Genomic DNA, 57,671 nt, shown 5'->3' with positions numbered 1-57,671 from the left:
GAGCCGAATCTTGTCTATGACCGGAAAAAGAGTATGGCGGAGAAAAAAGATCTTCTGGGTGCTATCCCTCTGGCCAGTGGAATGGTGCTGAGAGGGCAGAAAATTATTGACAGGGGACAAATCATTGACGACTATGAATACCGGGTGCTGAACTCATACGAGAAAGAGATGAAGCGAAGGAGTGCTACCCGGGCAGAATTGACCTCTACCACCGTCGGGCAATTGATTTTCGTATCTGTTCTCGTTGTGCTCTTCACCTTATATTTGTTCTTGTTCCGGAAAGACTATTTTGACAAGACTCGTAATATCATGATGCTCTATTCCATGATCATCATCTTTCCCATACTGACTTCACTGATGATGGAGCATAATATTTTCAGCGTTTATATCATTCCTTTTGCCCTGGCCCCTATCTTTGTAAGGGTATTTATGGATTCCAGGACAGCTTTTGTCACTCATGCTACGATGATCCTGATCTGTGCCGCGGCAGTAAAATACCAGTATGAGTTTATTATCGTCCAGTTGATAGCGGGAATTGTGGCAATCTATTCCCTGCGTGAACTTTCCAGCCGTCTGCAGTTCATCAAGACGGCATTGTTTGTCACCCTGGCCAGCGTAGCTGTATATTTCTCCCTGAATCTGCTGCAGAGCAATCATGTCATGAGGATGGACCGGAGCATGTATACCTATTTCTTTATTAATGGCGTGTTCCTGCTATTGGCTAATCCTCTGATGTATCTGATAGAGAAGACTTTCGGGTTTGTCTCTGATGTGACACTGGTAGAACTGTCCAATACGAACAAAGGGATATTAAGGAGACTGAGTGAGATCGCTCCGGGAACCTTCCAGCATACTATCACTGTTGCTAACCTGGCTGCAGAAATTGCCAATAAGATTGGTGCCAACAGTTTGCTGGTTCGTACCGGAGCTTTGTATCATGATATTGGGAAGATGACCAATCCGGTATTCTTTACGGAGAATCAGGCTGGTGTGAACCCTCATGCCAAGATGACTTGCAAGGAAAGTGCCCGGATTATTATCGGCCATGTTACGGGGGGTATGAAGATTGCTGATCAGATCGGTCTGCCGAGCGTTCTGAAAGCCTTTATCGTCACGCATCATGGAACGGGACTGACCAAGTATTTTTATGTGAAATATAAGAATGAGCATCCCGGCGAGGAAGTAAATCCCGCAGATTTCCGTTATCCCGGTCCGAATCCGTTTACCCGTGAACAGGCTATCCTGATGATGACGGACATGGTGGAAGCTGCCTCACGATCATTGCCGGAGCATACGGAAAAGAGCATCAGTGATCTGGTCAACAGGTTGATTGATGGACAGGTGGCAGAAGGCTTCTTCAAAGAATGTCCTATTACTTTCCGGGATATTGCACAGGCTAAGGTGGTGCTCATTGAACGTTTGATGTCCATTTATCATACCCGTATTTCCTATCCAGAACTCAAAAAGCCGAATCCGGATTCTTCGCCTCGTGAACCGGAGAAAAAGAGAATGGTCTCAAATCTTCTGAAGTTGGATATTACTCATGGAAGAACTCATTCTGCTGACCATTAAGAGGGTGTTCCCGTTTGGGGAGTGCTCTTGGCATGTTTCTGTGGAACTTCCTTTCTGAGGATAATGAGCCTTTAAGAAAAAGTATTTGAATCTTGCACTTTCGATTTTATTTTCCTACCTTTGAAACAGATTAGGAGTTGCAAGGCGGATTAAGACCGGTGACGTGACTCTGACAGTTCTATGGAACAACATGAAATAACGGATTTAAGAAATTGGCAATGGCTGAATATGACTATTTGATCGTAGGCTCTGGACTTTATGGGGCTATGTTTGCCTTTATGGCAATGCAACGAGGAAAGAAGTGCCTGGTGATAGACAAGAGACCACAACTGGGAGGTAATCTTTATTGTGAGGATGTGGCAGGTATTCATGTCCATAAATACGGTGCACATATTTTTCATACTTCCAGTAAACGGGTGTGGGACTTTGTCAATTCAATCGTAGAGTTTAACCGGTATACGAATTCTCCGGTAGCCAACTATCAAGGGAAGTTGTATAATCTGCCTTTCAATATGAACACCTTTTATCAGATGTGGGGAGTAGTGACTCCTACTGAGGCCCAGGAAAAATTAGACTCTGAACGGGCAGAGATGCGGCGGAAACTGGATGCAGTCGGTGTTCATGAACCTCGTAACCTGGAAGAGCAGGCTCAGTTGCTTATTGGCAAAACGGTCTATGAACGGCTCATCAAAGGGTATACGGAGAAACAGTGGGGCAGGAAGTGTACGGAGTTACCTGCTTTCATCATCCGGAGATTGCCGGTGAGGCTTGTCTTTGACAATAATTATTTCAATGATGCTTATCAGGGTATCCCCAAGGGTGGCTATAACGTACTTATCCGTAGCCTTTTGAGGGATGCAGATACGGTGGCAGGAGAGGACTATTTCGCTCATCCGGATAAATGGCGCGCTATGGCTGATCAGATGGTGTTTACCGGAAAAATAGATGAGTTTTTCGGGTATCGTTTCGGAAAACTTCAGTACCGCACGGTGAAGTTTGAACAGGAAGTGCTGGATATGCCTAACTATCAGGGCAATGCGGTCGTCAACTACACCGCCCGTGAAGTCCCTTATACGCGTATCATAGAGCATAAGCACTTTGAAATGTTCGGCCAGGACGTGTATAAGAATCCGAAGACGGTCATCTCGCGCGAATATTCCACGGAGTGGAAAGAAGGCATGGAACCTTATTATCCTGTAAATGATAAGCGTAATAATGACTTGTATCTGAGGTACAAGACGCTTGCTGATCAGGAGAAAAATGTGATCTTCGGCGGAAGACTGGCTGAGTATAAATATTATGATATGGCACCGATCGTAGATAAGGTGTTACGTATATTCGATGAAAATGAAAAATAAAATAGCTGGAATCGTCATCATCGTGATAGGGCTTACGCTATCCAGTTGTACGGCAGGAAGGGCGATCAAAACGGAAAGTGCCGGTCAGTTTGAGCAGGCGATAATGGAAAATCATGTCCAACTGGTTGATGTCCGTACTCCGGAAGAGTATCGTACGGGCCATATTGCGTATGCCGTCAATATAGATGTGAAGCAGCCTGATTTTAAAGACAAGGCTTTGCGGAAACTGGATCGGAAGCAGCGTACTTATGTCTATTGTAAGACTGGAATCAGGGGTATGAGAGCTGCCAGGATCTTGAAAAAAGAGGGATTCAAAGTGGTCAATCTGGATAGAGGATTACAGGAATGGGTACAATCGGGGCATCCCTTGGATAAATAGGTCCTGTCGCGCCGGGAGAGGCCTTCAATGTACAGGATTTTGAAGAAATGTTAAATATTGTGCAAATAGGACCGGATTAGAACAATCTGGGCCTTTTATCACTATCTTTGTTTCCATCAGAGAAAGTGTGAGAGACTTTATTTTTACTTATTTATCCGATAATGCTATGAAAGAACTAAAAATGTTTATTAATGGACAATTCGTCCAGAACAAATCAGGAAAATGGATTGATGTGCTGAATCCGGCTACAGAAAAAGTAATCTGTAGACAGCCGGACGGAACGGCGGAAGATGCTGCCGTGGCCGTGGAAGCTGCTGAAAAGGCCCAGGGAGATTGGGAAAAGACGCCTTCTGTCGAACGGGCTGTTTACTTGAGAAAGATTGCCGAGGAAATCCGGAGACGATCTCCTGAGATTGCTGATATTATCGTGCGTGAAGGAGGGAAAACCCAGACGCTGGCTGCGGGTGAGGTCGCTTCTACGGCGGAATATTTCGACTATATGGCAGGATGGGCACGCCGCTATGAGGGAGAAGTGATACCGAGTGACCGTCCGAATGAGAACATTTTTCTGTTCAAACGTCCAATAGGGGTTACGGCTGGTATCCTGCCGTGGAATTTCCCGTTCTTCCTGATTGCCAGAAAGGCTGCCCCGGCACTGGTCACCGGAAATACCATCGTGATGAAACCATCTCAGTTGACCCCTGAAAATATGTACGTTTTCGCTCAGATCTGCCAGGAAGTGGGACTTCCGGACGGGGTGGTGAATGTGGTGTTTGGACGGGGATCTGTCGTCGGCCATGCCCTGGCCTCGAATCCGAAGGTGGGAATGGTGAGCTTGACGGGAAGCGTGAGCGCCGGTCAACAGATCATGCATGCTGCCGCCGAGAATATTACGAAGGTTTCCCTGGAATTAGGCGGCAAGGCTCCTGCTATCGTCCTGCCTGATGCTGATCTTGATTTGGCTGTGAAGGCAATTATCGACTCACGTATCATCAATACGGGCCAGGTATGTAATAATGTGGAACGTGTGTATGTCCATAGGAGCATAAAAGATGCTTTTATGGACAAGCTCGTGGCCGGGTTCAAGGCTGTCAGGGTGGGGGATCCATCCCGGACAGCAGAGTTGGATATGGGACCGCTGATTGAGAGAAAGGCACTGGATTCTGTCCTGGAGAAGATTGAACATGCGGTAGACCAGGGTTGTAAATTGATTTGCGGGGGCCACCGTATCGGGGACAAAGGTTACTTTATTGAACCGACTATCCTTGATCAGGCACAACAGAATATGGATATTGTGCAGAAGGAAACTTTCGGCCCGGTCCTGCCTGTCGTAACCTATGATACCATTGATGAGGCTATCAATATGGCCAATGACTGTGAGTATGGCCTGACATCGTCTATCTATACAAAGGATCTGGATATGGCCGTAAAGTTGAACCGGGAATTGAAATATGGTGAAACGTATATCAACCGGGAGAACTTTGAAGCTGTCCAGGGCTTCCATGCCGGTTGGAGGAAGTCAGGTATCGGCGGTGCTGACGGTAAGCACGGACTGGAGGAATATCTGCAAACTCATGTGGTATATCTGGATACTCATTATGATGCCAAGTAAACTCTAAGAGGGGACTGATACCTTGTTTCGGTGGTCAGTCTCCTCTTTCTTCTCTTATCCTGCTCCCTTCTACCAGGGGGGTCATTTAATCTTTCAGCGTGATCCTGCAGTGGTCGAGAGATTCGACGATGGCCAGAGATTCGCAGCGTATGCCTTGTTTTTCGATAACTTCTCGCCCATGCTGGAAAGCTTTTTCGATAATAAAGCCCATGCCGACAAGGTCACAGCCGGCCTGTCTGCAAAGATCAATGATCCCGTTGGCGGCATTTCCGAAGGCCAGGAAATCATCAATGAACAGTACTTTGTCTTTTGGGGTCAGGTAGTCTTTTGAGATGACTACCTGATATTCCCGTTGCTTGGTAAAGGAAAAAATGGTCGTTGAAAGCAGGTGATCCATTGTGGATGGTTTCTTCTTCTTGGCAAAGACTACGGGCAGGTCAAGGAGAAATCCCATCATGATGGCAGGTGCGATACCGGATGCTTCGATGGTAAGGATTTTGTTGATCTCTGTTCCAGCATAGCGCTTGATGAACTCTACGGCGCACTGCTTCATCAGATTCGGATCCATCTGGTGGTTGAGAAACTGGTCTACTTTCAGGATACCTCCCGGATAACATTTTCCGTCTTTTAGGATACGTTCATTGAGAATTTTCATCTTTCGGATTCTTTTTCTGTTGTGTGATGGTTCCCTTCCTGGGTTATCTTTTTAAAATAGTCGATTAATCGTTTTTCATCTCCTTGACCGGTGGGATGGAAATAGGTCCTGTCTGATAGCTCTTTTGGCAGGCAGGGTTGCTGGATATAATGATTCGGATATTTGTGGATGTTGAGGAGTCCTTTCCCCCGACCAAGTTTGCGTGCACCGCTATAACTTGCATCTTGGAGGAACGCTGGAATAGCCGCGTTGCCGGTCCTTTGTACATCTTTCATGGCTGTATTGATGCCTTGACAGGTATCAGACTTCGGAGCCATACAGACATAAAGGGCGGCATGGGCAAGGATCTCCCGGCATTCGGGCATACCGATACGCTCTACGGCAAGAAAGGCATTGACGGCTACTGCCAGGGCGTTGGAATCGGCCAGCCCGATGTCTTCGGAGGCGCAGACACAGATGCGGCGGGCTATGTATTTCGGATCTTCTCCTGCAACGAGCATACGGGCAAGGTAATAAAGAGTGGCATCAGGAGCGGTATGCTTCATGCTCTCGATGAAGGCTGAAATGGTATCATAATGGTGATCCCCACTTTTGTCGTAGCGGATGACCCGTTTCTGAATGCATTCGTGTGCGGTGTCAAGGGTAATGTGTATCCACCCGTCTTGACCGCGGTCTGTGGTCTCCGTCGCCAACTCAAGTGCATTATAGAGTGCGCGTGCATCACCGTCGGCCGTCTCGGCAAGAAACCGGGCTGCGTCCGGATCAATCCGGGCGTGGGCTGTGGCAAGGCCCTTCTTGCAGGTAAAGGCGCGCTGGACCAGAATCAGAAGATCGTCGGGGGTAAGCGGCTTCAACTCGAAAAGGGTGGAACGTGAAAGGAGCGCGCCATTCACTTCAAAATAAGGATTCTCGGTAGTCGCGCCGATGAGGATGACGGTACCGTCTTCCACGTATGGCAGGAGGTAGTCCTGTTGGGCTTTGTTGAACCGATGAATCTCGTCAATAAAAAGGATCGTTTTCTTCTGATAGGCCCCGAAATTATATTTGGCAGCCTTGACCACCTCTTCGAGGTCTTTCTTGCCGGAGGTCGTTGCATTTACTTGCCTGAAGTCTGCGCTGGTCGTATTGGCAATCACACGGGCAAGTGTGGTCTTTCCGGTTCCGGGAGGACCATAAAGAATAATGGAAGACAACTTATCAGCTTTGATACAGCGATAGAGCAGTTTCCCTTTCCCGATAATATGCTGCTGGCCAACTACCTCATCAAGTGTAGTTGGCCGCATGCGGGAAGCCAGAGGAGCGGAATCTGACCGCAGGTCTTGAGCAGCGGAATCAAAAAGATCCATGGATAATAGGGTATACCTCGGTTATCTGCTGACAATGGCAATATGTATAGCGTTTTTGCCCCTTGCACTGTCTTCGGTCAGAAAGGTAACCTTGTCCTCTATCTCAATTTCTTCAGGAGCATTGCTCAGACGGAAATAATAACTGTTTCTCGTATCTTCCTGCTGGATAAAGCCATAGCCTTTTTCTACATTGAGATAGGATACCTTTCCTGTCAGGAAAGCGTTTTCCTCTTCGTCTTCGCTCTTCTTTGGGGTGGAGACTTCAATATCTTCTAGTTTCACCTCATCTTTGACAATGTTGTCCGGAGAGGAATGGAGCTGACCGTAATCGTCCTCGTAAGCAATCATATCATCCATGGAGCTCTTACCTTGACTTTTGCGGAGTTCCTTGCGCTTTTGCTTTTCTAGTTTCTTCTGCTGTTTTAATTTTTCTTTCTGTCTTTTGTTAAATGAAAAACTTTTTGCCATATTGTTTATTATGTGCGGATTGATAGTCCGGTTGATTTTAATTCTTTTTTGGACCAAAAGGTGAAACAGAAAGTCTTCACTTCCTATTGCTCCATAGATGTCAAAGTCGTGTCAGTCTGCTTAAAGCTGTTGAGTCAGGATGAATCGGACCTTGATAAAGAAAGCGGTAATGAGGGATTCCTTAGGTAAGGTCTGTGGGAGAAGTCACGGATGGTTACGCATAGGCGGGTCAATAACAGTATCTTTGTTCTATTGTTGCAAAGGTACAAAAAAAAATCCGGAATAGCAAGTTGTGTGGTATGTACTCATCAGATAATGCCTTTATTGTGTCCTTTTCTTTTGCTGATGTCTGATGGGAAATGAATATTGGGGTAACAGAAAGTGTCTTTTTTGACGGATTATGCTGTGATTTTCATGGATTTTCCGTATATTTGCCTTCTATAGGTACTTAATGCGGGAAATGGAACAGACAAATGTATCTTTACTGGAGACGTTGAAAAGTTATTTCAACATTTTTGCAGACAGAGAAGATGAAAGGACGGTCATAGAGAATATTACCAATGGCGTGCATTTCCGTGGCGCCCAACTGTGGATACTCATTTTTGCTGTCTTTATCGCTTCTTTGGGCCTTAATGTCAACTCAACGGCTGTAATCATTGGAGCCATGCTTATTTCTCCCTTGATGGGACCGATCATCGGCATGGGGCTGGCTGTGGGCATCAATGACCTGGCGCTGTTGAAATCAGCCCTTAAAAACTTTCTGGGGGCTACGATCATCAGTATCGTTACGGCAACTGTTTATTTCCTGCTCTCTCCTTTCGGTGAGGCTCAGTCGGAATTGCTGGCGAGGACTGCGCCCACCCTTTATGATGTCCTGATCGCCTTTTGTGGTGGCGCTGCCGGATTTATTGCCATTGCTACAAAAGGGAAGGGAAATGTCATTCCGGGCGTTGCCATTGCTACAGCGCTTATGCCTCCGCTTTGTACGGCAGGATATGGTATTGCCCATGCTAATGTTTACTATTTCTTAGGGGCTATTTATCTGTTCTTTATCAATACGGTCTTTATCTGTTTGTCTACCTTCCTGGGAATCCGGATGATGAAATATCACAGGAAAGAACAACAGAATGCGGCCCGCGCCAAAAGAGTCCGCAGGTGGATCATCTCTATTGTCGTCATCACGATGATTCCGGCAGCGTTGATGACTGTCCATATCTTCCGTGAGAGCATTTTTAAAAATAATGTCAATACATTTATCAAGGATGTATGTAATGTGAGAGGTTCCCAGATCATTTCCAATCAGGTGGATCCGGATACAAAAACGCTTAAACTGGTAGCTGTCGGTAAGGAGATTTCGGCAGAATCAATCCGTGGATTCGAAGATAAATTACCGGATTATCACTTGAAAGGTTATCGGCTTCAGGTGATCCAGGGCTCACAGTCGGACAGTCTGCTCATGCTGGGGGATCGCATCAATGCGATGTCTGATCTCAAGAGCGGGGATACACAGACCATACAGGCACAGCAAAACAGGATCGTGAATCTGGAAGATCGACTGACTTCTTATACGCGTTATGAGGAGATGACTCCTCAGGTTCGCCGGGAGATGTCCACTCTCTATCCTGGAGTCCTGTCCCTGGCCCTTTCTCCTGTTGCCCAGTCCAAGAAGGATACCGTCGCAAATTATGTGGTTGCTATTGTGGGTACTGGTTATGGACGGCATATCAATACGGTTCAGCGGGAAAGTATGAGGAAATGGCTTCAGATCCGGATCAAGGCAGACAGCGTGCGTCTGATTACTACCAATCACTGAGATTATCATTGGTCTTAATTCAGAATTCATTACCTTCTTCTGACAAGCGTATTACCCTATATTGGTAACGATGTCTCCGCGGCCTGGTAACGATGTCTCCACGGCTTGGTAACAATGTCTCCACGGCCTGGTAATGAATTTGTCTTGATGCATCTCTTACCTGATGACCAGTTTGTCGCTGCCTGCTGCCTTAAAACTCATATCCAATCCCGTGACGCTGTGGGTGAGTGCACCGAAAGAAATGAAGTCTACGCCGGCTTGGGCGTAGGGGATCATGTTGTCAAAAGTTATACCTCCGCTCGACTCCGTCTCGCAACGTCCTGCTACCCGCTTGACAGCCTCACGTGTTTCCTCTGGTGTGAAGTTGTCGAACATGATGCGGTCGCATCCCTCGGCAAGAGCTTCATCAAGTTCTTTGAAGTTGCGCACTTCACACTCTATTTTCAGGTCCTTCCGGTGGGTCTTGCAATATGCCTTGGCCCGTGATATGGCATTGTGCACACCGCCACAGAAGTCGATATGGTTATCCTTAAGCAGAATCATGTCGAAAAGACCGATGCGATGGTTCATACCCCCGCCGATTTTGACAGCCTCCTTTTCCATCATGCGCATTCCCGGTGTGGTCTTGCGCGTGTCAAGCACACGGGTCTTCGTTCCGGCGTCAATGAGGGCCTGCTGATACCGATGGGTCATGGTTGCTATGCCACTCATGCGTTGCAAGATGTTGAGCATGAGCCGCTCGGTCTGAAGCAAACTCTGCTCACGTCCTTTTACGCTCATGACGATGTCACCGGGTTTCACGTGTGCTCCATCGTGGATAAATATTTGGATTTTCAATTCAGGGTCAAAGCGGTGAAGTACTTTTTGGGCAATCTCCATGCCGGCGAAAATGCCCTCCTGTTTGATGAGCAGTTTGCTTTCTCCTATGGCATCTGTAGGAATACAGCATAGGGTGGTGTGATCGCCGTCGCCGATGTCCTCACTAAAAGCCAAGTCAATCAACTTGTCGTTAAGTTCGTCTACTGATAGCATAATTATATGGTTGAATGATGATCTAAGTTGTGATTTGATGATATATCCGTATTTGCTGATTACAATCCCAACTGTCTGGATAACTCGAGCATTTTGTTGATGGGGCGAATGGCTTTTTGGGCAATCTGGGGGTTGACTTCAATGACCGGCCACTCATATTTCAAACAGTTGTATACCTTTTCCAGCGTAATCAGTTTCATGAAGTTGCATTCGTTGCATGCGCATGTACTGTCGTCGGGCGGGGCAGGGATGAACAATTTGTGTGGAGCCGATTTCTGCATCTTATGAAGGATGCCGCTCTCGGTGGCTACGATGAACTCCTGAGCTTCGTCCGCGATGCTGAATTTAAGCAGGGCGGCTGTACTGCCTACTTTGTCAGCCAGTTTCACGACAGGTCCTTTGCACTCCGGATGAGCGAGTATTTTTGCATTGGGATGTTCTTCTTTGAGTTTTAGGATCTTCTCTACGGAGAACTTCTCGTGCACATGGCAGGCCCCGTGCCAAAGCACCATATTACGACCCGTGAGGCTGTTGATGTATCCGCCGAGATTCTCGTCCGGACCGAAAATGATCGGTGTGTCCCTGGGGAATGATTCCACGATCTGGCGGGCATTGCTGCTGGTGACTACCACATCGGTCAAAGCCTTGACGGCGGCAGATGTGTTGACATAACTGATCACCGTGTGCCCTGGGTGGGCTTCAATAAACTTCCTGAAGTCTTCAGCCGGACAACTCTCGGCCAATGAGCACGAAGCATTGAGGTCGGGGAGGAGTACGGTCTTTTCCGGGCATAATATCTTATTGGTCTCACCCATGAAGTGAACGCCGCACATGACGATGATGTCAGCATCCGTGGCCGCCGCCTGTTGTGCCAACGCAAGACTGTCGCCTACAAAATCGGCGATGTCCTGTACCTCACCGTCTGTATAGTAGTGAGCCATGATTACGGCGTTCTTTTCTTTACACATCCGGCGGATTTCCTCTTTGATTGCTATGCCCTCAGGAACAGCTTCATCAATGAACCCCTTCTTTAACCATTTTTCCTCAGTCATTTTCATGTTGTCTTTTCTGTTTTTAGAGGTCTGGCACTTTGTTATTTCTTGTCGTAGGCATGTTTGGGATAGTCTATCGTATAGTGCAGTCCCCGGCTTTCCTTACGCTCAATGGCCTGACGCGTGATCAGGTAGCCTACGTTGATCATATTGCGCAGTTCGCAGATGTCCCGCGTAGGTTTCACGCGCTTGAAGAGTTCTTCAGTCTCTTCATACAACAGGTCAAGGCGCTTCCATGCCCGGTGCAGGCGTAAGTTGCTGCGCACGATGCCCACATAGTTTGACATGATCTGGCCTACTTCTCTTTCGTCTTGTGCGATGAGCACTTTCTCCTCATTGCTCATCGTGCCCTCATCGTTCCATTCCGGAACTTGGGTGTTATAGGTATAATTGTCAATGGTCTTGATAGCATGTTCTGCAGCAGACTTGGCATAGACCACAGCCTCTATCAGCGAGTTGCTGGCCAGACGGTTGCCGCCGTGCAGTCCTGTGCACGAGCATTCCCCCACGGCATAAAGTCTTTTGATCGAACTCTCGCCGTTGAGATCGACCTTGATGCCTCCGCACATGTAGTGAGTGCTGGGGCATACGGGGATATACTGTTTTGTGATATCGATGCCTATAGACAGACACTTGGCATAAATGTGCGGGAAATGCTTCTTTGTTTCTTCAGCATCCTTATGGGTTACATCGAGACAAACGTGGTTGAGTCCATGGATCTTCATCTCCCGGTCGATGGCCCTTGCCACAATGTCGCGAGGGGCTAAAGACAGGCGTTTGTCATACTTCTGCATAAATTCCTCGCCGTCGGGCAGCCGCAGTATGCCACCATAGCCACGCAGTGCTTCCGTAATGAGAAAGGCCGGATGGGTCTCTGCCAGATTATATAGTACGGTAGGGTGAAACTGGACAAACTCCATGTCTTTTACAGTGCCTTTAGCTCGGTAAACCATAGCGATACCATCGCCGGTTGCGATGTTGGGGTTGGAGGTTGTGGCATATACGGCACCGGTACCACCTGTGGCCATGAGAGTGACGCGACTCAGGAAGGTATCTATCTTCTGTGTGTCAGGATTCAGGATATAGGCGCCATAGCATTCTATGTCCGGCGTCTTGCGCGTTACCTCAACGCCTAAATGATGTTGGGTGATTATCTCTACAGCGTAATGGTTCTCGAAAATGGTAATGTTCTTGTTTGCTTTGACCGCAGCCATCAGGCCTCGTTGTATCTCATAGCCGGTGTCATCAGCGTGGTGTAAGATCCGGAATTCACTGTGTCCTCCTTCCCGGTGCAAATCAAAGGAGTCGTCTTCTTTTTTGTCAAAGTTTACTCCCCACTGCAACAAGTCATTAATGGCTTCCGGTGCATTTCGTACTACATGTTCTACAGCCTTTCTGTCGGAAATGAAATCTCCGGCGATCATCGTGTCTTCTATATGCTTGTCGAAATTGTCCACTTTGAGATTGGTTACAGAAGCGATGCCTCCCTGAGCTTTTGAAGTATTTGTTTCGTCAAGCGTGGTTTTACACACTAAGGCAACTTTGCCTTTGCCGCTGTTAGCTACTTTTAATGCATAGCTCATACCGGCGACGCCACCGCCAATAATGAGAAAGTCAAATTTGTAAATCATGAAGTTTATATGTATGTCTCAGTTGGGTACAAAGGTAGTAAAAAGATTGATAATCCCTTTCATATCTATTGCTTTTTATCGATATATTGAACGAAAGATGAAGATTAAGTGCTGTTCGACTTACGATTTGATAATGGAAGAAATTAAGTCAGGTTTGCTGAATATATCTGATTTTTCGAATATTTAATTCAAATATACTTATGGTCTTCTGCTACCTTAGTTATCCACTCTGTTCTTCTTGCTGTTTTTTAAGGTATAGAAACAAAATATCCCCAATTCGCAAAAATTGGGGATATTTTAGATAAAGTACTGGTTTATCAGTAACTCAGCGGAGAGAGAGGGATTCGAACCCCCGGTACCTCGCGGTACGACGGTTTTCAAGACCGTTGTAATCGACCACTCTACCATCTCTCCTCATTGAGGATTGAACCGAACGGTTTCCTAATGCGAGTGCAAAGGTATAACTATTTTTCTGTTCTACCAAATTATGTATTCATTTTTTAGAATAAAAATGGACGTTTCAACTGTTGTCAGTGGCTGAAGGTGAAAAATCTCACCTCCTGCAGGCTGATGCCACAGTTCTTGTTGATGTCCGTAGATTTCTGAGTATAGAAAATAGTTGTATTTTTAATGTCAATGTCATGAACCATACCGGGTGCGCCATTGGCGGAGATGCCTATCCGTGCTCCACGACAAACCACATCACTGATATGAATATCTTTAAAGTCAGGTGAATAGTCATTCTTTTTTCCGTTGACCTCCGACTTTCCATGAGGATCCTCATAGTCACATTGGAAGACGATGGCCTGGTCTTTGATGTCAGTCATATAGATATGATCGATAAAAATATTCCGTGTGGGTCCGCCACGGCCTATGGCACTTTTGAAACGCAGTCCGGTGTCCGTTCCCATAAAACGGTTGTTACGGACCACGATGTTCTTCATCCCACCCGAAACATCACTGCCTATGACAAAACCACCATGGGCATGGAAGACCACATTGTCCTGGATGTTGATATTCTCACATGGTCCCTTGGCTGCTCCACCTGCACCGGTGCCACCTTTCATGCAGATACCGTCATCACCGGCATTGATGGTGTTGTTGACAATGAGAACGTTCCTGCAGTTGCCAATATCCATCGCATCGCCGTTTTGAGCATTCCACGGGCATCTGACAGTAACACCATCTATAATAACGTTGCTGCAACTCTGCGGAACAATATGAAATTGTGGTGAGTTCATGACGGTGACGCCTTGAATCATGATGTTGCGGCAATCCTTGAACAGGATCAGCCGGTTACGCAGATGCTCCTGAATTTTAGCAGTGGAGGCGATATTGTCGAAATGTTTCAAGTTGAAAGGATACCAGGCTTGTCCGTCATCCGATACCGTTCCTCCCATCTCCAGGAGTTGCTTCCATTCCTCATCGTTCATTTTGCCCTTTTTGGCATACCTCCACCATTCGCCGTTACCGTCTATGGCCCCTTCTCCCGTAATGGAAATATTCTCCAGTCCATTACCACTGATTTCAGGAACGGTTCGGAGCTCAGGTACTCCGTTATCCATTTGCTGGTATTCTTTCTTGTCAGGGGAGAAGACGATAATTGCGTTTTTCTCCAGATGGAGGTCAATATTGCTCATCATACTGATCGGTCCTGTGAGATAGATACCGTCCGGTACTTCCAGATGGCCGCCGCCTCGTTGGCTGAGAGAAAGGATAGCTGCCCGGAAAACCTTTGTGTTCGAGGTGACTCCATCTCCACGGCCGCCGAAATCAGAAAGCGATGTCCGTGTTACCGGGATGACGGGAGCCGTCACTGCCGGCATCTGGACCGGAAGGTTCTGATAATATTTCAGGTAGCCATTGTCTGCATAGGCAGCCTCGAAGACCAAGGCAGACAGAATAAGTGCATAAATCTTTTTCATGTCGTTCAGGATTAGTTTAAAGTAGGGTATATAAATAAAAAGAGGCGGCCGCTATTAACGAACCGCCTCAGTGAAAGGAGGAGTGGTACCTCTTGGAGTTGAACCAAGGACACACGGATTTTCAGTCCGATGCTCTACCACCTGAGCTAAGGCACCCCATCTTTTTGTTTTGCGGTTGCAAAGGTAAGAAGAAAAATCCACACTGAAGAAAAGCACAGGAGAAAAATCATGCCCGTTAATGTTTATTAACAATGCGGATTTCTAGGATGGTTTCTGCATTCACTGCTGTTTGAGCGGATTCCATCCCTGAGCAGGAATGTCAAATTCATTCTGATCACGTGTCACCAGTTTGAGTCCCAGTTCTTCTTTTGTGATATAGCCGATCTGTCTGACACCTTCCATGGCGCTCACCTTTTCGTGATCCCCGATAGGGACAGTGAACAGAAGTTCATAGTCTTCGCCACCATTGAGGGCGCAGGTCGTCACGTTCATGTTCAACTCCTCTGCCATCACGGCGGTTTGATAATCTATAGGAATCTCTTTCTCATAAATCCGGCAGCCGCAATGGCTCTGCTTGCAGATATGATGCAACTCACTGCTGAGGCCGTCAGAAATATCCATCATCGCCGTCGGTCTGATGCCCGCATCCCGGAGTTTGCTGATCATGTCACCGCGGGCTTCCGGCTGAAGCTGGCGCTGGATCAGATACTCTTTGCCGGAGAAGTCCGGTTGGAAACCGTCCATGGCAGAGAGGTCAGCCCGGAGTTGGTGTTCCTTCTGAGCATCTTTCTCTTTTTCTGCTTCCTTAATCTTTTCCCTCAGATCATTGATCTGCCCATAATAGACACTGTTCTCACGTTCGAGGAGTTGGAGTCCCATATAGGCTGCCCCGAGATCCCCCGTTACGCAGACCAGATCCGTTTCATTGGCGCCATTGCGGTAGACGATGTCCTCCCTGGTGGCCTCTCCGATGCAGGTGATGCTGATGGCCAGGCCCGTATAAGAAGGGGAGGTGTCACCGCCTACGATGTCTATATTCCATTTGTCACAGGCAGCTCGGAGACCTTTGTAGAATTCTTCCAGGTCTTCCACCTTGAAGCGCTTGCCCAAGGCCACATTGACGATCATCTGTTTTGGCGTCCCGTTCATGGCAAAGATGTCACTGATATTGACCATGGCCGACTTGTAGCCCAGGTGTTGCATATCTATGTAAGTCAGGTCAAAGTGGATCCCTTCCATCAGCATATCACTGGTGACCAGTACTTCCTTGTCCGGATAGTCCAGTACGGCGCAGTCATCTCCTACACCATATAGGGTCTCTTTATTCTTTATCTTGATGTCTTTCGTGAGATGGTCAATGAGACCGAATTCTCCGAGTTCGGATATTTCCATTCGATAACAGCTAAATTAAAATATGAATTAAACGATTCTTCAAAGGCCAGGAGAGTCAGAGGTCAACTGCGTCTGATCATTTCTCTCATGATCTCTGTCATGTGTGGCTCGGCCGAGTTAGCTGCTTCCTGGACTTCCTCATGGCTGACTTGTACCGGCACATCGAAGCCGCCGAGGTCCGTGATAATGCTGACTCCAAATACTTTGATGCCGCAGTGCCGCGCCACAATGACCTCAGGCACCGTGCTCATGCCTACGGCATCTGCACCCAGGATATGGTACATCCGGTATTCATGCGGTGTCTCAAAAGTTGGTCCCTGCACCCCTATATATACCCCATGTTGTACGGGAATTCCCTTTTCTTCAGCGATCCTGTCAGCCAGGGTGATCAATTGGTGGTCATAAGCCTCATGCATATCAGGAAAACGAGCATAACCAGGAAGGTTGACGCCATGTAGAGGGTGTTCCGGAAAGAAGTTGATATGGTCAGTGATAATCATGATGTCACCCACCTTGAAGTTGGGGTTCATTCCTCCTGACGCATTACTGACGAAGAGAGTTTGTATGCCCAGTTCGTGCATGACACGTTCCGGGAAGGTGACCTCCTGCATGGTATATCCTTCGTAGTAGTGGAAACGACCGTCCATAGCCATAATATCCTTTCCGCCGAGTTTGCCGAAAATCAGTTTGCCGGCATGGCCCTGCACCGTACTGACGGGGAAGTTAGGGATGTCCGTGTAAGGGAATTCATAACTGTCAGTTATCTCTGAAGCTAATTGTCCTAGTCCGGTGCCCAGAATGATGGCTATCTTTGGATTTGTTTTCATCCTTGTCTTTAACCAGGATGCTGTTTCTTGAATTTTTTCTAACATAACTTATGATCTTTTGATTAAAATTTTCTCCTTCATCCAGCATGAAACGGATGCGGATAGGGAGGACGAAGAGATTTCTTTTCACCTCCTCGCTGAGTCCGCTGGCCCCTTGCAATCGGGCAGCATCTTTTTCAGTGGTGATAATGACCTTCGGTTCCGAAAGAGCTGCAAAAGTCTTATTGATCTTTTGAACATCCTTCAGGCTGAAATTATGGTGGTCAGAGTAGGTGAGAGGTGTGATGTCAGCAGGTTCTATCTCGGTAAGGTCCTGCATGATCTGCTTGGGAGAGGCGATGCCCGTGAGCAGGAGCACGTGCTGTCCCTGGATTGACGTCAGGGAACGTCCCTTCCGGCATCCTTTCCGGGTATCATACGGATCATTGGGCCTTTGTGTATCTGTGCCGGCATTTTCTGCCGAATGCCTGAACAGCGGCTGGAGATCACAATAGTCGAGGGTCGTGAAATAAAGTTCCTGATAAGGATAGAGGTTTAAAGCCTTTGTGAGTACCCGGAATTCCATCGGTTTGAGATCCTTCGGGCATTTTGTGACGATAACGATGTCTGCACGGTTCTTGCCACATTCCGGCTCCCGGAGTCTGCCTGCTGGCAGGAGTTTGTCATAGATGATGAGCCGGTGATAATCAATGAGGAGGATATTGATGCCGGGTTGGACGAAACGGTGCTGGAAAGCATCGTCCAGGAGAATGACATCTACGTCTTTTGTCTGTTGGTCCGACTGCAACTGTTCGATGCCTTCTCTTCGGTTCTTGTCTACAGCCACATAGAGATGATGGAATTTCCGGTACATCTGATAAGGCTCGTCACCTATCTCCGGCATTTTCGTATCTGCATCTGCCAGGATATAGCCATGACTTTTACGTTTGTAGCCTCGTGACAGGACAGCGACCTGGAAGGAGTCCTGGAGCAAACTGACCAGGTATTCCACGTGAGGTGTCTTTCCTGATCCCCCGACAGTGATATTTCCTACTGAGATGACGGGTATGTCATAGGCCCTGGCTTTCAATAGGCCAACGTCAAACAGCCAGTTCCTGAAACGTACACCTAAGCTATACAGCCAACTTAATGGTAACAGCCATTCATTGATCTTGATGAAATCTCCTTCAGTTCTCATTCCTTTCTCTATGATTAAGATTATCCTTAAGAGGGTTCATTTCAGCGTATTTGAATATTATTGATCATTCTTGCCTGCAGCAATTCCTGATGAGTGTTCAGTTCCTTCAGTAATAAGAACGGTTCATAGTAGTCACCTAGAGCTGCTTTTACGGATTCGTCAAGATTATTCCCGTGTTGGATTTCTTTCATGAACCGGTCCGTCCAGTCACCAGGTTGCGGATAGCCTTTCGTGTGATAGGTCTTCAGATGAGCGAGGCGGGCAGCTTTGGCTACTGCCACATTTGTGCCCCCGAGTTGGTCCACTAATCCTAATTTGATGGCATCCATACCCAGCCAAACGTGTCCTTGTGCGATACGTTCCACTTGTGGAATTGTCATTTTCCTTCCCTGGGCTACCCGAGAGCGGAACAGTTGGTATCCCCGGTGGATATTCCCGGCGAGTAGTCTGAGTTCTTCCGTGTCTAGAGGCCGTGCCCAGGTATCCCCGAAAATCGAATGTTTGTTGGTTTCTACCTGGTCGAAATGTAATCCGAGTTTTTTAGTACCCAGTTCGCTGAGGTCACGGAAGACGCCGAAGATGCCGATGCTCCCCGTGAGTGTGGTAGGCTGAGCCACGATCCAGTTGGCATTACAACTCATGTAATAGCCTCCGCTGGCAGCCAGATCTCCCATGGAGATCACTACCGGTTTTTTGGCTTTCAGTTCTGTTACGGCATGCCAGATCTGTTCAGAAGCGTAGGCATCGCCACCGGGTGAGTTCAGTCGGATCACCACTGCCTTCACGTCATCATCATCCTTGAGTTTCTCCAGATCCTTGCAAACTTTTGTAGAGACGATAGCATCCTGGCTGACAAAATTGCTGGCAGTATTATTGAGGACGATCTCCCCTTCTGCATAGTAGACGGCGACTTGTCCTCCGTGGTTATGTCGGTCAGCTTTGTCCATTTCTTCCGGACTTACCTGTGAAATAGTCTGATCCTTATCGAGGCCCAGTTGTTTCTTTACAACGTTCTTTACTTCATCATCATAGAGAAAGCCATCTACAAGTTTGTCTTTCTTGTAGCTCTTCGCATCAGCCAGGAGGATGAGATGGTCAGCGTAAGCATTGATGGAATCCCGGCTGATATGTCTGCTGGCCGAAATGGCATTAACGACAGTTTTCCATGTGCCATTGATGATGGCTGTTAACTGGATACGGTTCGCCTTGCTCATCCGGTCAGAGGTGTAAGCTTCCGTGGCACTCTTGTAAGCACCTACCTTGATGACCTGATAATGGATGCCGAATTTGGCAGCCAGGTCTTTGATATACATCGGTTGTGCCCCGATGCCATGGATGTCGATCATGCCAGACGGATTCAGGTAGATCTTGTCAGCCAGAGAAGCGACGTAATAAGCTCCCTGGGTATACATATCCCCGTAGGCAATGATCCATTTGCCGCTTTTCTTGAAGTCAGCCAAAGCGTTGCGCAACTCCTGCAGGGTGCCATAATTATTGATCAGTGCTCCTGTCTCAATATAAATTCCTTTGATATGAGGATCTTCCTTGGCTTTGGCGATAGATGAGAGAAGATCGTTAAGTCCGATCTGACTGGCCTCGCCTCCGGTCAGTTTGCTCAACAGGTCATTATCTACCCGCTCTTGAATCGTACCCTTTAGATTGAGCACCAGAACGGAATTGTCTGCTATTTTCTTCGGGGAATTTTCAGAGGCGATAATGCCGGCTAAACCCAATAAACCGAAGATGAAAAGAACGAGTCCGAAACCAAATATACCTGCAATGGTGGCAAGGACGTTTTTGAAGAAATCTTTCATACTATTCTTTGTCGTAAAATCCAAAAGTTGTTTGTTATCAACAAAGTTAGCAATAAAAAATGAAGAAACGAGTTTTTCTTCTGAGAAAAGTCAAAAATAAAGGTTATTTATCAAATCAAGCAAACATACTCTGAAAAAATATTGCTACCTTTGCCGGTAATCTTATACGAAAAGAAACGCAAGGAAGGAATGGCCGATGATGGCCGAACAAACAACAAAATACTTTAATCTATGAAACAAATCCTGTTATCCTGTACATTTATGCTACTGACCGTTTTGTCAGTTTCGGCAAAAGAAAAGAAAGAGTTATGGCCTGACGGCACGCCTATGGAGGCTTGGTTTTCCGATACCACCAAGGTTGATGCAGGCCGACTCGGTACCCGTTATGTCATTACGGACTATGGGGTCAGGAGTGACAGTACGATTATCCAGACCAGACAAATTCAGGCAGTGATTGATAAGGCTGCCCGGAATGGAGGAGGAGTAATTGTCATTCCTGAAGGCACCTTCCTCACGGGTTCCTTATTCTTCCGTCAGGGGACGAATCTTTATCTGGAAAGAGGCGGAAAGTTGAAGGGCAGTGACCGGATCGTTAATTACCCTATTGTCAAGACCCGTATTGAGGGACAGACCTGTTCCTATTTTGCTGCCCTTATCAATGCAGATGGACTTAATGGTTTTACGATTGCCGGAGAGGGGACGATTGACGGGAATGGCTTCAATTACTGGCAGGAATTCTGGATCCGCCGGCAGTGGAATCCGCAGTGTACGAATAAGGAAGCCTTACGTCCCCGGCTTGTCTATATCTCGAATTGTACGAATGTTACCCTTCAGGATGTCCGTCTGGTGAACAGCGCCTTCTGGACCAATCATCTCTATCGCAGTAATCATGTGCGCTATCTTCACTGCTATATCTATGCGCCGACCTCTGGTCCGGTAAAAGCTCCCAGTTCGGATGCTATTGATGTTGATTTCTGCCATGATGTCCTGATCAATGGTTGTTACATGAATGTCAATGATGATGCCGTCGTCATGAAGGGCGGTAAAGGAACATGGGCGGACAAGGACAGTACAGACGGGCCGAACCGGAATATCCTGATCGAAAACTGTCATTACGGGACAGTCCATGGCTGTCTGACTTTGGGCAGTGAGAGTATAGAAGACCATAATGTTGTCCTCAGGCACTGCTATGCTGATCATGCACAACGTGTGTTATGGCTCAAGTTACGTCCGGATACTCCCCAGCAGTATGGCTATGTGACCGTGGATGGCTTTACCGGGAAGGCCGAAGATTTTCTGGTGGTGCGTCCCTGGAGCCAGTTCTTCAAACCTGAACGGCGCGACGATATGCCCTTGAGCCGTTGTCATCATATCGTGATGAAGAATATCCGGATCAACTGTAAGAATTTCTTTGATGTCAGCACGAGCGATAAGTATCAGTTGGATCATTTTACCTTTGAGAATATTAATGTGACGGATGAAAAGAATGCCTTTGATCCGGATCTGATACCGAATTCAATCGTTAAGAAAGTGATTATCAACGGAAAGAAATTCTAAATGGCAACAGACTGATCCGTTTGGACTAAGGATCAGAATCGTGTCAATAATATATATAGGTAATGAAGAAAAGAAATATCTTATCTGGTTTCCTGCTATTGATAGCATTGTCTTCTGCTGCCCAGACCGCACGGAAGTTTGTACTGAATATCACCCCTGACGGGGCTTCCTCTTTAACTTGCTATCTGCCCGCCCATCCTTCCGGAAGGGCTGTCGTGGATTGTCCGGGAGGAGGATACACGCATCTGGCAATCGACAATGAAGGGTATCAATGGGCTGATTTCTTCAACCATCGGGGCATCAGTTATTTTGTCCTGAAATACCGTATGCCTCATGGTGATCGTACTCTTCCGATAAGTGATGCTGAACAGGCGATGAAAATGGTGCGTGATTCTTCCGCCAGATGGCAGATTGATCCTTATGATGTGGGGATCATGGGGTTTTCTGCTGGCGGCCATCTTGCTTCAACGCTCAGTACTCATGCCGGTTATGACGTACGTCCTGATTTCTCCATCCTTTTCTATCCAGTCATTACGATGGGGAAAGGCTGTCATCAGGGTTCAAGGGACAATTTCCTGGGGGAATCACCGGACGAGCGATTGGTAGAGGATTTTTCCAACGATCGCCAGGTACGTGTCCATCAGACTCCTCCTGCGGTCGTCTTCCTGGCGAATGATGACGGGGGAGTGCCTCCTGTGCAGAACGGGGTGGCTTATTATTCGGCCATGCGGAACGCTGGCAACGATTGTGCCTTGTATGTCTATCCCACTGGCGGACATGGTTTCGGATTCCGGACGACCTTTCCTTATCATGACCAGATGCTGGATGATCTGTCCTCCTGGCTCGCAACTCATCCTGTCCCTTATCGTGATGCTCTTCGTGTAGCCTGTATCGGCAATAGTATTACGGCAGGATTTGGCATTGATATGTCTTCTGAGAAAGGTTATCCTGCTGATCTGCAAAAGGATCTGGGTGCCGGGTATCTCGTGAAGAACTTCGGGGTATCTGCGCGTACACTGCTGAATAAGGGTGATTTTCCTTATATGCGTGAGCGCCAGTGGAAGGATGCCCTGGCTTTTCGCCCCCAGATAGTGATCATTAGCTTGGGAACGAATGATTCCAAGCCTGAGAACTGGCGTTATGGAAAGGATTTCAGGAAGGATATGCAACAGATGATTGATTCTTTGAAGATGCTTCCTTCACATCCTGTAATTTATCTGGCTACACCTATTCCTGCCTTTAAGCCGACATGGAATATCAATGACAGTGTAATCGTAAATGGTATCAATCCTGTTATCCGCACATTGGCTAAGAAAAACAAGTGCCGGTTGATGGATCTTCACACCGCTTATGGACCTTATGCCAAACTTCAGCAGAAAGACGGAATTCATCCTACTGCCAAAGGTGCAGAAAAATTAGCAGAGCTTGTGATGGCAGTTCTGCAGGAAAAGCGTTGATACTGATTTTTTGAATCAGTATCAATTTACTCCTCCCGTCGAAATCATCGGCAGGGGGATTTTTTATTTGAAATACTTCATCTTTACTTCCGAAGGGACTCCCCGGAGGGCCTTCTCGATCGCTTCTGGTTTAGTCTTCCCCCAATTATAGGGATAAACTACTTTAGGGCGGATGAGCAGAACGGCTTCACGTAACTGTTTAAGGGTCATTGTATAAGGTTGGTTACAGGGCAGGAAGGCTATATCAATATGCTTCAGTTGCTTCATCTCCGGGATCAGTTCTGTATCTCCCGCAATGTAAACACGGAAACCATTAAAGTCGATGACATAGCCGTTTCCTATTCCCTTCTGATGAATTTTCCGGTATTTCTTCGTGATATTATAGGCCGGGACGGCATATACCGTGATGCCATTCCCCAGGATGGCTTTCTGTCCATTTGAGATGTGCATTCCACGATGATAATAGCGGTTCCAACTGCTTACATCCATGAGAATCTGTGTCTTAGAGCCATCGGTCAGTGCCAGAATCCCGGATTTGTCAAAGTGATCATCATGCTTGTGGGTTACGAGTATGTAATCGGCTTTCGGTTTATCGAAATATTCTACAATAGGGGGGACATTGCTAGCCACCGGGTCTATCTCAAATTCAAGACCATCATAGTTCATCTCAACTGAGGCGTGTTTGATGGGAGTGACAATCAGTTTCTTCCCATCTTTCATTATGTAAATATCTGCTCCTGAAGCAATCCTGTGACAGGCGTTTGTGAGAAAGACGGACAGGAATGCCAAAAGGATGAAGGATATTTGTTTCAGGCGGTGAAAATGGTCATTCATAATTATGAAAATTTTGTTGACTCTTGAGTTGTGGAAAGTCCTAGAGGAGATTCCCGTTACAAAAATAGCTAAATAATCGGTGGCCTCAAAGAATGAATCGTTAAAAAAGTGCTTCAAAGGATCTGATTTGTATCGTTTCCTTCTCCTTTTAGCTTGAGAAAGATCTGAAAATACTTACTTTTGAACAAAAAGAATAGTATTTGAACAAATTTATACGGTATGGTATTAGAAAGTTAATTATTTTTGCAGCGTTAAAGACTATTAATCTATCGTACAAGTAACTAAAAATTAAAACGTCATGAAAACTTCACCTACAAAACAAACAAAAAATGCATCGATGTTGTATCTTAGATCCATCTCATGGTATCTGTTTCGGATAAAATAGAATTCATTTTATCCTGTTAAAATGGATTTCAGTAGAAGGACAATACCTGAGACGGAGGGAAAAGGACCATTCAGATCTGTTTATTGAGCAGAACCTCTGAATAGTCTGAGCAAATGCTTAAAAGATTTCCCTTAAGTGCTAATTTTTTATTATCTTTGCACAACATATATAAAATTAAACAAACACTGTCCGCTCTCAACATGATTCCTTTTTGCCGATAACAGTCAAATAAAAAAACTAAAACAAATTCCGGAATGACCTCTTGTCTGATGACAGGTCTGAAGGTAAAGTGAATCGTATAATAATTTTGATCAATAAATAATCAGTAAGTCTATGAATTCAAGAAGTAGATTCAATTTCTATTTTCCTGTTCTGATAGCTTGTTTTGTATTCGTATGTTGTTTTATGTGCAGTAGTCCAGCATACGCGCAAACACAGGATCAGATTACAGGTACAGTTGTCGATGATCACGGCGATCCGGTCATCGGCGCCACGATTTCTGTGGATGGGAAAGCCCGTTCAGTGACCGATTTGGACGGTGACTTTAAAGTTGTTGCCAAACCGGGGATGAAACTCACGGTCTCTTATATCGGATTCAAGCCGAAGACATTTACCGCCAAGGCAGGTGGGATGAGAATTTCCCTGGCCTCAGATGTCAATCAGATCCAGGAGGTACAGGTCGTGGGCTATGGTGTACAGAAAAAGGTAACCGTGACCGGTGCCGTCTCCAGTGTCTCTGGAAATGAGTTGGCGGAGACTCCTACAGGATCCATCAATAATATGCTCGCCGGTGCCGTGACCGGTCTTTCTTCGGTGCAGGTGAGTGGTGAGCCTGGTTCTGATGCTGCCGCATTGTATATTCGTGGCAAGGGGACCTTCAACTCGTCCGGCCAGGCTCCTTTGCTGCAGGTGGATGGCGTGGAGCGTTCCTTCAATGATCTCGATCCGAATGATATTGAAAGCATTACGGTCTTGAAGGATGCTTCTGCTACGGCAGTCTACGGTGTACGTGGTGCAAACGGTGTCATCCTGGTGACAACAAAGCGCGGCAAGGAAGGTAAGGCCAGAGTGTCCTTCTCAACCAACTGGAGTGTGGTTGCCCCGTCAAAACCATTGAAATTGGCTAACTCATACGAGTATGCCACCTTCCGCAACTTGCGCGACCAGTATGATTTTACGCCGACAGCCTCAAATCCAACTTTTACTCCGGTTTTCTCAGACGCTGTCATCCAGGCTTTCAAGACGCACAGTAATCCAGTCCTCTATCCGGACATGAACTGGATCAATTTTGTGCTGAACAAGTCTTCGCTTCAGACCCAGCATAATATGAACATATCAGGGGGTACGAAGGACGCCCGGTATTTTATTTCCGTGGGAGCCTTTACCCAGGACGGTATGTTCCATAAGTTGACACAACCATACGATAACAATTACAGTTACCAGCGTTTTAATTATCGTGCCAACCTGGATCTGGACGTCACCTCCTCGACAACCCTTTCCATGAACCTCAGCGGTATTGTGAGTAATAAGCGCAATCCTCTTGGTTCACAGGGACCTACCGGATTTTTCAAGAACCTCTATTATACGACTCCGTTCTCCAGTCCTGGAATCATTGACGGTAAGTATGTCGTCTTTGACGGTACTTGTAGTTGGCTGCCTTTCCAGGGAGCTACAGGTGCCAACTACTATGGTGCCGGTTATGACAAGCAGAGTGTCAATACCCTGGATGTGGATATGATCTTAAAGCAGAAACTCGATTTTATTATCTCTGGACTTTCTTTCCAGTTGAAAGGATCCTATAACAGTTCTTTTACTGCTGATACAGACTGCTCTCAGTCGCTGCCTACTTATACTCCCGTTGTCACTACCAATGCAGACGGGACTCAGAATATTGCTTATAAGATGAATGGTGCCCTGGATGTCATGCATTACTCTACCAGTACGGGGAAGGGTCGTAACTGGTACATGGATGCCAGTATCAACTATGATCATAACTTCGGACTGAACCATGTCGGAGCCTTGCTCCTTTATAACCAGAGCAAAACTTACTATCCGAGTTCTTATCCTGCCATCCCGACGGGTTATGTAGGATTGGTGGGACGTCTGGCATACGACTGGAACAACCGCTATATGGCTGAGTTTGACTTCGGGTATAATGGCTCAGAAAACTTTGCCAAGAACAAGCGTTTTGGTAAGTTCCCCGCAGTCAGTGCAGGCTGGGTGTTCACCGATGAACCCTGGCTCAAGCCGATTACCAGGATCGTTTCTTTCGGTAAGCTCCGTGTCACCTACGGTGTAGTCGGAAATGACCAGATAGGTGGACAACGATTTATGTATCTTCCGGATCCCTATTATATCAATAATACTTCACTGCTTAACCGTGGCGGCCGTGCATACGACTTCGGTATCAGCGGGGCTATCCAGAATGCTGCCCTTGAGGCTGCCCGTAATAACCCTGATGTGACTTGGGAAAAAGCACATAAACAGAACTATGGTATCGACCTGCGTTTCTTCAAAGACAGACTGGGAACGACCTTTGATTACTATGTAGAGCATCGTGATCATATCTTACTGTACGACCAGACCGCTCCGGACCTGATAGGATTTACTCTTCCTGCTGCCAATTTGGGTAAGGTGAAGAGTTGGGGATGGGAAGTTTCCCTCTCCTGGAATGACCGTATAACTAATGATTTTAGCTATGATCTCGGTCTTAACCTGTCTGATAATGAGAACAAGATTCTGGAAGAGAAGGAAGCTCCTCAGGACTATGCTTATCAGATGGCAAAAGGGCATCGTATAGGAGCACGTTCCCTGTATAAATTCTGGCGCTTCTATTATAAAGGATGTGAAGCAGATTATCAGAAAGAATTCGGTGAACCTTTCCCGACACAGTTTATCTCCGATCTCAGGCCGGGCGATGCTGTCTATGTTGATCTGAACCATGATGGTAAGATTGATTCTGATGATGCCAGCCGTGGGCTGAGCAAGAATACCGATGACCCGCACTTCATTTTAGGTTTCAATACCGGTTTTACCTGGAAAGACCTGAGTGTTTCAGCGCGTTGGACCGGGGCCTTTGGTGTCTCCCGTATGTTGGGAGGAACTTTTATGCGTCCGTTCCATAGTAATGTAGACAATGATATGGGAGGTCTGCTACAATATATGTATGATAATACCTGGACAGAGGATCACACGGATGCGTTCTATCCACGTCCTACCGGTGACCGGGCTGCAGCACAGAACTATATTAATTCTACGCTCTACGAGGTGAATGCAAGTTATCTGCGCTTGAAATCCTTTATCATTTCTTATAATCTTCACTTCCCGTTCCTGCAGAAACTGAAAATCCAGAGATGTGCCGTTTCTTTCAGTGGTTATAACATGCTTACCTTTACCAGTTTCAAGTGGGGGGACCCGGAGTCTCAGGTAAATGATGCACCACAGTATCCATTAACCAAAACCTATTCTTTAGGTCTTCAGATTAATTTCTAATTCTAAATTCAAAACGTCCTATGAAATTAATAAATAAGGGTATATTTGTTGCAGTACTTGGGTGTGTCATCCTTTCTGCAGTCTCCTGTACCGATGAAATTAAATTCGGGAGCGCTTTCCTGGAAAAAGCTCCCAGTGGTGATGTCACAGAGGATACGGTCTTCAACAGCGCTGAATATACCAAACAGTTCCTGGCCGGGATCTATTCCCTGCAGTACTATGGGTTACCGTATAAACATTCCAATAGTTTTCCATATACATACTCTACTTATGCTACGAAGTTTGATGACATGACAGACTGTTATCTGAGCAATTTCTCCAATGAGCCGGGTAGTATTGCATACTATACGGGGACATTGAATTCTAGTTATGGTGGGGATGGTCTGCTGTTTGATTATCGATGCAATAACACTTTTGAGGCCATTCATAATTGCTGGCTGTTAATAGAGAATGTAGATCGGGTGCCCGATATGGATGCGGCTACTAAAGCTGAGTATAAGGCAGAAGCAAAATGCCTGATGGCTGCCAAATATTTTGATGCCTTCAAGTTCTATGGTGGGATGCCGATCATCAAGAGTACCTTCAGTGGTACGGATGCTACCTATCATCTCCCTCGGGCTACCGTTGAAGAGACGGTCAACTATATGATCAGTCTGTTGAATCAGGCTATTCCTTATCTGCCCTGGACAGTAGCTAACCCGGAGTCGGATGCGGGCCATTGGACGAGAGCCGGGGCAATGGCCCTGAAGTGCAAGATCTGGCAATTTGCCGCTTCTCCGTTGTTTAATTCCAGTGAAGGATACTATGGGGGCACTTCTGATGCTGAAAAGCAGCACCTGGTCTGGTATGGAGGGTACAAACCGGAACTGTGGGATTCCTTATACAATGCCTGTAAGGATTTCTTTACAGAGTTAGATGCCCGTGGAGGCTATGCTCTGGTACAGGCCGATGGCCATCGCCCTCAGGACTATTGTAATGCTTTCCGTAAAGCTTATTATAATGCCAAGAGTCCTGAAATCCTGCATTTTACCCGTGTAGTTGACATTGATTCTTATAAGTTGAGTACATACGCCTGGCATTCCTGGCAGGCGATAGGTCGTTGCAGTACCAATCCGACCTTTGATTATATGACGATGTTCGGATGGGCTGATGGGAGACCGTTCAACTGGGCTCAGATGACGGATGCCCCGAAGGATACCATGTTCACCACTGGTGGAGGTGATGCTACTCATGTGCACTATACCCGCGATCCCCGTTTGTATGAGACTATGCTCGTCTGCGGTGAGGCTACCAGTATGGATGAGGCTACTGGAAATCTGAGTGGCCGTATGCGTGAGATGTGGATTGGCGGAGGTGCATCTGGCGTAAATGGAGGATATAATGAGGCTGCCTTTGCCAATGCTTCCATCACTGAAGCTACAAGTCAGTTTGGCACGGGCCTGGGTAACCAGAAATATTACTGTAATGCGGACGGTATCCGTTCTCCCTATCAGATCCAATGGTGCTATCTCCGCCTGAGTGACATCTATCTGACCTATGCGGAAGCAAAACTGCAGAAGGGTGATCTGAAGGGGGCTATTGCGCTGATAGACAAGGTCCGGGCCCGTGTGGGACTCGAAGGACTGGAGGCTGCCTATCCGGATGAGCATCTGTCGACGAACAAGGATCAACTTCTGAACCGTCTTCTTCAGGAACGTGTCTGTGAACTCGGTCTGGAAGATACCCGCTATTTTGACCTGATCCGTTACAAGCGGGCAGATATCTTTGAGCAACCGGTTCATAAATTATTGACTTATCCGCTTCATGATGACGGTACTCCGTATGGATTAAGCGAGGAGACGCGGTGGTTTGGATATAACCAGAAGCATCATATCAAGTATCCCACAAAGTTCAAGTATGAGACGCAGGAAGTGAAGCGGACTCGTATCTGGTGGACGGATGGATTTGATCCGAAATGGTATCTGGAGCCTTGGCCGTTGACAGAAGTCAATAAGGGTTATGGACTGGTCCAGAATCCCGGATGGTAATTCTCTTTCATATTAATCCAAGTATGAATATTAATCATTAAGTTTGAAAATAATGAATAAGAAAAATATATTGGTTCCATTGTTCGTCGCTCTTTCTTTGCCAATGGCAGCTCAGAAGGAAGATATCAAGGGAGTAGTACTTGACCAATGGAACAAACCGGTATCGGGGGCTGTCGTCATAGATGTCAATCATCCTGACCGGATCGTTTCTACTGCAAAGGATGGTTCCTTTTCTCTTGCTGGTGGTGAGGTGTTAAAGGTGGAAGCGCCTAACCAGAGTGAGAAAATGGTAAAGGTTTCGGGAAATCAACCCATAGTAGTGAAGTTTGGCTATTCTTCTCGGCCGGTAGACAATGGCTCCGGTAAGATCCTCACGGAGCGTGAGTCCACCGGAAGTGTGGCCGGGGCGTGGGGCGCAGACATTGATAAGCGTTCTACGAAGGATGTCGGCCAGGACTTGTTCGGTCAGGTCCTCGGCTTGCAGACCCTTCAGGAATCTTCCCGTTTTGGAGGTACTTCCACGTCTAATTATATCCGTGGTATCCAGAGTACGAGCAGCCATCCTCTGATCATTGTCGATGGTATAGAACGTGAGATCACGGATATTACACCTGAAGAGGTGGAGAATGTTACTGTCCTGAAGGATGCGGCAGCGGCAGCTCTCTATGGCTATAAAGGGGCTAACGGAGTGCTGGTCATCACTACCAAGCATGGACTGTATAATAAGAAAGAGATACATGCTTCCTATGAGCACTTGTTCAACTGGATGGAGCGTCGTCCGTCTTTCGTAGATGGCTATACCTACGCCAGCGCGGTGAATGAGGCCCGTGCGAATGAGGGCTCTACACCGGTATTTGATGAGAATTCACTGAATGCTTATAAGAATGGTACCCTGCCTTATAATTTCCCTAATGTGAACTGGCTGGATGAGGTGTTCCGTGATGTTTGCTCAACGGATAATTTCAATCTCAGTTTCCGTGGTGGTGGCTTGAAATTCCGTTATTATACTTTCTTCAATCTGGTCAACAGCAATGGTTTTACGAAACAGCCGAATGAGAATGACGGTTATTCTACTCAGGAAAAATACCAGAAGGCTAATATCCGCTCCAACTGGGATATAGACCTGAGCCCGAAGACCAAGCTGACGATCCACTTGCTCGGCACCCTTGCGGAATCCAATTATCCGGGGAATAATGCTGACCTTTGGTCGGATATTTATAATGTTCCCTCTGGTGCGTTTCCTATAAAAACGGCAGATGGAACATGGGGAGGAAACTCTCAGTTTGCCGGGACAATGAATCCTGTAGCTCAGGCCGTCGGTGCTGCCTACAGCAAGAACCACCGTCATACCTTTGATGCTGATATGGAGCTGACGCAGAATTTTGATTCTTTCCTGAAGGGACTTACCGGTTCTTTCCGTCTGGCCTACGATAATACTTCGTTGATTACGGAGGATCACTCCCGGCTCTATAACTATGGCATGGAATCGGTAACGGGGTGGGAACCCGATGGCTCGGTCGCCTCAACGTCCAACTATCTGTATACGGTAAACTCTACCGCCATGGATGAAGGTTCAAGCTTGAGCAGTTATAATAAATTGTTTAATTACTATCTCCAGATGGCATACGACCGCACTTTCGGTGAACATTCCATCTATGCGCAGGCTCGGTGGGAATATGAGTACAAAAACTATCAGGGCTTGAATACCACTAATTATCGTTTGGGAGGTTCCTTTTATACACATTATGGTTTCAAGAACCGTTATTTCTTTGATACTTCATGGGTTTATGAAGGGAGCAATGTGCTGGCACCGGGGCATAAGTGGACTCTGTCACCTGCTTTTTCAGCAGCCTGGCTGATCTCTGATGAGCCTTGGGCTAAGAATGTCAGTTGGCTTAACTTCCTGAAACTTCGTGCTTCCTGGGGAGTACAGAACGTGGATGCTATACCTGTGAATGATTATTGGGAACAACTCTACCAGGGTTCCGGGAACGGCTATCGTACAGGAACGGACTTCGGCTATGGTAACGGACGTTATGAAATGGCTCGTCTGGCCAGTGAGGCTAAAAAGCATGAGCGGGCTTATAAATTTAATGTCGGTTTTGATGCCACTGTTCTTGACGGACTGGACCTGACCTTTGATTATTATCTCCAGCATCGTGACAATATCTGGTTCTCTGCCGGGGGAAAGTATACGACCATTTTAGGTGAAGATGCTCCGTACGAGGCTGCCGGCCAGATCAACAGCCATGGCGTGGAGTTAGGGATCAACTGGATCAAGACGATGGCTGACGGCTGGACTTTTAATTTCGGCGGCAACTTTGCTTACAATCGGAATATTGTCAAGAATATGCTTGAGGAGCCTCGTGCTTACTCGAATCTGGTCATGACCGGTAAACCTTACGGACAACTGGAAGGTCTTCAGGCCATTGGCTTGTTCAAGGATCAGGCGGATATTGATGCCAGTCCGAAACAGAACTTCGGGGCTGTCTACCCTGGTGACATCAAGTACAAGGATGTCAATGGTGACGGCGTGATCGATGGAAATGATGTCAAGGCTATCGGCTATAATACAACTTGTCCTGAAATCTACTATTCTTTCAAACTCGGTGCTGAGTATAAAGGTATTGGTATGGACGCGCTCTTTCAGGGGACGGGGCATTATTCGGCAATGATGAGTAGTCTCCTTGTCCGCCCGCTAACCGCAAGTACAAGTATCTCCAAGGAATATTACGATCATCGCTGGACACCGGAGAACCAGAATGCCAAATATCCGCGTCTGGCTTACCAGAGCAGTCCGAACAACTACCGGAACAGCAGTTTCTGGATGCTGGATCGTTCTTTCCTGAAACTCCGCTATGTCGAGGCTTATTATAATTTCCCTGCTTCCCTGCTTCATCATCTGAAAGTCGTAAGCAAGGCAAAGTTTTACGTCCGTGGCGTCGATCTCCTCTGTTTCGATCATATCAAGATCGCTGATCCTGAAACCTATAACACGTTGCGTCCTCTGACCAGAAGTGTAGTAGCAGGTCTCAGTTTCGATTTCTAATGTTGGATGATTAATATAAGACACAATGAAAATCAATAAAATTATATTCGGCATAGCTTGTGTACCCCTCGTCCTGGTCTCTTGCAGTGACCAACTCAACTATCATGAGTATGATAATGTGAACAAGGATTATATCTCCCGGATTTATGACCGGGTAGATGGCCTGGTTTCCAATATCTATTGTCAACTGGATTATGATTATGGTGACAATTATGGAGGGGGGATGCTCGCTTCAGCCTCTGATGAGGCTGTGTATTGCAATACCAGTGCTTCAGTCAATGATTTCTTTAATGGCTCCTGGAGCCCTTCTGATCCTTTGTCTGCTCAGTGGGGGGCCAGTTATTATGCCATCGCTGATTGCAATGATTTCCTGTACAACTTCAAGGATCTGGACTTTAAGGATCAGTTGAATACGGATAATTATTACCGTAATCTGGCTCAGTACAAGCGATTCCCATACGAGGTAAAACTGCTTCGGGCTTATTTCTATTTCCTCCTGGTCCGTCAGTATGGGGCCATACCTTACTATACGGCTAACCTGACTGCAGAGCAGAGGAATGTCCTGAAACAGATGCCGGCAGAGGATGTGCTGGATTCCATTATTGCTACTTGTGACTCCGTTCAGGATCATCTCCCGATGGATTATACAAATTTAGGCTCCAACACCATGAGCCCTGCTGAGACTGGTCGTTTCAACAAGTTGGTCGCTATGTCCCTGAAGGCACGTGCCGCCCTGTATGCTGCCAGCCCGCTTTTCAATACGGACGGCTCCCACAATGACAAATACCTGCTGGCTGCTCAGACCTGCCAGGCTGTGCTGGACTCAGCGGCTATCCAGGGTATTCATTTAGGAGCTTATAACAGTAACTGGGGACCGAACAATTTTATGCCTGGGAACAGCAATAATCCTGAACTGATCTATGCGCGTCGTGTGGATGATTATGGAAAACCGGAGTCCAGAAATTTCCCTGTGGGTATAGCCAGTGCCGGTGGGGGCGGTAACTGCCCGAGTGAGACACTTGCCGAGGCTTTCCAGACCAGGAACGGCTATGATGTGGTCTTGACGGATACGGGATTTGAAAGCAAGGATCCGACTTTTGATCCGAAGAATCCTTTTGCAGACCGTGATCCTCGTTTTGCCATGGTTTTTGCGGTAAATGGCGAAAAGGGATGGCCGATAGCTAATAGTGACGGACTTGAGACCTTCTATGGCGGGATCAGCGGAGAGCCGAAAGTCGGCGGCACTCCTACCGGTTATTACTTGAAAAAACTCCTGGACGGGAGTCTGGATCTTTCTGCTACAGGACGGAAGAAGACTTCCCGCCATTCATGGATGACATTCCGGCTGGGCGAAATCTATCTGGACTATGCTGAGGCTGCCTTCCGTGCTACCGGTTCCTATACTGCTGTTCCCAAGGGGTGTCTGCTCTCTGCTCTTCAGGCTGTGAACATCATTCGACAGAGACCGGGAGTAAACATGCCAGCATTGCCGTCCACGATGACCAACGAGGAGTTCTGGGAGAAGTATAAGAATGAGCGCTTTGTGGAAATGTGCTTCGAGGACCAGCGCTTCTTTGATGTCCGCCGCTGGAAAGAGGCTGATGAATATTTCAAGAAAGTAAAGGAACTTAAGATCACGAAGAACAGTGATGGATCATTGGTCTATCGTCCTGATTATCAAACTCGTGAATGGGATGATAAAATGTATTTCTTCCCGATCCCGCAGATTGATATTCTCAAGGCTAAGGGTAATCTGACACAGAATCCCGGATGGGGGAAATAGAGGATATGATTTCTGAGACAACGGTTGTCTGTTGAAATCATAAATGGTTGATTTAGCCTGGACCGGGATGGAAATCTCGGTCCTTTTTTCTTGTTTGTTTTCCATCTCTGGGAGTCATGGGGCCTTGCCTGATCCTGTCCTTGACTTTTTACCAGTCTTGAAGAAAAAAGAATAAAAACTATTAAAAATGTTGTTTTAATCTGAATAATTTATTAAATTTGTCCTTTATAAGACAAGTCCAGGACCACGAACGACTTGTAGTGTTGCTGAACCATGAAAAGATTTGTTTCCGAAAGGAATCTGCCGGAGAGATGATTCTTCCATTGATGTTTTTCTAAGGGGAAATCCTGTAAAGAACAGAGGGGAAGGATATCCTTTTAAATGATGTAGACATGAAGAAATGGTACTTCTTTTTTGCGCTTTTTGCTCTGCTTTCCATAAGGGTTAATGCACAGGAAAAAATAGATCTTGCCGGTTACTGGTGGTATACCACTGACGAGATTACTGCACCTTCCTCTCTCATTCATAAGGTGGGGAGAAGGATTTCCCTGCCTGGTTTTCTCCTGACAAATCGTGAGGGAGGTCTGATGCCCCTGGCGTTGAAAGAGACAAATCTGCTCAATGATTCCAGTTATTTCCTCGATTCTTTTATGGCCAGGCCTCATCGGTCTGGAGTGGCACGGCTGGCGTCCTTATCTGAGCCTGAAACTAACTATGTAGGTACCGTGTGGTATTGGAAATCCGTCTGTGTTCCTAAGGAATGGAAGCGGTCTCGTGTCATCCTGTTCCTGGGACAACCGCATGTGGCAACAACTGTTTATGTTAATGGCAGCAAGGTAGGACAGTCCTTGATGAATTCTTTACCCTATCAATATGATATTACATCCTCTTTATCTTTTGGCGGCATGAATCAGATAGCTGTTGAGGTCAATAATGGGATCAGAAGTCTGGCTTTGGATACAGATTCGGGCACAGGATCTTCGGTGGAGAAAGGTAACTGGAATGGTATTGGTGGAAGAATAGAGTTGCTGGCAAGGGCGAAGCAGGCGGTCTTGAAGGTCAGAGTAGGGGAGTATGATGAGCAGAAACATTCCCTTCAGGTTTTCTTGCAAGGTGATAAGGGTTTTGAAAAGGGATTAAAGTTCTTGCTTGAGGATAGTCCTGTCAAGGTGCTAGGCGTGGAAGGCCGACCTGGTCAGGATGGAGCGGAGTCACGGGAATATCATCTCTCCTGTTTCTTGGATAAGTGGGATGAGTTTCATCCGAACACTTATGAACTTGGTGTGGTGATCAAGAGAGATACGATGTCTACTGTTTTCGGGGTTCGTGACATCAGTGCCAAGGGAGGAGAATACTATATCAATGGCCGGTCTGTTTCGTTTCACGGAACAGTAGCTGATAGTGATTTCTCCTTGACCGCCTATCTTTCCACGGATGTGGATTTCTGGTTTAATCTCTTTAAGCATTATAAGGAACAGGGGATCAATGTCATTCGTTTCCATCATCATTTTCCTCCTGAAGCTGCTTTTACCGCTGCTGACTGTCTGGGATTTTATCTGGAAATGGAGGGCCCTGCCTGGCCGTATGCCGTAGGGAGTAGTCCCGGGGAGACGCTGGCAGAGCAGAACAGGGTGAGAGAAAGCAAGCATATTGTGGATATTTATGGTAATCATCCGAGTTTTGTAATGATGTTTGCTGCCAATGATTCTTATGGAAAGACCTTGAAGAAGGATGAAGGCTGGATTAGGCAAATGTCCCGGTATGATCCTCGGAGAATCTATTGCGAAGTTGCTGATGACAATCGTTTGGCTTTGGAACAGACGGGTGAAGAGAAGTCGGCCGGAGACTCTCGGGGCGGGGATGGGACTGCACCTGCTTTCTTGCAGAGATAAAATCCCGGATTCATGGATCTTTGAGGGCCCTGGCATCTGGAGAAGGGGGATTCCGATAGACTTTTAAGCATGGAGGCGAAGGGAGTGTATGGAGTTTAAGTAATTTCTTCTCCTTTGGAAAGAAGGAGAGGTATGAACGGAAATAATAACTGAAACAATATCAAAAACGAAGGACTATGAAACGATTTGCTTTTAAAATGTATCTGAAACCGGGTTGTGAAAAAGAGTATGCCCGGCGTCATGCTGCGATCTGGCCTGAGATGGTGAAAATGATCAAGGAAGACCAGGGCGTCAGCAACTACAGTATTTTCTGGGATAAGGAAACTAACCTTTTGTTTGCTTATCAGGAATGTAATAAAGATGTTAATACTCAGGATACCAGCCATGTCGACCCGGTGACCCAGAAATGGTGGGATATGATGGCTGACCTCATGGATACAAACAAGGATCATTCTCCGGTAAGTGTACCCTTAAAAGAACTTTTCCATTTGAAGTAAACTCAAATGCGGGATCCTGTATTTGAGACAGACTGATGAAAATGCAGAGATGTTTGATTACTGTTCATCAGATCTTTGTGTTCATGACTTTTTACACTGGCTTGTGTCGCCTGTACCGGATTTTGTTCACATTTGCGGATAAAATCCAGGGAGGACCGGACAAGCCAGTTCTTGAATATGATGATTAGCCTATCCGTTCCTCTTTTTAGTAAGTACGAAACGTATGTCCTTCTGAACTGTTCTGTGGTGGCTCAAGAGAAAGAGGGGGGCTATTGATGACCCCAGATGATCCTGTCAAGGGCTTGATAGCGATTTTCCATAGCCGGATCCGTTTTCATGCAAGTATTTGTGTCGATCAGAAGAACAGGAGGAACTTCTTTGTCATTAACCGGTGTCCATTCAGGCAGTCCCAGTCCATTAGGATTTCCTGTCTTGATAAAATTGGCGTAATAGTTTTCAAAGATGTCAGAGACCATATAATCATCCGGTTGCCAGTCATAGACACGGTTGGTAGGCAGATTCCCCATCGCATATTCAATGTCGGCAGAGTGTACGGCACCTTTTGCGCGAGGCTGTGAAGTCTGGCTCCCAGCATCAATGACACCACCGGCCAGTCCTGCTATCTTTCCGGAAATGCGCATGACCGGACGGGGATGGGCGTAGAGGTATCGATATACAGGCTGCTTGCAAGTTTGAGCCTGCATGTTTCCCCATTTCCAGGTGCTGAAGGCGATGAAGAGATCGCCGGTAAAGTTATGTCCAGGCATCCCTTTGGCCTCTGCATCCGTCGTGATTCCGTAAAGTCCAAGTACTTCATCTGCATGACTGCCATAGACGGCTTGTGCCATCTGCTTGAGATGAACTACTGTGCTTTCCTGATCAGGCAGGGCAGACTCCAGGCTGTTCCCTCCTATAAGCAAAGGTACCTGGGCTTGTCCCCCACGCATGAAAATGTCTACAGGCTGTTCAGGGATAAAGTAATTATCGATGTTGTAGGTGAATCGTCCGATCGTGTCTGATAACTTCATGAGTTTTTCAGCAGACAAGGCCCTTAAATCCCTGATATTCTTGAACCCCATCTTTTTCGCGGATTCCATTCCCGCCCTTTCGGCTTGCTTCAGGGTCGGAAGTTGGTGAAATCCCATTACTGATCCACTCGAACCTATGGCCTGCTGGAATAATCCTTTGGCTAAAGGAGAGGCCATGAGGATACTGACAGACATTGATCCTGCTGATTCGCCTGCAATTGTGATATGGTCAGGATCTCCGCCGAAGGCGGCTATATTGTCTTTTACCCATCTGATCGCTGCGACCTGATCCAGAAAGCCATAGTCACCTGATCCCTTGTAAGTCGTTTCCCTGGACAATTGTGGATGGGCAAAAAATCCGAAGATCCCCTCACGATAGTTGGCGGTGATGGCCACGATTCCCTTTCTTGCCATTGACATCCCGTCATATCGTGGCTCGCTGCCGCTACCGGCTATCAGTCCTCCACCATTGAAATAGATGATGACCGGGAGTTTTTCCTGAAAGGTCTTTGCCGGCGTCCATATATTCAGGTAGAGGCAGTCTTCGCTCACCTTCCTGGTGCCGAAGTTCATGTCTCCGAAGACCGGCTCCTGCATGGGGTTCGGACCGAACTCCATGGCCTGGCGTACTCCCGCCCAGTGGGCTGCGGGCTGCGGCGCTTTCCATCTCAGTTGACCAACAGGGGGAGCTGCAAAGGGGATACCCTTGAAGATGCTGATCCCGGATTCATACAGGCCTTCAACGATTCCTTCTCGTGTTCCCACCTGAGGATTATTCCGGGCAGATGCCGTGCTGCAGAGCAGGATGGCCATCAAAGTAAAAATAGTCTTTTTCATGTGATTTGTAATTTTCATTATTCGTGATTAAGGTGTGCCCTGCCATTTCCCTGGTCCTTCATGAGAATTTCGGGTGAGCGTTTTCCTTCTGTTCATATCTGGAAGACAGGGAGCGGGTCGGATCGGCGGGCAATTATTGGGTAACTGGATTCTCTTGAAATTCAGGGATCTGGACACCCTTGAGACTGGGCGCATGGATACATCTCAGGTTGTCTTTCAACTGTTCCGTACTGCTTGCCCCTATTAGTACGGAGGTTACGCCATGTTGTGCCAGTATCCAGGAAAGGGCCAGATCGGCCAGTGATTCATCGTGTTGGGCCGCGATGGCATGGAGACTCTTTAGATATTGAAGGAGTTTGGGGGTCAGGACAGACTGGTCTAAAGAATTGTGCTGAGACATCCGGCTGTCCGCAGGGATACCGTTGAGGTAACGGTCTGTAAGTAATCCTTGTGCTAAAGGAGAGAACGAGATAAATCCGATACCATGGTCTGCACAGTAGTTGAGGATGCCTTCTTTTTCCGGTGATCGGTCGAGGAGGTTCAGACGGCCCTGGTAGATCAGCAGGGGTACGTCCCGCTTCCGGAGATATTCGTCTGCAAACTGAAGGGCCTTGAGTGGCCAGCGGCTGATCCCGATATAGAGGGCTTTGCCCTGGCGGACGATGTCTACAAGAGTTTGAAGAGTTTCTTCCAGCGGTGTGTTCGGATCATACCGGTGGCTATAGAAGAGATCTACATAGTCGAGGTGCATCCGCCGGAGACTCTGGTCAATACTGGCCATGAGGTATTTCCTTGATCCCCAGTTTCCGTATGGTCCGGGCCACATCTCATATCCGGCCTTACTGCTGATAAAAAGTTCATCCCGGTAAGGATGGAAGGTGTCGTCCATAAGGTGCCCCATGGTCTCTTCTGCGGAACCGTAAACAGGCCCGTAATTGTTAGCCAGGTCGAAATGTGTAATGCCATGATCAAAGGCAAAACGGGTTATCTCCCGGCTTCTTTCATACGGATTGATACTCCCGAAGTTATGCCAGAAACCGAGACTTACTTCAGGCAGGAGTATGCCGCTGTTTCCGCATCGTGCATATTCCATGCCGTTGTTGTAACGGTTGCCATTGGCAGTGTAATGTTCTGAAATCATATTGGATAGGATTGAATAGTTTTCTCAATACAAATATAAGGATTAAAAACGAATATAGGCTTATCTTTAAAGATCTTTATTACAATAGATAGATTTTGTCTGTTGCTTGGCTTGGGAAAACGGTTATGTCTGAATCGTAATTCCGGAAAAGTGCTCCTTTTGCGGGTCTGGTCTTACAGATTTGAATAAAATGAATATTTTTTGAACGGAATTCTTTTAATGATTCTTATATATTTTATATCTTTGCATGGGTGGACGGATATTTGCTCCGCCATTTATGATGCCCGATGCTCAAGATCTTTTTTAAGAAGGAATAAACTATTAAAACTAATTGATGATGAAAAGAAAATTTGCCATGCTTTGCCTGTCTGCATTTCTGTCGGCGGTCGTCCTGCCCGTTTCCATGAAAGCTCAGGTACCTGCTCCGATGGCCGATGTAAACCATGTAGTGGATCTGACCCTGGACAGTCTGAGTAAAGCCCAGATGGCCCGTCCTGTTCCTGGCTCTAGCCGGATAGGTAATCATCCGGTCCTTTTTCTGATCGGTAATTCTACCATGCGTAACGGAACCCTGGGGGATGGCCATAATGGCCAATGGGGCTGGGGATTCTACGAACATGTCTTTTTTGACCCTCACAAAATAACTGTGGAGAATCAGGCTTTGGGAGGCATGAGCAGTCGTACTTATTACAATAAACTCTGGGCTCCTGTACGGGATGCCATTCGGCCCGGTGACTGGGTGATTATTTCCATCGGGCATAATGACAATGGCCCCTATGACCGGGGACGGGCCCGTGCGAGTATTCCTGGTACTGGCATGGATTCTCTTCATGTCATCATCCAGGAGACTGGTGTGCATGAGACCGTCTTTACTTACGGGGAATATATGCGGAAATTTATCCGGGACATCCGCCAGCGGGGTGGAAATCCTATTCTGATGTCCTTGACCCCTCGGGATGCCTACAATCCGAAAACAGGAAAGGTGGTCAGGGGGATCTGGACACAATGGCTGGAAGAGGTGGCCGCAACATACGGGGTCCCATTTGTAAACCTGGATGAGATCTCTGCGGAAAAACTCGATCATTACAGTCCTTGGAAAGAGAAGTATATGTTTTATATTGACCATATCCATAGCAGCAGGTTCGGCGCGATGATGAATGCGCGCAGTGCGGCGGAGGGTATTGCTGAGAGTCCTGATCCTGCCTTGAGACCCCTGCAGGAGATGATGCTCCCTTTGGCCTTGCCTACGGAACCGGTAAAGCGTGAAAAGGGAAAACCTGTGGTCTGGATTACCGGTGACAGTACGGTCAAGAACATGGATAAGGATAAGAACGGCATGTGGGGCTGGGGATCGCAGGCTTATACCGTCTTTGACAAAAAAAAGATTACTTGTTTCAATGCTGCAAAGGCAGGCAGTTCTACACGTACTTTCTTAAATGACGGCCGTTGGGATCGTGTCTATAATAGCCTTCAACCGGGAGATTTCGTGCTCATCCAGTTTGGACATAATGATATTGGGCCTATTGACCATGATAAGGAACGTGGCGTGATAGCCTGTGCGCAGGATACAGATCATGTTTACCGGTCTGCCCGTGACGGACATTATGAAGTGGTCTACAGTTTCGGGTGGTATCTGAAGAAATTCATTGATGATGTCCGTGAGAAGGGGGCTACACCGATCCTTGTCTCGCTCACGCCTCGTAATGAATGGAAAGACGGGAAGATAGAGCGGCGTAATGATACCTATGGTAAATGGTACCGTGAGGTAGTCAAGACAACTGGCGTTGAATTCGTTGATTTGCATAATCTTACTGCTGACTGGTTGGACAAGCATTGTGGCAGTAAGTCAAAAGCTTCAAAATATTATAACCATGACCATACCCATAACAGTCTGGCCGGCGCCAGATTAAATGCAAAGGATATTGCCAGGGGATTGAAGGCCATCAAGAGTCCTTTGGCCAAATACCTGAAGTGAGGGATGGAAGGGCTCTGAATCCTGCCTCCCGGCATTTGTGATCTTGGCTTGAGGGGAGGACTTTCTGAAATCCAATAGTAACAATCTATTTACAATATGAAGAGAACACTAATTTTAGCCGTTGTACTTCTGACAACATTAACGGGGTACAGCCAGACTTTTGATATGACGAAGCCACAACCTGTTTATAAGGATGCGGTAGGCTATGGCTATGATATCTTGCCTGTTCCGGACAGAAAATCCACGAAACCTTTTTTCTTTTCTGTCAAGGTTCCTGACGGAAATTATAAGGTAACGGTCACGTTGGGGAGCAGGCGCAGGGCTGCACAGACCGTGGTGCGGGCTGAGAGCCGCAGGTTATTTCTGGAAAACACATTTACGGCAAAGGGCAAGTTCAAGACTTTTTCTTTTGTCGTCAATAAGCGCTCACCATATATTTCCGATAAGGAACAGGTACTGTTGAAACCGCGTGAACGCGGGTCTTTGGACTGGGATGACAAACTTACACTGGAGTTCAATGGCCCGTCACCTGCTGTGAAGAGGATCAGTATTGTCCCGGACAGTGCCGTGACTACACTCTTTTTGTGTGGTAATTCAACGGTGGTCGACCAGGCAAAAGAACCCTGGACAAGTTGGGGACAGATGGCTCCGCGTTGGTTCACTGATCAGATCTCTGTCTCTAATCAAGCTGAAAGCGGGTTGACGGCAACCTCTTTCTTACGTCAGAACCGTCTGGACAAGATCCTTACGATGCTGAAAAAGGGGGACTGGGTGTTCTGTGAATTCGGTCATAATGATCAGAAAGAGCATGGACCGGGCGATGGTGCCTGGTATAATTTTACTTATGCCTTGAAGATTTATATTGATAAGGTGCGCAGGGCAGGTGGAAATATTGTCTTTATCACACCTACAGAACGGAGATTCTGGAAGGATGACAATAAGCATATCCGTGAAACTCACGGAGATTATCCGGAGGCAATGCGTGTCGTGGCAAAACGTGAGGGCGTTCCACTGATCGAACTTCACTATATGACCCGCACGTTCTTTGAAACTTTAGGCTTTGAGGACAGCAAGCGTGCTTTGGTTCAATATCCGGCGAATACTTTCCCCGGACAGACAAAGGCTCTTGCAGACAACACCCATTTCAACCCGTACGGAGCTTATGAGGTCGCCAAGATGGTGGTGATGGGGATGAAAGAGGATCATCTGCCTATGGTTCAAGATCTTCGAAAGGATTGGAAAGACTATGATCCTGCCCATCCGGATGACTGGAAAACCTATAAATGGTATCCGGCTCCGATGATTGATCTGGTCAAACCGGCCGGAAATTAAGGAGATCTATCCGGTGTTCGGATCCTGGGAAAGGGGACAGGGACGTCCTGCCGTCGACTGATCGCAGAGGGAAGGTTCCGGTTGCCCTGAAAAGGGCTGGGTCAGGAGTGGAACGGGCGATTTTGATTTAAAATAGATTTTTATTGAACACAACAAATGAAGAAAATATTACTATTAGCTGCAACTTTATGTTTCACCCTGGCTGTAGATGCGCAGCGTGATACCTTGAATCTTGATTTTGGCTGGCAGTTTAAACTGGTCAGGTCTGATGTCCAGCCTGCTCAAATCAACTTCCATTCGTCAGATGTGCAAGATGTCGATTTGCCTCATGATTTCCAGATTTCCCAGCCCTGGATGAAACCTGCACCGGGGGAACGGGCTGACTTTAGTGATCAGGCTGCCAATGTGAAGAGCCGTTTGTCGGCCCGGGCTTTCAAGGAAATGGGCTCAGGGGCGTACAGAAGGGTGCTGCATGTGCCTGCTGAATGGAAGGGACGCCGGCTTGTACTTGATTTCGGAGGAATCATGCTGGTCGGGGATGTTTATCTGAATGGGGGACGAATAGGGGGTACAGACTATGGATATGTCGGTTTCGGAATAGATATTACGGACAAGGTAAGGTATGGTTCTGATAATGAAATCATCGTGATTGCCAATACGATGGGCCCGAATAATTCGCGCTGGTATACGGGTGGCGGACTTTACCGTGACGTCCATCTGCTGTTGACCGATTCTCAGTTGTATTTTGCCCGTCATCCTTTGTTTATCACGACAAAGGATAACCGGTTGGTAAATATTACGGCAGAAATTTGCCATTATAGCAGACAGAAGAGCGGCAGGGTTCAAGTGCGTATCCTGGATGCCACGGGACAGGCCGTGGCTCAAAAGGACAGTATGATGGTGTTCTCTCCGAGGCGTCATGATAAGGAATATGTCCTGACCCCGGTTCCTTTACCGGATCCTCAACTCTGGTCTTGCGATCACCCGTATTTGTATACTGCGGAAGTGTCGGTGTATAAAGCTGACGGGACCCTGGCTGACCAGGTGACGGAACCCTTCGGTGTCCGTACTTTCGAGTTTTCTCCTCAGTTCGGATTGAAACTGAATGGCAGGAAATTGCTTTTGAAGGGGATCGCAAACCATTCTACTTTTGGCCCTCTCGGGGCTGCTGTCTACCCTCGTGCGATCGAGAAAACCATCAAGACCTTGAAGGCCTTTGGCTTTAATCATATCCGTACGTCTCACAATCCTTACAGTGAGGATTTTTACCGTCTGTGTGACAAATACGGGATCGTCGTCCTGGACGAACTTTATGATAAGTGGCTCAAGCAGTATGCCGGTGGCCGTACGGACTGGACGAATCTGTGGCAATATGATGTGCCTGAATGGGTGAAGAGGGACCGGAGTCATGCCTGTGTTGCCTTCTGGAGTCTGGGGAACGAACTCCAGACCTATCCTGATTTGCCTTTTAATGACTGGGGGGTCACGGCCTATCGCTTGCAGCATACCCTGTTGTATCGCTATGATGCCACCCGGCCGGTGACGGTGGCCATGCATCCTCGCGGACGCAACTGGCAGACCGATTCTCTGCCTTGTGACCTGGCGATGATTACGGATATTCAGGCTTATAATTACCGGTATATGTACTTCCCCGGTGACCGCAGGCGTTTTCCGGACATGATCTTTTATCAGAGTGAGGCTAACCTCTCCAATATGGGCCCGAATTTCTACGGGATGAATCTCAATAAAGTCATCGGCCTGGCTTATTGGGGCATGATCGACTATCTCGGAGAGAGCCATGGCTGGCCGGCAAAAGGAAGTGATGGAGGAGTATTTGACATGTCCCTTCAGCCTAAGCCCGAAGCTTATTTGCTGAAATCGATGTTCTCGGATCAGCCGGTCGTGCATATCGGCATCGTGGATGAAGAAGAAAAGGGGAAAGTCTGGAATGGCGTGAAGGAATCGGTACAGCAATTGTCTGACCAATGGAATCGCACACCGGGAAAGAGATACACGGTTTATACTTATACGAATGCGCCGGAGGTAGAACTGTTGGTCAATGGGAAAAGCCTGGGTGTAAAGAAGAATACGCTTGACCCGGATCATCGTGATAAGATCCGCTGGGATAATGTGGAATACCAGCCGGGATACATTGAGGCTGTGGCCAGAAAAGATGGAAGAGTCATTGCCCGTCATCGGATCGACACGTATGGGAAGGCTGTCAGATTAGAGCTCCGGCCGGATCAGGAGGTCTGGCATGCTGATGGTATGGATCTGCAGTTTGTGCGGGTCAATGCCGTGGATGCCAAGGGGAATCGTGTGTGGAGTGCCGATGGAGAAGTTCGTTTTTCCGTTGAGGGAAATGCAAGAATCATAGGGGTCTGTAACGGAGATATTAATACTGATGAGAACCTCGCGGGGAGTCAGGTCAGACTTCATCATGGGACGGCCCAGGTAATTCTCCGTGCCGGCCGTACTCCGGGAAGAGTGCTGCTGGGTGTGGCTGTTGCAGGATTGAAAAAAGAGAACCTGAAACTCGCTACCCGTTGAGGGCTGCGGTCTTTCCTTTAGTGGATACTTGTTCCTGCCAAATGAAATTAAAAACCTTTGTATGCATATCCTTTGTACTCTGGGGCTTGACAGCCTCTCCGGTGACGGCCCGTCCTTTTACTTTTCAGGAAGGAAAGAGTACCACCTTGGCTTTTGAATCCTCGGAGGCTGCAGTGGTGAAGACCGTTGTCGGAATGTTCTCTGGAGACTATTCCCAGGTGTTCGGCGGGCGGGTGAGGTTGAGGCAGAAAGAGGGGAACATTATCGTTGGAACACTGGGCAGCCGGCTCCTCAAGCCGATCGCAGGGGAATTACCTTTCCTCAAAGGCCGCCATGAAGCATTCCTCCTGCTGGTAAGGGGTGGTAAACTCTATGTCGCCGGAAGCGAGCCGCGGGGGACAGCTCATGGACTCCTGGAGGTGTCGCGGCTGATCGGGGTCTCTCCATGGGTCTGGTGGGCTGACGCCTGCCCGCGACATCTGAGGTCTTTTTCCCTCCCTGAGGGCTATCGCAATGTCCAGCAGCCTGATGTGCCCTATCGGGGGATATTCATCAATGACGAAGACTGGGGGCTGAACCCCTGGAGCTACAAGAATTATGATCCAAGCAGACAGAAGGGACGTATGGGCCCTAAAACTTACGCCCGGATTTTTGAATTGATGCTCCGTTTACGTGCGAATCTGCTCTGGCCCGCAATGCATGACTGTTCCTCTCCTTTCTTTTCCGTAAAAGGAAACAAGGAGACTGCCGCCCGTTATGGTATCGTGATCGGAACGAGCCATTGTGAGCCGATGATGTGCAATGCCAACGGTGAGTGGGATGACCGGGTCCGGGGTGCCTATAATTATTTTAATAACCGGAAGGAAGTCTTGAACTTCTGGGATCACCGGGTCCGGCTCCTGAGAGGTTCTGAGGTTATCTATACTTTAGGCATGAGGGGAAAGCATGATGGACCGATGGAGGGGGTGAAGACGGTGGCTCAATACAGGGATGCTCTTGTGAAGGTCATCCATGACCAGCGTAAATTACTGGAGGCATATTACCCTGAAGTTACGAGAGTGCCGCAGGTATTTGTTCCTTATAAGGAGGTCCTGGAGGCCTATGATGCTGGTTTGGAGGTTCCTGATGACGTGACCCTGATCTGGTGTGATGATAATTATGGCTATGTGCGCCACTTCCCGACCATTGAAGAGCAGCGCAGGGCAGGAGGCAACGGCATTTATTATCATATCTCTTATTGGGGGCGCCCTCATGATTATCTTTGGTTATCTTCTACTTCTCCTGCATTGATCGTAGAACAGATGACAGAAGCTTACGATAAGGGGATCAGAGAATTATGGATGCTGAATGCCGGTGACATCAAACCTGGCGAATATGATACAGAACTTTTTCTGGATATGGCCTGGAACATCAATGCGGTAAGGCGTGAGGGTGCCTGGCAGCATCTTCTGGGTTTCTACAGGCGTGAGTTTGGCAGTGTGCTGGCTCCGGAAATAACAGGGATCATGCGCGAATATTACCGTCTGGCCTTTATTCGCAGGCCGGAGATGATGGGGAATACCCGGACGGAAGAAAGGGGAGACCCTCTGGCTGCCGTGGTCAAGGATATAAACTGGAGTGAGTCTGAGATCCGTGCAAGGCTGGTGGACTATGACAATATTGCACGCCGGGCCCGATCGGTACGACGGAAAATCCCTGAGAAGTTACAGGACGAATATGAACAACTGGTAGCATATCCTGTCCTGGCAGCTGACGAAATGAACCGGAAGATGCTGATAGGGGAGCTGGCCCGGCATGGGAAGGGGAGTTGGGCTGGGAGCGACGCAGCCTATGATGCGATTGAAAAACTTACCAGGCGCTATAACCGGGGTTTCCATAATCATGGAAAATGGGAGGGGATGATGGATTGTCATCCCCGGAGGCTGTCTGATTTCAGCCTCCTTCCCCATGATTCCGTATCAACGCCTTTAGCTCCCGACCGTAATCCTTTTTATCTTTGGAACGCCACGGATGCTCAGGGGTATTTCTTGCCCGTGGAGTTGGGTTATGACAATAAAGCTGCCCTCATTCCCAAAGGACAGGTAGTGTCTTTTCCTTTTGACTCCCTGGCAGCGGATTCTGTGAAAATAGAATTCCACTTGCTGCCTGTACATCCTGTAAATGGAAAGACCCTTCGCTTTGCGGTATCCCTGGATAACGGACAAGAAAGGATAATGGATTATCAGACGTATGGCAGAAGTGAGGAATGGAAAGAGAACGTGATCCGTAATTTTGCGCTGAGGACATTACGGGTGGCTGTCGTCCCCAGAGCGTCTCATGTGTTGTCTTTCAAGGCTCTTGATGAAGGCATTGTGCTGGATCAAGTATTTGTCTTTCCTGTCCGATAGTCCTATTTCCATCAGCTTGCCAGACTCCAGTAGATTTAAAATGCACGATTTTTTTGGGGGGCGAAATGCACCATATCGGTCACAATTGACTATCACTGAAGAAAGTCCGGTCACGATTCTGGAAGAATCGTCCAAGCCTGGCAAGAACAAACCGATGGATAATCATAAAAGTCCTTTCCCTCAATTCGCAGGGAAAGGACTTTCTTTTTCTGCGGCAATGGTTGTCTGTATGTTGCAGCCACTCTCCGGATGGCCTTTACTGATGGCTCTGACGAGCTTTGGACCAGTTGACGAGACGATTATATTCCGTTTTCGTAATTCTCATGAAAGATCCGTGTTGCGGGCCAGTGACCCCTTGAATGTCTACAGGGTCAGAGAAGTTACGTAAATATTCATCGGCTTTACAGATCCGATAATGTTTGGGGTGATCGGAGTATTGGATATAGGTCACCCTCCAGGTCTTGTCTCCGATCAGTTGGAAAGCAGAAGGCCCCTCGCACAATTTCTTTCCTTCAAAATGGACATAGTCACTGTCGGATGGCTTCCCCCATGGACCGGTCAGACTCTTGGAGGTTGTCGTGTAAATGCCCGGTTTACCGCCTTCTTTCTTGATGAGCAGATGATAGAGATGATCGCTCTTCAGGTAGTTGATGTCGGCATCAATCGTTGCATACCCCCAGTCAAAAAGTAATTCTGGAGCGGTGATATGAGTGAAGCTCTTGTCGGCATAACTATAGTACATCCGGTCGTAGGGACAGACCTTCTTGTCCAGGATGGAATAATAAATCATGTATCCGCCTTTCTTCCCGTCTTTCCAGTGATAGTCCGGATTCCAGAAGATCTGGGGGGCCCATACCCTTTGGATGGTCGGTGAGAACTTCCTGAAGTCAATGGTTACAGAGGTCCAGTGGATCAGATCATTACTTTTTAGCAGGTCAATGCCGTAATTGTCCCATTTATGAGACTTCCTGACACACATATCCGTGGTGACCATCAGGTAGCCTTTACAGTTATAAGCCCTGCAGATATAGGCATCACGGGTTCCCCCTTCTATACGGGCGAGTTTGGCGGAACTGAATATAGAGTCCCCGCCGAGGATGTCCTGATAATGGTAACCGTCTCGGCTGACCGCATAAGCCGTCCATTCTCCATGGTCACTCATGTGGCAATAGAGGTAGCCGTAATTTCCTCTTTGCGGATTCTGAGCAAAGGAGACGGTTGAAAAGAGGAGAAGTGCCATGATAGCAGTAATACGATACAGATTTTTTCTCATTTTTGTTATTTGGTTGATCGTTATGATTTTCAGAAGATTATTCCTGATCCTTACCGGATCTGATGGCAGAGTTTGGCATATTCCGTGGCACCTAACAGGAAGCAACCGGTGCCGAAGTCCTCGAAATCAGGGATATGTGTCCTGCTGAGAGGTTGTCCGGCAGACGGATCCTTGCCCGTTCCCTGGCTGTAACCGATGAAGCCATCTTCCTGGACCGCACCTTTAATAGCTTTCCATGCTTTGTCACATGCCCTCCGGTAAACTTTGTTTTCCAATAGTCCATTCCTTATGCCCCAGCTCATGCCATAAAGAAACAGGGAGGTGCCAGAGGTTTCCGGTCCCTGGAAGGACGAGGAGACCAGACTTGGATTCCAGAAGCCATCTTTACGTTGGCATCTGAGCAGAGCCTTGCTCATCTGGAGATAGTCCTTCTTGAGAAGTTGATAGTCCTTGTCTTTTTCCCCAACGGTCTGCATGACCCTTACCAGAGCGGCATAGACCCACCCATTGCCACGGCTCCAGTAACAGTTCCGGCCGTCAGGTTCCTTATAGGGAGACACATAGTCCTTGTCTCTCCACCAGAGTCCTTCTTTCCTGTTGAAAAGTCCGCCGGCCAGCGTGTCGCGAGTCCACAGGTAACTGTTCATCGCATAGTCCAGATACTTCCTCTCTCCTGTGATCCTGGCATATCTGGCATATACCGGCATGGCCATCTGGATGGCATCGATCCAGGTCCAGTAGGTGTGCTTTCCCGTAGCCATCTGCAGGTCCAGGTTCTCCTTTACCTTTTCAGTTTTCTCCTGTCCTCCCGACTGGATGTAACGATCCAGGTAAGTCTGTTCACAGCATTGGTCATCTGCATCAGTCGTTGCTACGCCATTGCGTGGTGCCCATTGGTGGAAGTCAGCCCAACGGTCTGTATAGGCCACATATTCAGGATTCCTGTCCACCTCGTACAGCGCCATCAACCCTTCATAATAGACGGCTCTTGTCCAGAGGTTGCTCGGACGTTTCTTCTTGACGAAGGAAGGCTGGGTAGGGTCTGGATACTTGTTCATGAAATAGGCGTTGACTTTCTGTGCGGTCGCGATGATTGAAGGACACTTTCCGGCAGATGACGGTGTGCGGGCCTCTGCAAGGCTGCTGTTCATCACTACGAGCAGAAAAAGGATGAAAGTGGTTGTTTTCTTCATGATGTCATTGTTTTTGATTCCGGGAGTTGTGCTATCTGTTCAGAAGCATTTTCCGGAATCCTATCAGTAGGATTTGTTGTTTATTGAAGTTTGATAGATGATTCCTCCCCCTCCGTGGATCATTCCGCGCGTTTACTGATCTTAAGGAGATGATGACAGAAGGGGGCAGGATGTTATAGTCCGGTCTGCTCTGTGGCCTGCTGGAGTCTTACCGTGCTGTTCAGGCCGCTTGGCACCGGTCCCCAGTGAGCATAGCTGGACTGGTGATAAGTGATGTCCACAAAATTGATTTCTTTGAACTTGCGCCATTTTACACCTTTCCGGTCAAGGTCGGCGATCCTGTTGGCCGGCAGGTTCGTGACCTCAATGCGGAGGGTATTCTTGCCTTTCTTCAGAGCATTTTTACAATTGAGAATGAAAGGTACACTCCAGGCACAGCCTATAAACTGTCCGTTCAGGTAGACCCTTGCACTTTCACGTACATCGCCCAGGTTGATGTTCCAGTGAGCAGAAGCCTGCTTCCTGTTCAGTTTGAAGGTGGTCTGATAGACCCCTGTGCCCATGGTGACGCGGGTCTTGCCGTCCAGGTTCTCCCAGGTCTTCAATCCATCAAGTTGGAAGGTTTCTCCCACTTTAGGAGCTTCATCGATAAAACTCAACTGCCATTTCTGATGAGTCAGGTCAATATCTGCCAGATGAGCCTTTTCCTCCGGCCCTTCAGCAGGCAGCGTGCCGGTTGTTACCTTGTCAGAAGTAAGCAGGATACGGCTCTCGCCACTTCTTAAGAGGATATGCACTTTCCCTTTCCTTATCTCAGCAGCATATCTGTTGCCATTGAGCGGATTGAACCACGTAGCACTTTTGAAGTGTACAGCCAGTGGGACAAAGGCATCCATGTCGTTCGGGGTGAGGTTGGCGATGAAGTAATGGTAACCTGACGGATTACTGCGGCGGATCATTTTCAGTCCATAATCTGCCTTCATGATTTCCGGAGAAGCATGCAGAGACATTTCTTTTGCATGGACACCATACATGATCCTGGTCGGGTCATCTTTGGCCAGAGTCTTGAGTTTCTCGGCGATCTGTGGTTTCAGGATTGCACCTTCAGGGATGATGATGCCCTTATATCTTGTTCCTGCAGCCGTCTGTATGCTGCCGTTAGGAGCTATGGTGCAGCCCATGAGATACCGATCGCTGATATAGTCACAATCATATCCCAGGTGGACAATATTCAGAATATCCTTGATGAATTTAGGAGCCCTTTGAGCCATACTTTCTATGCTGAACTGCATGAGCCGGTGATGGGTGTCCCTTCTCCACATATTATAGATAGGAAGATAGACCAGAAAGTCATTGTCCGGTTTTCCCCATTGCAGGAAACTCTGGCAGCGGGTGATGTATTGCATCAGGAACGGTGCGTCTCTCCAGATAGAATTCGTCGGGCTCATGTCTATGCTGGCATAGAATTTCCATCCCGGCCACGGATCATCTTTCGGAGAGTAGGCCGTACCGTGGAAGAACATGTGATTGACGCCTGCACAGAACATCAGGTCCAGGTCTGGTTTCAACTGGCTGAGTGATGTCCTGAAATGTTCCGTCAGCCAGGTGAAAGTTTCACTTGAAGTGAAAGGCTTTCCTGTGATATGAGCAGCTGAAGGGGCATATTTCAGCATCGAAAGGTCACTGTAGTTCGGCCGGGTCTTTATGGAGTCACGGCGTAGACCCTTGATGCCGAAATCGGTGAGCCCGAATCCCTCTATTTCAGGAATATCCACGGCTGCATAGCAGTCTATCAGATTAGCTGGGGAGCCGTGTGCCTGGTTGCGGGTGATGGCTCCGTGCCGGTGTGCCCAGGCCGTCCACTGCTCTGTGAAATTTTCCAGCAGGAGTTCGCTGAGCGTCTCCCGGTAGTTGCTTACGACCTGAGGGTCGCCGGCAAGGAACTCAGGAAACTTGTCCTGAAGTTTATAACCGCGGCGGGCCTGGAATTCCTTGAGAAGGGAAGGGGTCCAGTCGGCATTGTATACTTCATAGCTGTCATTGAACATAGTATGAGGAAACGGAGTATGTGTGGCTGTGAAAGCACTGTCAAAGTGAGCCAGGTAATGAGCTACGGCAGTCTTGTCAAAGTGGTCCATGACGTAGCCTTCTCCCCCCGGTGCAGCGCGCTTGACCTTCTGGCCGGTGCGGCTGATATAGAGGACAATGACGCGTTTATGTTTCTTGTCTCCCGGGATAGGGAAGGACTTGATGATTTGAGGTTTGGCATATTTCCGTTCCTTTTCCGGAATCTGATAGTTGATGGTCATCAGATTGGCATTGGCATTTACTACAGTATCACAGAAGACAGCCTTGCACGCAGCTTCATTTATGGGTACCCATGGTCCCCCGAAAGGCCAGCCGGTACCGTTGTTCATGTCAATCTCTATACTGTCGGCCTTCCCCGTGTCTTCGACAAAGCGCAGCATCTCCATCCATTTGGGTGAAAGATAAGGAATGTCATTCTTGTCATTCCCCTGTACCCCGTAGATGGGGGTGATCTCTACGGCTCCGATGCCTGCCTTGTGGTATTGGTCCAGGCTCCATTTCAGGTCTTTCTTGTCCACGGCTGATCCCAGCCACCACCATCTTACGCCAGGCCTGGCTTCCGGCAATACTGTCGGCCACGACTGTGAGAGGGCACTGATGACTCCGGTTGTAATGCAGATTAGTAATAGTAGAATTCTCTTCATGATGATTTGATTTATCAATTTGTTTAGTCGCAAAGTTACAAATAAAAAATTTAAATGATGGGTGAAAAGAGTGAATAATGTTGGCGGAAATAAAAAGCATGTCTGTGATTATGCTGGCATAAGGTGGACTAAAACGAGGCCACAAGGACCTGTAATCGGTGCCAGACTATAAAAAATCAGGTCTTGCCTCTGAAAATTCAAGAAATATTCGTAACTTTGCAACCGTAATTCAGGAGTTCCAATTCTATATATTTTTTTAATTTAATGAGAGAGGACACAAAGTGCAATTCTGATCCAGAGTGTAATTATAAATGCAAGATGGAATCAGAACGAGTATTGCGTAGGAAATTAGATCTGCTTTTACGGACGGGACAAATATTGGTGGAGAGTTCGGCCGATACCAGCAGGATTAAACGGAACATGGATCGTGCTGCTGCTTTTCTGGGATTGCCTAAAGAGAATCTGCATATTAATGTGGATTATTATATGCTTCAGGTAAACTTGAGTGATGAGACCCATTCTTTTTCGAAGATGCAGCGCTGTGACAAGCATGGCATCAATATGGAGTCGATCCAAGGGATCAGTAAACTGACCTGGAGAGCTATAGGCCAGAATTATTCACTGGACCAGTATGAGAAGCAATTGGAGCAGATCGCAGGTGCCAAGCGCAATTATGGTGACTGGATGGTAGCCATCGGCGCCGGCTTTGCCTGCGGAGGGTTCTGTATTCAGTTCGGTTGTGACTGGCCAGCATTTTTCTATGCTTCCATCGCTGCCATTCTCGGCAACCGTTTCCGGATGTATCTGAATCAGTTGGGTTCAAATAATTATTTCAACATTGCTGTAGCTGCTTTCATCTCCACGATCCTGGCGTGGCTGTCTCACTTTATTTCCACTCCCGATGTAGAGGCGTATCTGCCGCATTTCCTGCTGCCCGTCTTGCATTCGGACACGCCCTGGCATCCTATGCTGGCTTGTGCTCTTTTCATTGTGCCGGGAGTCCCTCTGATCAATTTCGTGAGCGATATGCTGGACAATCATATCGAACTTGGCCTGGTGAGGGCGACGAACACCTTATTAATGGTGGTATCCATGTCCTTCGGTATCGCGCTGGCTATCAAAATATTCGGGATTGATAATTTCGTCAAGAACCTGAGTATGATACCTCATCACACCTTTGGTGAATATGCTGTGGCCGCGGCCATTTCCTCGATGGGATTTGCAACGATCTTCAATGCACCCAAACGCCTGATGCCCTGGATTGCCGTAGGCGGAATTGTGGCAGTCTGTTTCCGTAATTTCGTCAATCTGGGTCCGAGTAATGGAAATGTCGGACTGGATGCCGGTCCTATTGTAGGCACTCTTTGCGGTTCTGCCTTGATCAGCATAATCAATATCAAGATGGTGCATGTCCTCCATACTCCTCATCAGTGCATTACTATTCCAGCGGTGATCCCCATGGTACCCGGCGTCCTGATGTATCGTGCCCTTTATGCCTTGATAGATATGCAGGGAGTTGTGGGTGAGGTGACGACGGCCACCCATAATGGCATTAATGGTTCCTTACTGATCATCATGATCGCTGTGGGAGTGGATATTCCGAACATCTTTGCCCGGAAATGGATTTCCCCGAATCGTAAAAAGAAATTAGAGGGTTTGATCCTTGACAGGAAGGCGCATGGTGAATTTATAGACTTGAGCCATGTCCGGAATGATAGTATGAAAAACGGTGATCAGGGAAATCCTCTGGAATGATCCATGGTCATGCTGCCGGAATTTTCGGGTTGTCCTGAGGGGTGATGATTTCTATAAAGACTGACATTCGTGTCAGTTTTAACTGTGCCAAATTTGTCATACATCAAGTTTGGCACAGTTTTCGTAGAGCATACAGACGAAACGTTGAATGTGAAAGCGTTTCATGTCGGGATAGGATAAACTAAATTTAAATAAAAGTATTATGAACATTAAACCATTAGCAGACAGAGTGCTGGTTCTTCCTGCACCAGCTGAAGAAAAAGTAGGTGGAATTATTATTCCTGATACAGCAAAAGAGAAGCCTCAACGGGGCAAGATTGTTGCTGTGGGCCAGGGTACGAAGGATGACCCGATGGTCGTGAAAGCAGGTGATGCTGTCTTATACGGAAAATATGCCGGGACGGAGATTGAAAATGAGGGCACAAAATACCTGATGATGCGTCAGAGCGACTGTCTCGCAATCCTGGACGAGAAATAATCCGTAAGTAATACTTTAGAGAGTTTATAGGTAGTCAAGTAACCGACGGTTCCAGAGTGAACAGATCTTGTCTGTAGAGCTGTTGGACTGGCCGGAAGAAAATGATAAATTAAATAAATTAGAAGAAAATGGCTAAGGAATTAAAATATGATGTAGAAGCACGTGACCTGATGAAAAAGGGCGTTGATCAACTGGCTGATGCCGTTAAGGTTACGTTAGGCCCTAAAGGTCGCAATGTGGTTATTGACAAGAAATTCGGTGCTCCACAGATTACCAAGGATGGGGTTACCGTTGCTAAAGAAGTAGAACTTGACAACAAGTTCGAAAATACTGGTGCTCAGTTGGTTAAAAGTGTAGCAAGCAAAACGGGTGATGACGCCGGTGACGGTACCACTACCGCTACTATCTTGACCCAGGCCATCGTGCGTGAAGGGTTGAAGAACGTTACTGCCGGTGCTAATCCTATGGATCTGAAGCGCGGTATAGACAAAGCTGTGAGTGCTGTTGTGAAATATATCAAGGATCATGCGGAAATCGTAGGTACCAACTATGATAAGATCGAGCAGGTTGCCAGTGTCAGCGCAAACAACGATCCTGAAATCGGCAAACTGCTGGCTGATGCCATGCGTAAGGTTTCCAACAATGGCGTGATCACCATTGAAGAAAGCAAGAGCCGTGATACTCATATTGAGGTAGTAGAAGGGATGCAGTTTGACCGGGGCTATCTGTCCGGCTATTTCGTAACCGATACAGAGAAGATGCAGTGCATCATGGACAATCCTTATATCCTGATTTATGATAAAAAGATCAGTAATTTGAAGGATTTCCTGCCTATCCTGCAGGCTGTTGCTGAGAGTGGTCGTCCACTGTTGGTAATCGCTGAGGATGTTGACTCTGAGGCTTTGACTACGTTGGTCGTTAACCGTCTGCGTGGCAGTCTGAAGATCTGTGCCGTAAAGGCTCCAGGGTTCGGTGATCGCCGTAAGGCTATGCTTGAAGATATTGCTGTCCTGACCGGTGGTGTCGTGGTCAGTGAGGACAAGGGCCTGAAGTTGAGTCAGGCTACTATTGAAATGCTTGGCTCTGCTGAGAAGGTGACGGTTACCAAGGATGATACTACTATCGTAAAGGGTGCCGGTGCCAAGGAGAACATTCAGGATCGTGTCAACGAGATCAAGAATGAAATCGCTAACACGAAGAGTTCATACGATAAGGAAAAACTGCAGGAGCGTCTTGCAAAACTTTCCGGCGGGGTTGCCGTCCTCTATGTAGGTGCTAACTCTGAAGTGGAGATGAAAGAGAAGAAGGATCGTGTAGACGATGCCTTGTGTGCTACCCGTGCAGCTACTGAAGAAGGTATTGTTGCCGGTGGTGGTACGACTTATATCCGTGCCCTGGAGGCTTTGAAGGATCTCAAGGGTGACAATCAGGACGAGCAGACGGGTATCAACATCGTCTCCCGTGCCATTGAGGAACCACTTCGCCAGATCGTTGAGAACGCAGGACTGGAAGGTTCTGTAGTAGTCAATAAGGTCCGTGAAGGGGAAGGTGACTATGGTTATAATGCCCGCACAGAGAAATATGAGGACCTCCGCAAGGCTGGTATCGTAGATCCTGCTAAGGTGGAACGTGTCGCTTTGGAGAATGCCGCTTCTATTGCCGGAATGTTGCTGACAACAGAATGTGTGATGGTGGATAAGCCTGAACCTAAGGCTGAAATGCCTGCACCTGCTGCTCCGGGAATGATGTAAAATGTAAACTATAGCTAACAAAAAGGGGACGGAAAGAGATTTTCTGTTCCCTTTTTTGTTTTATTTAGCATTTGAAATCGTATTTTGTAACTATTCAGCCATTCATTTTATGCCACAACAGTTTCATCGCAAAGGCTCGCTGGCAGAGACTCCCTGTCATAATCACAAAGCAGGGGCCATTTCATCCAACTGATTGAAAATCAATGAAAAATC

At 47.4% G+C, this 57,671-nt stretch carries 37 protein-coding genes and 2 tRNA genes (1 of these 39 running past the window's edge); 20 read left to right on the top strand and 19 right to left on the bottom strand.

Annotation, left to right across the window (positions count from 1 at the left end):
• The 4 genes from ACYRYG_RS09100 to aldA form a co-directional block, all read left to right on the top strand.
• Positions 1 to 1,572: the 3' portion of an HD family phosphohydrolase gene (locus ACYRYG_RS09100; protein ID WP_460198028.1), read on the top strand. The gene continues 582 nt to the left of window position 1, outside the view; 1,572 of the gene's 2,154 nt are visible here — the last part of the coding sequence; its start codon lies beyond the left edge, outside the window; it ends in the stop codon at positions 1,570 to 1,572.
• A gap of 218 nt (positions 1,573 to 1,790) precedes the next feature.
• Positions 1,791 to 2,930 (top strand): UDP-galactopyranose mutase, encoded by a 1,140-nt coding sequence (gene glf, locus ACYRYG_RS09095; protein WP_293418396.1) that lies wholly within the window; start codon positions 1,791 to 1,793, stop codon positions 2,928 to 2,930.
• The gene (locus tag ACYRYG_RS09090; protein WP_460198027.1) at positions 2,920 to 3,309 is read left to right on the top strand and encodes a rhodanese-like domain-containing protein; all 390 of its coding nucleotides are present in this window, start codon (positions 2,920 to 2,922) and stop codon (positions 3,307 to 3,309) included. The genes glf and ACYRYG_RS09090 overlap by 11 nt, the downstream gene beginning before the upstream one ends.
• 166 nt (positions 3,310 to 3,475) lie before the next feature.
• On the top strand, positions 3,476 to 4,921 hold the full coding sequence (gene aldA / locus ACYRYG_RS09085) for an aldehyde dehydrogenase (protein ID WP_293418400.1): 1,446 nt from the start codon (positions 3,476 to 3,478) through the stop codon (positions 4,919 to 4,921).
• Between the two features lie 85 nt (positions 4,922 to 5,006).
• Here the strand turns inward: aldA and xpt are convergent, their stop codons facing one another.
• The 3 genes from xpt to ACYRYG_RS09070 are packed head-to-tail and all read right to left on the bottom strand — an operon-like array spanning position 5,007 to position 7,390.
• The gene (gene xpt, locus ACYRYG_RS09080; RefSeq protein WP_293418402.1) at positions 5,007 to 5,576 is read right to left on the bottom strand and encodes a xanthine phosphoribosyltransferase; all 570 of its coding nucleotides are present in this window, start codon (positions 5,574 to 5,576) and stop codon (positions 5,007 to 5,009) included.
• Complete coding sequence (locus ACYRYG_RS09075; RefSeq protein WP_293423709.1) at positions 5,573 to 6,922, bottom strand: replication-associated recombination protein A; 1,350 nt, start codon at positions 6,920 to 6,922, stop codon at positions 5,573 to 5,575. The genes xpt and ACYRYG_RS09075 overlap by 4 nt, the downstream gene beginning before the upstream one ends.
• 21 nt (positions 6,923 to 6,943) lie before the next feature.
• Complete coding sequence (locus ACYRYG_RS09070; protein WP_293418406.1) at positions 6,944 to 7,390, bottom strand: cold-shock protein; 447 nt, start codon at positions 7,388 to 7,390, stop codon at positions 6,944 to 6,946.
• 460 nt (positions 7,391 to 7,850) lie between these two features.
• Between ACYRYG_RS09070 and ACYRYG_RS09065 the strand changes: the two genes are divergently transcribed.
• Entirely contained in the window at positions 7,851 to 9,203 is a 1,353-nt protein-coding gene (locus ACYRYG_RS09065; RefSeq protein ID WP_460198026.1) for a DUF389 domain-containing protein, read from the top strand.
• 156 nt (positions 9,204 to 9,359) lie between these two features.
• Here ACYRYG_RS09065 and nadC read toward each other — a convergent pair whose 3' ends face one another.
• From nadC to sppA, 10 genes are all read right to left on the bottom strand, one after another.
• Complete coding sequence (gene nadC / locus ACYRYG_RS09060) at positions 9,360 to 10,235, bottom strand: carboxylating nicotinate-nucleotide diphosphorylase (RefSeq protein WP_293427780.1); 876 nt, start codon at positions 10,233 to 10,235, stop codon at positions 9,360 to 9,362.
• 59 nt (positions 10,236 to 10,294) lie between these two features.
• Positions 10,295 to 11,287 (bottom strand): quinolinate synthase NadA, encoded by a 993-nt coding sequence (gene nadA, locus ACYRYG_RS09055; RefSeq protein WP_293424828.1) that lies wholly within the window; start codon positions 11,285 to 11,287, stop codon positions 10,295 to 10,297.
• 41 nt (positions 11,288 to 11,328) lie between these two features.
• Positions 11,329 to 12,918 (bottom strand): L-aspartate oxidase, encoded by a 1,590-nt coding sequence (gene nadB / locus ACYRYG_RS09050; protein ID WP_460198025.1) that lies wholly within the window; start codon positions 12,916 to 12,918, stop codon positions 11,329 to 11,331.
• A 329-nt stretch (positions 12,919 to 13,247) separates the two neighbouring features.
• Positions 13,248 to 13,332 (bottom strand) — tRNA-Ser (locus ACYRYG_RS09045).
• Between the two features lie 116 nt (positions 13,333 to 13,448).
• Positions 13,449 to 14,843, bottom strand: coding sequence for a glycoside hydrolase family 28 protein (locus tag ACYRYG_RS09040; protein WP_460198024.1), 1,395 nt, complete (start codon positions 14,841 to 14,843; stop codon positions 13,449 to 13,451).
• Positions 14,844 to 14,926: 83 nt separating this feature from the next.
• Positions 14,927 to 14,999: transfer RNA gene (locus ACYRYG_RS09035), tRNA-Phe, on the bottom strand.
• Between the two features lie 123 nt (positions 15,000 to 15,122).
• A complete protein-coding gene (gene thiL / locus ACYRYG_RS09030; RefSeq protein ID WP_460198023.1) occupies positions 15,123 to 16,235 on the bottom strand; it encodes a thiamine-phosphate kinase in 1,113 nt (370 codons plus the stop codon).
• Between the two features lie 62 nt (positions 16,236 to 16,297).
• A complete protein-coding gene (locus ACYRYG_RS09025; protein ID WP_460198022.1) occupies positions 16,298 to 17,107 on the bottom strand; it encodes a purine-nucleoside phosphorylase in 810 nt (269 codons plus the stop codon).
• Positions 16,992 to 18,239 carry a tetraacyldisaccharide 4'-kinase gene (lpxK, locus tag ACYRYG_RS09020; protein WP_294728957.1) on the bottom strand — a complete coding sequence of 416 codons (1,248 nt, stop codon included), beginning with the start codon at positions 18,237 to 18,239 and terminating at the stop codon, positions 16,992 to 16,994. The genes ACYRYG_RS09025 and lpxK overlap by 116 nt, the downstream gene beginning before the upstream one ends.
• A 41-nt stretch (positions 18,240 to 18,280) precedes the next feature.
• Positions 18,281 to 20,053, bottom strand: coding sequence for a signal peptide peptidase SppA (gene sppA / locus ACYRYG_RS09015; protein ID WP_293415800.1), 1,773 nt, complete (start codon positions 20,051 to 20,053; stop codon positions 18,281 to 18,283).
• Positions 20,054 to 20,284: 231 nt separating this feature from the next.
• Between sppA and ACYRYG_RS09010 the strand changes: the two genes are divergently transcribed.
• Positions 20,285 to 21,610, top strand: coding sequence for a rhamnogalacturonidase (locus tag ACYRYG_RS09010; RefSeq protein WP_294077270.1), 1,326 nt, complete (start codon positions 20,285 to 20,287; stop codon positions 21,608 to 21,610).
• 62 nt (positions 21,611 to 21,672) lie between these two features.
• Positions 21,673 to 23,067, top strand: a complete 1,395-nt coding sequence (axeA1, locus tag ACYRYG_RS09005; protein ID WP_293423644.1) for an acetylxylan esterase AxeA1 — start codon at positions 21,673 to 21,675, stop codon at positions 23,065 to 23,067.
• 63 nt (positions 23,068 to 23,130) lie between these two features.
• Here axeA1 and ACYRYG_RS09000 read toward each other — a convergent pair whose 3' ends face one another.
• Complete coding sequence (locus tag ACYRYG_RS09000; RefSeq protein ID WP_293425362.1) at positions 23,131 to 23,901, bottom strand: MBL fold metallo-hydrolase; 771 nt, start codon at positions 23,899 to 23,901, stop codon at positions 23,131 to 23,133.
• Between the two features lie 790 nt (positions 23,902 to 24,691).
• Here ACYRYG_RS09000 and ACYRYG_RS08995 point away from each other — a divergent pair.
• The 6 genes from ACYRYG_RS08995 (at position 24,692) to rhaM (ending at position 37,026) form a co-directional block, all read left to right on the top strand.
• Positions 24,692 to 27,778, top strand: coding sequence for a SusC/RagA family TonB-linked outer membrane protein (locus ACYRYG_RS08995; RefSeq protein ID WP_460198021.1), 3,087 nt, complete (start codon positions 24,692 to 24,694; stop codon positions 27,776 to 27,778).
• A 20-nt stretch (positions 27,779 to 27,798) separates the two neighbouring features.
• On the top strand, positions 27,799 to 29,805 hold the full coding sequence (locus ACYRYG_RS08990; RefSeq protein ID WP_460198020.1) for a RagB/SusD family nutrient uptake outer membrane protein: 2,007 nt from the start codon (positions 27,799 to 27,801) through the stop codon (positions 29,803 to 29,805).
• 52 nt (positions 29,806 to 29,857) lie between these two features.
• Positions 29,858 to 32,854, top strand: coding sequence for a SusC/RagA family TonB-linked outer membrane protein (locus ACYRYG_RS08985; protein WP_460198019.1), 2,997 nt, complete (start codon positions 29,858 to 29,860; stop codon positions 32,852 to 32,854).
• 25 nt (positions 32,855 to 32,879) lie between these two features.
• A complete protein-coding gene (locus ACYRYG_RS08980; RefSeq protein WP_293423634.1) occupies positions 32,880 to 34,637 on the top strand; it encodes a RagB/SusD family nutrient uptake outer membrane protein in 1,758 nt (585 codons plus the stop codon).
• A 392-nt stretch (positions 34,638 to 35,029) separates the two neighbouring features.
• Entirely contained in the window at positions 35,030 to 36,529 is a 1,500-nt protein-coding gene (locus ACYRYG_RS08975; protein WP_293427798.1) for a sugar-binding domain-containing protein, read from the top strand.
• Between the two features lie 176 nt (positions 36,530 to 36,705).
• Positions 36,706 to 37,026: an L-rhamnose mutarotase gene (gene rhaM / locus ACYRYG_RS08970; RefSeq protein WP_293415818.1), complete on the top strand. Its 321-nt coding sequence runs from the start codon at positions 36,706 to 36,708 to the stop codon at positions 37,024 to 37,026.
• Positions 37,027 to 37,295: 269 nt separating this feature from the next.
• Here the strand turns inward: rhaM and ACYRYG_RS08965 are convergent, their stop codons facing one another.
• A complete protein-coding gene (locus ACYRYG_RS08965; protein WP_460198018.1) occupies positions 37,296 to 38,891 on the bottom strand; it encodes a carboxylesterase/lipase family protein in 1,596 nt (531 codons plus the stop codon).
• Positions 38,892 to 39,024: 133 nt separating this feature from the next.
• Positions 39,025 to 40,032: an aldo/keto reductase gene (locus ACYRYG_RS08960; protein WP_293415822.1), complete on the bottom strand. Its 1,008-nt coding sequence runs from the start codon at positions 40,030 to 40,032 to the stop codon at positions 39,025 to 39,027.
• Positions 40,033 to 40,387: 355 nt separating this feature from the next.
• Here ACYRYG_RS08960 and ACYRYG_RS08955 point away from each other — a divergent pair, with 355 nt between their 5' ends.
• The 4 genes from ACYRYG_RS08955 to ACYRYG_RS08940 all read left to right on the top strand — a co-directional run bounded on the left by ACYRYG_RS08955 (position 40,388) and on the right by ACYRYG_RS08940 (position 48,276).
• Positions 40,388 to 42,007 (top strand): GDSL-type esterase/lipase family protein, encoded by a 1,620-nt coding sequence (locus ACYRYG_RS08955; RefSeq protein WP_460198035.1) that lies wholly within the window; start codon positions 40,388 to 40,390, stop codon positions 42,005 to 42,007.
• 96 nt (positions 42,008 to 42,103) lie between these two features.
• On the top strand, positions 42,104 to 43,339 hold the full coding sequence (locus ACYRYG_RS08950) for a rhamnogalacturonan acetylesterase (protein ID WP_293415826.1): 1,236 nt from the start codon (positions 42,104 to 42,106) through the stop codon (positions 43,337 to 43,339).
• A gap of 156 nt (positions 43,340 to 43,495) precedes the next feature.
• Entirely contained in the window at positions 43,496 to 45,889 is a 2,394-nt protein-coding gene (locus ACYRYG_RS08945; protein WP_298673485.1) for a glycoside hydrolase family 2 protein, read from the top strand.
• 41 nt (positions 45,890 to 45,930) lie between these two features.
• The gene (locus tag ACYRYG_RS08940; protein WP_460198017.1) at positions 45,931 to 48,276 is read left to right on the top strand and encodes a glycosyl hydrolase 115 family protein; all 2,346 of its coding nucleotides are present in this window, start codon (positions 45,931 to 45,933) and stop codon (positions 48,274 to 48,276) included.
• 256 nt (positions 48,277 to 48,532) lie between these two features.
• Here ACYRYG_RS08940 and ACYRYG_RS08935 read toward each other — a convergent pair whose 3' ends face one another.
• The 3 genes from ACYRYG_RS08935 to ACYRYG_RS08925 form a co-directional block, all read right to left on the bottom strand.
• Positions 48,533 to 49,549 (bottom strand): glycoside hydrolase family 43 protein, encoded by a 1,017-nt coding sequence (locus ACYRYG_RS08935; RefSeq protein WP_460198016.1) that lies wholly within the window; start codon positions 49,547 to 49,549, stop codon positions 48,533 to 48,535.
• 50 nt (positions 49,550 to 49,599) lie between these two features.
• Positions 49,600 to 50,742 carry a glycoside hydrolase family 88/105 protein gene (locus ACYRYG_RS08930; protein ID WP_293415832.1) on the bottom strand — a complete coding sequence of 381 codons (1,143 nt, stop codon included), beginning with the start codon at positions 50,740 to 50,742 and terminating at the stop codon, positions 49,600 to 49,602.
• Between the two features lie 173 nt (positions 50,743 to 50,915).
• Complete coding sequence (locus tag ACYRYG_RS08925; protein WP_460198015.1) at positions 50,916 to 53,474, bottom strand: glycosyl hydrolase; 2,559 nt, start codon at positions 53,472 to 53,474, stop codon at positions 50,916 to 50,918.
• A 318-nt stretch (positions 53,475 to 53,792) separates the two neighbouring features.
• Here ACYRYG_RS08925 and ACYRYG_RS08920 point away from each other — a divergent pair, with 318 nt between their 5' ends.
• The 3 genes from ACYRYG_RS08920 (at position 53,793) to groL (ending at position 57,458) form a co-directional block, all read left to right on the top strand.
• A complete protein-coding gene (locus ACYRYG_RS08920; RefSeq protein WP_293415836.1) occupies positions 53,793 to 55,229 on the top strand; it encodes a threonine/serine exporter family protein in 1,437 nt (478 codons plus the stop codon).
• 202 nt (positions 55,230 to 55,431) lie between these two features.
• Positions 55,432 to 55,707 carry a co-chaperone GroES gene (locus tag ACYRYG_RS08915; RefSeq protein WP_293415838.1) on the top strand — a complete coding sequence of 92 codons (276 nt, stop codon included), beginning with the start codon at positions 55,432 to 55,434 and terminating at the stop codon, positions 55,705 to 55,707.
• A 128-nt stretch (positions 55,708 to 55,835) separates the two neighbouring features.
• Entirely contained in the window at positions 55,836 to 57,458 is a 1,623-nt protein-coding gene (gene groL, locus ACYRYG_RS08910; RefSeq protein WP_293415840.1) for a chaperonin GroEL, read from the top strand.
• The last annotated feature ends 213 nt before the right edge of the window (positions 57,459 to 57,671 follow it).

It is taken from the genome of Segatella asaccharophila (assembly GCF_054687055.1).
This window is presented reverse-complemented; position numbering and strand designations above follow the sequence as displayed.

Excerpts from the sequence above, each read along its gene's own strand:
- glf (WP_293418396.1), top strand. The coding sequence starts at position 1,791 with ATGGCTGAATATGACTATTTGATCGTAGGCTCTGGACTTTATGGGGCT.
- ACYRYG_RS09090 (WP_460198027.1), top strand. The coding sequence starts at position 2,920 with ATGAAAAATAAAATAGCTGGAATCGTCATCATCGTGATAGGGCTTACG.
- aldA (WP_293418400.1), top strand. The coding sequence starts at position 3,476 with ATGAAAGAACTAAAAATGTTTATTAATGGACAATTCGTCCAGAACAAA.
- xpt (WP_293418402.1), bottom strand. The coding sequence starts at position 5,576 with ATGAAAATTCTCAATGAACGTATCCTAAAAGACGGAAAATGTTATCCG.
- ACYRYG_RS09075 (WP_293423709.1), bottom strand. The coding sequence starts at position 6,922 with ATGGATCTTTTTGATTCCGCTGCTCAAGACCTGCGGTCAGATTCCGCT.
- ACYRYG_RS09070 (WP_293418406.1), bottom strand. The coding sequence starts at position 7,390 with ATGGCAAAAAGTTTTTCATTTAACAAAAGACAGAAAGAAAAATTAAAA.
- ACYRYG_RS09065 (WP_460198026.1), top strand. The coding sequence starts at position 7,851 with ATGGAACAGACAAATGTATCTTTACTGGAGACGTTGAAAAGTTATTTC.
- nadC (WP_293427780.1), bottom strand. The coding sequence starts at position 10,235 with ATGCTATCAGTAGACGAACTTAACGACAAGTTGATTGACTTGGCTTTT.
- nadA (WP_293424828.1), bottom strand. The coding sequence starts at position 11,287 with ATGACTGAGGAAAAATGGTTAAAGAAGGGGTTCATTGATGAAGCTGTT.
- nadB (WP_460198025.1), bottom strand. The coding sequence starts at position 12,918 with ATGATTTACAAATTTGACTTTCTCATTATTGGCGGTGGCGTCGCCGGT.
- ACYRYG_RS09040 (WP_460198024.1), bottom strand. The coding sequence starts at position 14,843 with ATGAAAAAGATTTATGCACTTATTCTGTCTGCCTTGGTCTTCGAGGCT.
- thiL (WP_460198023.1), bottom strand. The coding sequence starts at position 16,235 with ATGGAAATATCCGAACTCGGAGAATTCGGTCTCATTGACCATCTCACG.
- ACYRYG_RS09025 (WP_460198022.1), bottom strand. The coding sequence starts at position 17,107 with ATGTTAGAAAAAATTCAAGAAACAGCATCCTGGTTAAAGACAAGGATG.
- lpxK (WP_294728957.1), bottom strand. The coding sequence starts at position 18,239 with ATGAGAACTGAAGGAGATTTCATCAAGATCAATGAATGGCTGTTACCA.
- sppA (WP_293415800.1), bottom strand. The coding sequence starts at position 20,053 with ATGAAAGATTTCTTCAAAAACGTCCTTGCCACCATTGCAGGTATATTT.
- ACYRYG_RS09010 (WP_294077270.1), top strand. The coding sequence starts at position 20,285 with ATGAAACAAATCCTGTTATCCTGTACATTTATGCTACTGACCGTTTTG.
- axeA1 (WP_293423644.1), top strand. The coding sequence starts at position 21,673 with ATGAAGAAAAGAAATATCTTATCTGGTTTCCTGCTATTGATAGCATTG.
- ACYRYG_RS09000 (WP_293425362.1), bottom strand. The coding sequence starts at position 23,901 with ATGAATGACCATTTTCACCGCCTGAAACAAATATCCTTCATCCTTTTG.
- ACYRYG_RS08995 (WP_460198021.1), top strand. The coding sequence starts at position 24,692 with ATGTGCAGTAGTCCAGCATACGCGCAAACACAGGATCAGATTACAGGT.
- ACYRYG_RS08990 (WP_460198020.1), top strand. The coding sequence starts at position 27,799 with ATGAAATTAATAAATAAGGGTATATTTGTTGCAGTACTTGGGTGTGTC.
- ACYRYG_RS08985 (WP_460198019.1), top strand. The coding sequence starts at position 29,858 with ATGAATAAGAAAAATATATTGGTTCCATTGTTCGTCGCTCTTTCTTTG.
- ACYRYG_RS08980 (WP_293423634.1), top strand. The coding sequence starts at position 32,880 with ATGAAAATCAATAAAATTATATTCGGCATAGCTTGTGTACCCCTCGTC.
- ACYRYG_RS08975 (WP_293427798.1), top strand. The coding sequence starts at position 35,030 with ATGAAGAAATGGTACTTCTTTTTTGCGCTTTTTGCTCTGCTTTCCATA.
- rhaM (WP_293415818.1), top strand. The coding sequence starts at position 36,706 with ATGAAACGATTTGCTTTTAAAATGTATCTGAAACCGGGTTGTGAAAAA.
- ACYRYG_RS08965 (WP_460198018.1), bottom strand. The coding sequence starts at position 38,891 with ATGAAAAAGACTATTTTTACTTTGATGGCCATCCTGCTCTGCAGCACG.
- ACYRYG_RS08960 (WP_293415822.1), bottom strand. The coding sequence starts at position 40,032 with ATGATTTCAGAACATTACACTGCCAATGGCAACCGTTACAACAACGGC.
- ACYRYG_RS08955 (WP_460198035.1), top strand. The coding sequence starts at position 40,388 with ATGCTTTGCCTGTCTGCATTTCTGTCGGCGGTCGTCCTGCCCGTTTCC.
- ACYRYG_RS08950 (WP_293415826.1), top strand. The coding sequence starts at position 42,104 with ATGAAGAGAACACTAATTTTAGCCGTTGTACTTCTGACAACATTAACG.
- ACYRYG_RS08945 (WP_298673485.1), top strand. The coding sequence starts at position 43,496 with ATGAAGAAAATATTACTATTAGCTGCAACTTTATGTTTCACCCTGGCT.
- ACYRYG_RS08940 (WP_460198017.1), top strand. The coding sequence starts at position 45,931 with ATGAAATTAAAAACCTTTGTATGCATATCCTTTGTACTCTGGGGCTTG.
- ACYRYG_RS08935 (WP_460198016.1), bottom strand. The coding sequence starts at position 49,549 with ATGAGAAAAAATCTGTATCGTATTACTGCTATCATGGCACTTCTCCTC.
- ACYRYG_RS08930 (WP_293415832.1), bottom strand. The coding sequence starts at position 50,742 with ATGAAGAAAACAACCACTTTCATCCTTTTTCTGCTCGTAGTGATGAAC.
- ACYRYG_RS08925 (WP_460198015.1), bottom strand. The coding sequence starts at position 53,474 with ATGAAGAGAATTCTACTATTACTAATCTGCATTACAACCGGAGTCATC.
- ACYRYG_RS08920 (WP_293415836.1), top strand. The coding sequence starts at position 53,793 with ATGGAATCAGAACGAGTATTGCGTAGGAAATTAGATCTGCTTTTACGG.
- ACYRYG_RS08915 (WP_293415838.1), top strand. The coding sequence starts at position 55,432 with ATGAACATTAAACCATTAGCAGACAGAGTGCTGGTTCTTCCTGCACCA.
- groL (WP_293415840.1), top strand. The coding sequence starts at position 55,836 with ATGGCTAAGGAATTAAAATATGATGTAGAAGCACGTGACCTGATGAAA.